Below are 56,244 nucleotides of genomic sequence, written 5' to 3' on the forward strand. Positions count from 1 at the left end.
CGTCCCACCCGATCCGCCGTTCGTCCCGATCTGCCGCCCCACCCGATCCGCCGTTCGTCCCGGTCCGCCGGACCCGGCCCGGGCCGAGCCGAGCCCCCCCCCCGCCCCCCCCCCCCCCCCCCCCCCCCCCCCCCCGGGCCCCCCCCCCCCCCGGGGGGGGGGGGCCCCCCGCCACGGGGGTGCCCGGGATCAGCCGTGGAGGTAGACGATGCCGAGTTTGGTGAGCTGCCAGAGCTGGGTCGCGGCGCCGGTGTCGGTGGCGAGTTCGACGGCGGGGTTGCCCTTGGCGTCGAGGGTGGTGCCGGGGGCGATCACCTTGGTCGGGTCCTGGGAGTCGGCGATCTTGTAGCGGCCGCCGCCGGCCGGCTTGAGGACCCAGTGCTGGTTGCCGCCGCCGTTGCAACGCCACTGCTGGATGCGGGTGCCGGCGGCGGTGGAGGCGGCGTTGGCGTCCAGGCACATGTCCCGGTTGCCGCTGAAGTCGAGCTCGTAGCTGCCGCCGGCCTTGGCCTCCAGGACGAAGGACTGGTTGAGCCCGCCGGTGGCCGGATAGGTGATGGCGGCCCGGCCGTTGGTGGAGTCGCCGTAGGTGCCGCCGCCGGTGAGGTCGAGCGCGTTGCCGCTGGCCGCGTTGGTGAGCTGGTACCAGGAGCCGTCCTCGGGGACGTCCGCGAACGGCTGCCCGGGGGTGAGCGGCTGGATGGAGGTGGTGTTCTGCTGGTTGAGCGTGCAGTAGGCCTGCGCCAGTTCGGGCTTGGCGAAGAACTGGCCGAGGCAGACGCCCTCGCCTCGGTAGCCGGCCACCCTCAGGTGGTACGACTGGCGGACCATGTTCATGCACAGCCCGGGGATGCCGATCTGCGAGTCGCAGCCGTTGCGGGCCCACTCGGCGAGGTTGATGACGTCCCCGTTGCTGTACTCGTACGGGGAACTGGTCCACTCCGCGCAGACCTCGTGGCCGAAGGCGACCCGCCGCTGGTCGAGGTAGCGCACGCCGGGCACCTGCTCGGCGGCGCCGCGCAGCGCGTCGCTGAAGGTCGGCACCACCCAGTTGTGGCCCCAGGCCAGGTCCTCGGGGAAGGCCGGGCAGCCGTCGGCGACCTTGCCGAGGTAGTCGTTGCGCCGGATGTCCGGGGTGATCGGATTGAAGTACGACTGGTAGACCAGCTGGTACGAGGAGTCGGCGTAGCCCGCCTTCCGCATGGTCTGCCGGATGTTCTGGAGCGCCGCGACGACCTTGGGCTGGACCCGCTTGGCGCGCTGGACGATCTCGTCGCTGCCGATGGTGTCGCGGCAGCCCTGGTCCTTGGGGATCGGGAAGTACTGCGCGAGGCAGTGCATCATGATCCCGCTGAAGTCGAAGTCGTCGTTGGCACCGATCGTGACGACGACCATCTTCACGTCGTACCTGCCCGCCGCGTCGGCGAGTTTGACGTCCTGTTTGGGCTCGCCGAAGTCGCCGCTGCCGGAGCCGGTGACCTTGGCGAGTTCGGGATCGCTGACCAGGTCGCCGGTCTGGGCCCCGGAGCAGGCGAGGTCGATCGGGGTGACCCCGGGGATGTCGGTGACGAAGATCTCCGACTTGGGGTGCCGGTGGCAGTAGTTGGTGGGGCTGTCGGTCTCCGGGAAGTAGCCGTCGTTGGTGTCGGTGCCGGCGCCCTCCCCGGAGATGGCGCTGTCGCCCAGGGCGACGATGGCGGCCGGGCGGGTGGCGCCGGCCGCGGGGGCCGGGTCGGCGAGGGCGGCGGGGGCGCCGGCCAGGCCGAGGGCGGCGACGAGGGCGCCGGTGGCGAGCAGCGCGCCGTACGGGGAGCGGCGCGCCACCGTCCGGGGCCGCCGCGCCGCTGTCAGTCGGGACCTGATCACACGCGACTCCTTGCGGGGGGGGGTGGGGGGCCGCCCGGCCGGGCGCCGAGCGGCGCGGAGCAAGAAAGGTGAGCAGGTCTCATATTCTAGGTACTGACAAGTAACGCAACAAGGCTTGTGACACCGCCGGAACCTGATGCCCCGGCACACCCTCGGACATGCGGAGAGCCGCCGCCCCGCGCCCCAGGAGGGAAGCGCGGAACGGCGGCTCGTACCGGCCGAACCGGGAGCAGGATCAGCCCAGGTTGGCGCAGTGGTTGCCGAACGCCGGGTTCAGCAGGCCGATGATGTCGATGGTGTTGCCGCACAGGTTGACCGGCACGTGAACCGGAACCTGAACCTGGTTGCCCGAGATGACACCGGGGGAACCCGCGGCGACACCCTCGGCGCCGGAGCTGGCCATCGCGGTGCCGGCGCCGGCGGCCACGATGCCCACCACGGCCGCGCCGACGGCGGCGGTCTTCTTGATGCTCATACGAGCCTCCTGACTGTTCATACAGAGATGCACGGGGAGTGCGACATCAAGAACGACACCCACCCGGGCCGGTTGCGACAGTGGACGCACTGTCACCCATCCGGCCCAACGGGGACGGCGACCGGCATTCGGGTGATCAGCGGACCGGACCGTTTCCCCTCGCGCGGTGCCTCGTTCTCTCTGGCGGAACACGATCCACCCGGCCCCCTTCACACGAATCGAGTACCGCCCATGCGCAAGCTCGCCCACGGCGTCGTCGGCACCGCGGCCGGCGCCGCCCTGCTCGCCGCCGGCGCCGGCGTCGCGTCCGCCCACCACCTGCACGGCGCGTCCGCCGAGGGTGTCGCGGCCGGCTCGGCCGGCGTGGTCTCGGGCAACTCGGTGGAGGTGCCCGTGCACATTCCGCTCAACGTGTGCGGCAACTCGATCGACGTGGTGGGCCTCCTGAACCCGGCGTTCGGCAATAACTGCCTCAGCGCCTGACCGGGAATTCCCCTGGTCGCACCTCCGCCCGAACCGCTCCCGGCCGTGCGGGAATTGTTCGCGAGGTGCTGGAACAACGCGGCGGCCGCGTCGACGCCCGAGCCATGGGCGAAACACGCCGGTGTGCGCCGCCGGAGTGACAATCACGGCAATCCCCAGAAGCCAGCGGGTGAGTATTCGTGCTCGCCCGGCTCCCGACATTTCCCATCCGTCGGGCAGAAAACGGAGGAAAGACATGCGCAACTTCAAGAAGGCCGCCGTCCTGTCCCTGGCCGCCACCGGTCTGGTCCTCGGTGCCGCCGGCGGTGCGTTCGCCAGCTCCGGCGCCGAGGGCGTGGCCGCCGGCTCCCCCGGCGTGCTCTCCGGCAACCAGCTCCAGATCCCGGTGCACATCCCGATCAACCTGTGCGGCAACTCCATCAACGTCATCGGCCTGCTCAACCCGGCGTTCGGCAACACCTGCGTCAACGCCGGCTGAACCGGCCGTCGCCGCACCGGCGACAGCTGATTCACCGAGTGCCGCGCCCCGCGACGCCGGGGCGCGGCACGCTCCACCCGTGTGTGATCGAGGAGATCAACCCCCATGCAGAACGTGAAGAAGGCCGCCGTCCTGTCCGCCGCCGCTGCCGGCCTGGTGCTCGGCGCGGCCGGGTCCGCCGCCGCCAGCTCCGGCGCCGAGGGCGTGGCCGCCGGCTCCCCCGGTGTCGTCTCCGGCAACCAGGTCCAGATCCCGGTGCACATCCCGGTCAACCTGTGCGGCAACTCCATCAACATCGTCGGCCTGCTGAACCCGGCGTTCGGCAACAGCTGCGCCAACGTGGAGCTCCCCCCGCCGCCCGCGGACGACTGCTGATCCCCGATCGGCACCCGTTCCGGCCGTACTGCCCCCCGACCAGCCGGCCGGGGGGCAGTTCGGCATCCCCGGGCGGCCGGTGGCCGTCCGGCCCCCGATCCACCGAAGGGTGATCCGCATGGTTTCGAAGAAGAGCGGGGCCTGCCTGGTCGTCGCCGTCGGCGCCACGGTGCTGCTCGGCGCCGGCTCGGCGCAGGCCGCCACCACGACCGATTCGGCCCCCGCGTCGGGCCCGGCCAAGCTGGCGAAGACCGATGTCGGTCAGGCGCTGAACGGGACGACCTCCGGCCTCGGTTACGGGCTCGCGCCGGTCAAGGACCTGCGCCTGGACCCGTGGGCGAACTCCTCGGCCGACGTGCTCAACAACGGCGCGACCGTCAAGCCCGACCAGGGCCTGGCCCCGGTCGGCACCGGCGGGCTGACCGGCCCGCTGAGCGCGGGCGGCGGCATCCGGGACCTCCCGCTGGTCGGTGGGCTGACCGGCGTGCTGCCGGGCTGAGCCGCCCGGCGCAGGCGGGAGCCCGGCACCCCGGTCGCGTCCGGGGTGCCGGGCTCCACCGTGCCCGGAGCCGCTGGGCTCAGAGCTGGGTCAGGTCGGTCAGGCCGGTCTGCTGCACCACGCCGGTGGTGGTCGCGGTGGTGGTCGCGGCCAGGTCGCCCACCTTGTCGGTGACCGAGATCGGGTGGTCGTCGTCGCCGAGGCTGGCAGTGGCGCCCGGAACGGCCTGCACCGTGCCGGTGACCAGTCGCGGGTCCACCTCGCCCACCTTGAGCCGGCCGTCGGCCAGCTGGCCGGTGCCGTCCTGGACGAGGGCGAGCGGCTTGCCGACGGCGAGGCCGGGGGTGTCGGCGTGCAGCGGCGCGGCCGGGGCCTCCAGCAGCACCTGGCCGAGGTCGGCGCCCTGGTCGACCAGCGGGAGCGGCAACTGGGCCTTGGCGCTCGGGCCGACCTTCCCGGTCTGCAACTCGGGCACCAGCCGGTCCGGGATGAGCTCGGTGCTGGTGGTGCGGCCGGGCGCCGGCGGCAGGAGCAGCGAGGTCGGGATGCCGGCCGTGACGCGGCTGCCGAGCGGGGTGAGCGGCACGTCCGCCGGGACCTGCTGGGTGGCCAGCTTGTCCTCCAGGGCACCGACCTGGTCGGGGCTGACCGGGGCGGCACTGGCCGCTCCCTGGGAGGCGAGCATGCCCGCACCGACCGCCAACAGCATCGCGCCGGCCCGCTTGGAGAACTTCATGCTTTTCACCGTTCTGCCTGTCCGTACTGGAGATCCCTGAAGGGAGGGGCTGCGGGGCGCAGCCCGAAAGCAATCTGCCTCAACGAGTGACCGTGAGTACGGATTGCGGCGGTTAACCGGTTCGGCCTAATAATCCGACCGGAAACCACTCTTCGACGCGCCTCCCGGACTCTTTTCAAAAATCCCCGTAACCTTCCGTGCCGTCATTCTTTGATCTGGACGTCAGTGACTGCAGACCGGGTCTGAGCGTTCTACGCGTTGTACGCACGGAAACCAAGAGCATTTCAGAGAGGGATCTCCCCATGATCCAGAAGTCCTTCGCCGCCGCCGGCCTGGCCGTCGCCGCGCTGGCCGCCGCCGCCGCGCCCGCCTCGGCGATCGGTGACGCGGACGGCGCCGCAGCCTCCATCGAGGGCAACGGCGGCACCAACTTCACCGGCACGGTCGGGAACAACAGCCCGAACTTCCACTTCCTGGACAACGCGAACGTCTGCCTCCCCGAGATCCACAACATCGCGGTGGGCGTGCTCGGCGTGGCCGTCCCGGTCGAGGTCCCGATCGCCAACAGCGGTGGCAAGCAGTACTGCACCCAGGGCCAGGGCACCCAGAGCCACGGCGACGCGGGCGTGTCCCACCTGATCGGCTGACCGTTCCCCCCAGCTGCACTCCCCTGAACCACCCTTCGAATCGCTCCCCGATTCACCCCTCGAGAGGAAAACCGGAAATGATCAAGAAGTCCCTCGCCGCCGCCGGCCTGGCCGCCGCCGCCATCGCGATGTCCGCCGGCTCGGCCTCCGCCATCGTCGACTCGGACGGCGCCGCCACCTCCGTCCAGGGCAACGGCGGCACCAACCAGACCGGCACCCACGGCAACGGCAGCCCGAACTTCCACACCCTGGACAACGCGAACATCTGCCTGCCGGAGGTCCACAACATCGCGGTCGCCGTGGTCGGCGTCGCGGTTCCGGTCGAGGTGCCGATCCTGAACAGCACCCCGAAGCAGATCTGCAACGTCGGCCAGAACACCCAGTCCTCGGGCGACGCGGGCGTTTCGCACCTGATCGGCTGATCAAGGGGCACGGCACGGACGGAGGGCCCGGGGAGGTACGTCTCCCCGGGCCCTCCGGGCGCTACGGGCGCTACGGGCGCTCGAGGCGCCACGGGCGAGGTGTCCGGCCGACCGCCGCCGAACAGGCGCGGACCGGCCGGGTGAGCGGACGTTCGGACCGGCGCGTGGGGTGCCGACCCGAACGGCCGGATGTGATCACGTGTCAGAGGCAGCGCCCGCCGGGGCGCTCCGAAAGAGAGGGCATTTCCATGAAGAGCAAGCTGGCCAAGGCCGCACTGACCGCCACCGCCGCGCTGGCGCTCGCGGGTGCCGCCACCCCGGCGTTCGCGCACGTCGGCTTCGCGGGCGGCGGCGAGTTCGTCGCCTCGGGCGACCAGCCGTTCGTGGCCGGTGCCGGCTTCGGCGTCGGCCACACCAGCGACGTCATCGCCGGCGGCTTCGGCGGCGGCGCCGCCACCTCCACCGACGTGATCGGCGGCGGCGAGGGCTTCGCGCACATCAACGGCTGGAAGTAGAACCCGGAAGGCCGGGCCGCCCCCCACGGGGAGCGGCCCGGCCTTCTCGTTGCCCGCACCGCCCCGAGCGAGCCCGAGGCGAGCGGGCGAGTGACCGCCGACTACTTGAGCATCGCGGCGGCCTCGACCGCCCAGTAGGTGAGGATCTGCTCGGCGCCGGCGCGGCGGATCGAGGTGAGCGTCTCCATGATCATCCGCTCCCGGTCGATCCAGCCGTTCGCCGCGGCCGCCTCGACCATCGCGTACTCGCCGGACACCTGGTACGCGGCGACCGGCACCGGGGAGGCGTCGGCGACCTGGCGCAGGATGTCCAGGTAGGCCATGGCCGGCTTGACCATCACCAGGTCGGCGCCCTCGGCGAGGTCCTGCTCCAGCTCGCGCAGCGCCTCACGGGCGTTGGCCGGGTCCTGCTGGTAGCTCTTGCGGTCGCCCTTGAGCGAGGAGCCGACCGCCTCGCGGAACGGCCCGAAGAACGCCGAGGCGTACTTGGCGGTGTAGGCGAGGATGCCCACGTCCTGGTGCCCGGCCTCGTCCAACGCCCGCCGGATCACGCCGATCTGGCCGTCCATCATGCCGGACGGGCCGACCAGGTGGACGCCCGCGTCCGCCTGCACCCGGGCCATCTCGGCGTAGCGCTCCAGGGTGGCGTCGTTGTCCACGCTGCCGTCGGCGGCCAGCACGCCGCAGTGGCCGTGGTCGGTGTACTCGTCCAGGCAGAGGTCGGACATGACCACCAGGGCGTCGCCGACCTCGGCGACCACGTCGCGGATCGCCTGCTGGAGGATGCCGTCCGGGTTGGTGCCCTCGCTGCCGGTGGCGTCCTGCACGGCCGGCACGCCGAACAGCATCAGGCCGCCCAGGCCCGCCTCGGCCGCCTCCACCGCGGCCTTGCGCAGGGTGTCCCGGGTGTGCTGGACCACGCCCGGCATGGAGGTGACCGGGACGGGCTCGCTGACGCCCTCGCGGACGAACAGCGGCAGGATCAGCTCCGCCGGGTGCAGCCGGGTCTCGGCGACCAGGCGGCGCATCGCCGGGCTCTGGCGCAGCCGGCGCGGGCGTACGTACGGGAATTCAGCGGACACGGCTTCTCTCTCCGAACGGTTGTGCAGTGCCGGGGGCGACGGATCGCCGCCCCCGGTCCCGAGGGTGTCAGCGGGCCTTGCGGCGCGAACCCGGACGGCGCTCGCTGGGCCGGTAGACCGGCTCGCCGGCGGCCGTGGCGGTGTCGCGGCGCCTGGCCCCGAAGTCTGCCAGCGCCTGGGCCAGCGCGGCCGCCGACGGCGCCGGGGCCATCACGTCGACCCGCAGGCCGTGCTCCTCGGCGGTCTTGGCGGTGGCCGGGCCGATGCAGGCGATGACCGTGACGTTGTGCGGCTTGCCCGCGATGCCGACCAGGTTCCGCACGGTCGAGGACGAGGTGAAGAGCACCGCGTCGAAGCCGCCGCCCTTGATCGCCTCGCGGGTCTCGGCCGGCGGCGGCGAGGCGCGCACCGTCCGGTACGCCGTCACGTCGTCGACCTCCCAGCCCAGCTCGACCAGGCCGGCCACCAGGGTCTCGGTGGCGATGTCGGCGCGCGGCAGCAGGACCCGGTCGATCGGGTCGAACACCGGGTCGTACGGCGGCCAGTCCTCCAGCAGGCCGGCCGCGGACTGCTCGCCGGAGGGCACCAGGTCCGGCTTCACGCCGAAGTCCACCAGGGCCTGAGCGGTGGTCTCGCCGACCGCCGCGACCTTGATCCCGGCGAACGCGCGGGCGTCCAGGCCGTACTCCTCGAACTTCTCCCGGACCGCCCGGACCGCGTTCACCGAGGTGAAGGCGATCCACTCGTAGCGGCCGGTGACCAGGCCCTTGATGGCCCGCTCCATCTGCTGCGGGGTGCGCGGCGGCTCGACCGCGATGGTCGGCACCTCCTGCGGCACCGCGCCGTACGAGCGCAGCTGCTCGGACAGGCCGGTGGCCTGCTCCTTGGTGCGCGGCACGAGCACGTTCCAGCCGAACAGCGGCTTGGTCTCGAACCACGAGTGCGAGGACCGGTGGGCGACCTGCTCTCCCACCACGGCTATCACCGAGGTCGCCGGGTCCACCGGGGCGGAGACCGGCGAGGGCAGCACCCGGGCGGCCTTCAGGTCGGCGGCGATGGCGGACAGGGTGGAGGTGAAGGTCCGCTGGCGGGTGGTGGTGCCGGAGAGCGTGGCACTCAGCGCCGACTCCGGCTTGCGGCCGTTGGCGACCAGGGCGCCCGCGGTGGCCGGCAGCTGGCCCAGGGTGGTCCGGACCACCAGGGTGGTCTCCGGCGCGCCCAGGTCCACCGGGCTGCCGGCCAGCAGCGCGGTGCCGTCCACGAAGCGCACGTCGGTGCCGGCCGCGCCGCGCAGCGGGACGCCCGCGTACGCCGGGACGCCGACCGACTGGGCGACGCCCGGGATCACCTCGAAGGGGATGCCGTCGCCGGCGCAGCTGAGCATCTCCTCGGCGGCGCAGCCGTCCAGGCCCGGGTCGCCGTCGACGGTGCGGACCACGTGCTTGCCGGCCCGCACGGCCTCGGCGACCAGCCGGGCCAGGTCGAAGTCCGCGCCCTCGGCGGCCGGGGTGTGCACCTGCACACCGGCCGGGCAGTGGGTGCGCACGGCCGCCGCGGTCAGCGGGTCGGCGACCAGGATGTCGGCCGAGGACAGCACCTCGACCGCGCGCAGGGTCAGCAGCCCCGGGTCCCCGGGGCCCGCGCCCAGGAAGGTGCACCGTCCGGTGGCGGACTGGCCGCCCGGGAACGGGGTTTCGGTGGCGGCGGTGGGGCTCATCGGGCTCGCTCCCCCATCAGGGTGGCCGCGCCCGCGTCGAGCAGCCGGGCGGCCAGCGCGCGGCCGAGGGCCGTCGCGTGCTGCTCGGCGGTCTCGTCGAGGACGATCGGACCGTTGGCGGACATCTTCAGCAGGGCGGCGCCGTCGGGGTCGCCGACCACGCCCTCCAGCCGCAGTTCGTTCGGTCGGACCCAGGTGGCCAGCGCGGCCACCGGAGCCGAGCAGCCGGCCTCCAGGGTGGCCAGCAGGGCCCGCTCGGCGACCACGGCGACCCTCGTGGGGGCGTGGTCCAGGGCGGCGAGCGCGGCGGTCAGGTCGGTGTCGGCGCTGGTGCACTCGATCGCGAGCGCGCCCTGGCCGGGGGCCGGGACCATCAGCTCCGGGTCGAGGTGCTGGGAGATCTCGGCGCTGCGGCCGAGCCGGTTGAGGCCGGCCGTGGCCAGCACCACCGCCTCCAGCTCGCCGCTGGTCACGTAGCCGATCCGGGTGTCCACGTTGCCGCGGATCGCGACGGTCTCCAGCGCGGCGCCGCGGGCGGTGGCCCAGGCGTTCAGCTGGGCCATCCGGCGCGGCGAGCCGGTGCCGATCCGGGCCGGGCGGCCGGCGCCGGCCAGCTTCTCCACCAGCTCGTCCAGGGTCAGGCCCTCGGCGGCGACCAGGGCGTCCCGGGCGTCCTCGCGCTCGGGGACGGCGGCCAGCGCCAGGCCCTCCGGGGCGGCGGTGGGCAGGTCCTTGAGCGAGTGCACGGCGAAGTCGATCCGGCCCTCCAGCAGCGCGTCCCGCAGGGCGGAGACGAACACGCCGGTGCCGCCGATCTGCGCCAGCGCCTCCCGGGAGGTGTCGCCGTAGGTGGTGATCTCGACCAGCTCGACGGGGCGCCCGGTGACCCGGGTGACCTCGCGGGCCACCATGCCCGACTGGGCCATGGCGAGCGCGCTGCGCCGGGTGCCGAGCCGCAGGGTCGCGGTGGCGGCCGGAGCCTGCTCCGTGATCGGTTGACCATTCATGAGGTGATCGTCCCGGTGGTACTCGTGGGATGGCTGACGGTTCATCTGGCGCCCCCGCCCGAGGGCTGGGGGCCGCCGACGGGTGTGCCCGACACGGCGTGCACGGCCGCCGGGTCGAGGTCGAACAACTCGCGCAGCGCGTCCGCGTAGGAGGCGCCGCCGGGCTCGGCGGCCAACTGCTTCACCCGGACGGTCGGGGCGTGCAGCAGCTTGTCGACGACGCGGCGGACGGTCTGGGTGATCTCCGCGCGGGAGCGCTCGTCCAGGTCGGGCAGCCGGGAGTCCAGCCGGCCCAGCTCGGCGGAGACCACGCCGGAGGCCATCGCCCGCAGCGCGACCACGGTCGGCGCGATCCGGGCGGCCCGCTGGGCGGCGCCGAAGGCGGCCACCTCGTCGGCGACGATCCGGCCGACCTGGTCCACGTCACCGGCGCCGGGGGTCGCGGCGTGCGCGTGGGAGAGGCTCTCCAGGTCCACCAGCAGGGCGCCGGGCAGCTCGTGCACGGCGTGGTCGACGTCGCGCGGCATGGCCAGGTCGAGCAGGGCGAGCGGCTGGTCGGCGGTGCGGGCGGCGACCGCGGCGGCCACGTCCCCGGCCTTGACCACCACGCTGGCCGCGCCGGTGCAGGAGATCACCAGGTCGACGTCGGCCAGCGCCTCCGGCACCTTGGCCAGGTCCAGGGTGCGGGCCACGCCGGAGCCGAGGATCTCGACCAGGCGCTCGGCGCGGGCCGGCGTCCGGTTGGCGATCAGCACGTCGGTGACGCCGGAGCGGACCAGGGTGGCGGCGGCCAGCGAGCTCATCGAGCCCGCGCCGACCACCAGCGCCCGCTTGCCGGCGATCTCGCCAGCGCCCGCCGCGACCTGCTCCAGGCCGAAGGTCACCAGCGACTGTCCGGCCTTGTCGATGCCGGTCTCGCTGTGCGCCCGCTTGCCGACCCGCAGCGCCTGCTGGAACAGCTCGTTCAGGCCGCGCCCCGCGGTGTGCTCCTCCTGCGCGGTGGCCAGCGCGTCGCGCAGCTGGCCGAGGATCTGGCCCTCGCCGACCACCATCGAGTCGAGGCCGCAGGCCACCGAGAACAGGTGGTGGACGGCGCGGTCCTCGTAGTGGACGTAGAGGTGGGAGGTCAGCTCCTCCAGGTCCACCCCGCTGTGATGGGCGAGCAGCAGCGACAGCTCGGCGACGCCGGCGTGGAACTTGTCCACGTCCGCGTACAGCTCGATCCGGTTGCAGGTGTTGAGCAGCGCGGCCTCGGCGACGGTCGCGGTGGCGGCCGCGTCGTGCAGCAGCCGGGTCGGCACCTCACCGGTCAGCGCGGCGCGCTCCAGCACGCCGACCGGCGCCGTGCGATGGCTCAGTCCAACGACGAGAAGACTCACGCCCGCCCCCAGGTCCCACGGTTGTCCGTACTCATGCCGCCCCGCACCGCTCGGCGGGCGCTTCGCACGACCTGCGTCCTGCGGCTGACTCGCTCGCTCATGCGGGCATCACCGCGGGGAGATCGCCCTCCCCGCCCTTGCCGGACTGGCCCTGCTCGGCCTGGTCCTTGGCCGCGGTCTCGGCGGTGCCGCGGCCCTTGCCGCTGCCGCCCGCCGCGCGGCGCAGCTTGGCCGCCGCCGCCCGGACCGGGCCCGGGGCGCGGTCCAGCACCGACTCGGTGCGGTCCGGCTCCTCGCCGGCCTTGCGCTGCTCGTGGAAGGCCAGGATCTGCAGCTCGATGGAGAGGTCGACCTTGCGCACGTCCACGCCGTCCGGGACGGTCAGCACGGTCGGGGCGAAGTTGAGGATGCTGGTGACGCCGGCCTCCACCAGCCGGTCGCAGACCTGCTGGGCGGCGCCGGGCGGGGTGGTGATCACACCGATCGAGACGTGCTGGCTCTCGACGATCGACTCCAGCTCGTCCATGTGCCGCACCGGCAGGCCGGCCGCGCTGCCGCCGACCACGTTCGGGTCGGCGTCCAGCAGGGCGGCCACCCGGAAACCGCGGGAGGCGAAGCCGCCGTAGTTGGCGAGGGCGTGGCCGAGGTTCCCGATGCCGACGATGACGACCGGCCAGTCCTGGGTCAGGCCCAGCTCGCGGGAGATCTGGTAGACGAGGTACTCGACGTCGTAGCCGACGCCGCGGGTGCCGTAGGAGCCCAGGTAGGAGAAGTCCTTGCGCAGCTTCGCCGAGTTCACGCCGGCGGCGGCGGCCAGCTCCTCGGAGGAGACCGTCGGCACCGAACGCTCGGAGAGCGCGGTGAGCGCGCGCAGGTAGAGGGGGAGGCGGGCGACGGTCGCCTCCGGGATGCCCCGGGCACGCGAGGGTCGGCGCGCGGCGCCCTGGTCGGGCGTCTGCGAACTGCTCTGTGGTGATCGGCCGATTGCCACGGTGCTCCTGTGGGTGAAGCTGGGCTTTGGCAGCCAGGCTATGCGTTTGTGAACGTGTGCACAAAGATGGTGTCCGTTTTGTCCCCACACAGTGATGCGCATCACGCCGTCGAGCCCATAGCACCGCGCTCCGTCGGGAGGACGGCCGGGGCGGGCACCCCGGGCAGCCACGGGCCGTACGGCGCCTCCCGGCGCACCAGCGGGACGGGCGTGCCGGACGGGCGGGAGCGGGCCCGGCCCAGCCGCGGCCAGGGCACCCGGGCCGCCTCGCGCAGCGGGCCCGCCCAGTCGTCCGGCGGGCAGGACGGGACGCCGACGCAGTGCCGCAGCAGCTCGGCGGTCACCCGGGCGTCACCCAGCGCGGTGTGCGCCGGGTACCAGCCCAGGCCCGCCGCCTCCACGCAGGCCGCCAGGCCGTGGCCGCGGGCCTGCGGCAGGTGGGCGCGGGCCAGCCGCATCGTGCACAGCAGCGGCACGGGCGGCAGCGCGACCCCGATCCGGGCGAACTCGCGATCCAGGAATCCGTGGTCGCAGCTGACGTGGTGACCCACCAGCACCCGGCCGGCCAGCAGCTCCAGCAGCCGCGGGGCGATCTCCCGGAAACGCGGGGCGCCCTCGACGTCCGCCTGGTGTATCCGGTGCACGTGGGTCGGACCGACCGGGCCCAGCGGGTCGAGCAGGGTGGCGAACTCCGTCTCCGGGCGCAGCCGCTCGTCCAGCAGGACCACCGCGATCTCGACCACCCGGTGCCGCCACGGGCTGCGGCCGGTCGCCTCCACGTCCACCACGGCGAAGCCCCTGGCGCCCGGCGGGGCTTCGGGCGTCCCAGGGGTCGGGCCGGGAAGCATGGCGGCACTCCTCGCGTGCTCAGCCCCCCTCGGGCTCAAACGCGTTCGATCGTAAGCCGACCAACCGGCCCCGGCCCAAGCCGGACCGGGGTGTCTTTGACAACGATTCGGCGAACCGCCCCCGCCGAGTGGCGGGGCGGCAGCGGCGGTGCGCGGGAGCGGTCAGCCGCCGAGGGCGGCGCGCAGGCGGCGCTCGTCGACCCGCCAGAAGTCGTGCTGGCGCCCGTCGATCAGGGTCACCGGGATCTGCTCCCAGTAGCGCCGGTACAACTCCTCGTCCTGGGTGATGTCCTTCTCCTCGAAGGTCGCGCCCAGCTCGCCCGTCACCCGGACGATCACCTCCCGGGCGTCGTCGCACAGATGGCAGCCGGGCTTGCCGACCAGGGTCACGGTGCGGTCGGCCGGCGCGGGCTTCGGGCTCTTGTCACGTCGCAGCAGTGGGCTCACCCGGCCATTGTCCGCCCGCCCGGCGACCGCCCCGCCGGGGCCCGGGACCGCCCGGTGTTCACCGCGCGGGCACGCCGCCGTCACGGCCGCCGCGCGCCCGGCTGGCTATGCTCGATGACATGGCCGTGCTCCGAAGGCTCACCCAGGCGAAGCGTTCCACCACCGAGCGGAGCGCCCTGGCGGGCGAGGCCGCCGCCGAGGCGGCGGCAGCTGCGCTGCAGGCCGAGCCGGAGCCGGCCACCGCCCCCGCGGAGGGCACCGCGGAGAGCACCGCGCCCGTCGGGAGCACCGCTCCGGCCGAGGTCGCCGCCGGGCCCGCCGGGAGCGCCGAGAGCTCCGGGAGCGCCGCGCCCGCCGCGGGCAGGCCCGGCAAGGCGCCCAAGGCCCCGGCCGAGAACCACACCCCCGAGCCGGGCGACCCGCGCGCCGCCGCGTTCTTCGACTGCGACAACACCATCCTGCGCGGGGCCGCGATCTTCTACCTCGGGGTCGGCCTCTACCGGCGCGGCTTCCTCACCCGCCGCGACATCGCCCGGTTCGCCTGGCAGCAGGCCTGGTTCCGGCTGAACGGCGCCGAGGACCCGGAGCACATCTCGGACGCCCAGCACACCGCGCTCGGCCTGGTCGCCGGGAAGAGCACCGCCGACCTGGAGGCGATCTGCGAGGAGGTCTTCGAGCAGGTCGTGGCCGACAAGATCTGGCCCGGCACCCGCGCCCTGGTCCAGATGCACCTGGACGCCGGCCAGCGGGTCTGGCTGGTCACCGCCGCCCCGCTGGAGGTGGCCCGGGTGATCGCCCGCCGGCTCGGCATGACCGGCGCCCTGGGCACCGTCGCCGAGGCCGACGGCGGCCGGTACACCGGCCGGCTGGTCGGCGAGCTGCTGCACGGCCCGGCCAAGGCGGCCGCGGTGCACGCGCTGGCCCGGCACGAGCGGCTGGACCTCGACCGCTGCGCCGCGTACAGCGACTCGGCCAACGACATCCCGATGCTCTCGCTGGTCGGCCACCCGTACGTGGTGAACCCGGACGGCGCGCTGCGCCGCCACGCCCGGGCCCAGGGCTGGCGGGTGCGGGACTTCCGGACCGGCCGGAAGGCGGCCCGGGTGGGGCTGCCGGCCGCGGCCGCGCTCGGGGTGCTCGCGGGTGCGGCCGCCGCCGGGGTGGCCCTGAACCGCCGCCGCCGCTGCGCCTGACGGGCTTCCGCCACCCCCGGTCGCGCCCCCAGCCGACAGGCCTGCCCGCGGCCTCCCCACGGCCTCTCCACGCGGGTGACCGGCCGTCAACCAGGCCTCTGACCTGGCCCCTCGTACGGGCGAACTCCCGTTTCCGGTACGGCTTTCCGGCCCAATGAACGAACCTGTCACCCGGTGACTGGTTCTGATCGTTCGCCAGACCGGGAAAGTCGGGGGTTGCCGGGCCTCAAGACTGGGAAACCACCGGCCTAACCGCCGAATTGGTCACCCTGGGCGCCCGAACGGTCACGTTGGGCCGGATGAACGATGACAGGTCCGGTCAGTGTCAGCCGAATATGCGCGATAAATGGATCCCAAACGACCACTTCGACCACACGGTGTAGCTGTCATTGCACAAAGCGTTATTCTCTCCTGGATGCACGTCACCCACGCGCCCCGCTCGAACGGGCGGCGCGGGAGTGCTCTCCGCGCAGGCGGAGGTGATCCGTCCACAGTTCTGCCTCTGGGAGTCCCGTGTACCCACCCGTCCGGAACGACGCGCCTGCACCCTCCCGCCCGTCGTCCGCGCCCCTGCGCCCCCGCACCGGCCTCCGCGGCCGCCCCGTCGCCGACCGGCAGATCTCCACCGGCCTGGACCTGCTGCGCAACCTGCTCCGCAGCCAGCTCGCCGCCTCGCCCCAACTCGTCCCCGCCGGGGCTCCGTTCGGCCACCCGCACGGCTCCGGCCTGGCGCTGCGCACCACCGCCGCCGGCTCCACCGGCACCGGCTCGCGCGGCCGCACCGGCAGCACCGGCGTCGGCCGCGGCCGCGCCCGGACCGCGCCGAGCCCCGGCTACGAGACCGAGCACAACCCGATCATGGAGCTGGTCGAGCGGGCCCAGGCCGGCGAGAGCGAGGCCTTCGGCCGGCTCTACGACCACTACTCGGACACCGTCTACCGCTACATCTACTACCGGGTCGGCAGCCGGGCCACCGCCGAGGACCTCACCAGCGAGACGTTCCTGCGCGCGCTGCGCCGGATCGGCACCTTCACCTGGCAGGGCCGGGACTTCGGCGCCTGGCTGGTGACCATCGCCCGCAACCTGGTCGCCGACCACTTCAAGTCCAGCCGCTTCCGGCTGGAGGTGACCACCGGCGAGATGCTCGACTCCAACGAGTGCGAGCGCAGCCCGGAGGAGTCGGTGCTGGAGTCGCTCTCCAACGCCGCCCTGCTGGACGCGGTGCACCGGCTCAACCCGCAGCAGCAGGAGTGCGTGACGCTCCGCTTCCTCCAGGGGCTCTCGGTGGCCGAGACCGCGCGGATCATGGGCAAGAACGAGGGTGCCATCAAGACCCTCCAGTACCGCGCCGTCCGCACCCTGGCCCGACTGCTGCCGCCGGACGCCCGGTGAGGCCGCGGTGACCGGGGGCGGCATAGCCGGCGGGCGGCCCGACGGGCCGTCACCGTCCGCACCCGACCGACACGTCCGGGTGAACGGTCGATCCGATGATCAGCCGTGCGTAACCCACCGCCCGCACCACTCGTTGGCCAGCGTGCAAGTCCCCACCAGGCGTACGGTCAAGCCGAATTGCGACCTGTCACCCGATGGAGTGGCTTTGGCCCGCCGAGGCAACCGTCCGGCAGGCCGGGGTGTCGACAACGACGAAGGGAGGTGTGGCCCGTGACGGCAAACGTGCTGGAGCACCGACGGGCGAAGGCCTTCGCCGAGGCGCTGGAGGCCCACCGGGCGGAGCAGCGCGGCGCAGCGGACGCCGAATCGGCGAACACCGCTGCCACCGGCGCCGGTCCGGTCGCGATGGCCCAACTGGTCGGCCTGACCGACGCACTGGGCGCGATGCCCGGACCGGCGCTGGACCCGGAGGTACGGACCGTCCAACGCGCCCAGCTGATGGCCGCGTTCGAGCAGGCCTTCGCCGGCGGACCGGGCGCCACGGTGCCCCGCCAACGCCGGCACCGGGCCATCCGGACGGCGCCGCGCGGCCGCTGGAGCCGCCGGTTCGCGATCGGCGGGCTGGTCGCCGGACTGGCCGTCGGCAGCCTCGCCGGCGCCGCCGCCGCCAGCTCCAACGCCCTCCCCGGGGACACGCTGTACGGCATGAAGCGCGGCCTCGAAGGGCTCAGGCTCGACCTGGCGGACACCGACTCCGAACGCGGCGAACTGCTGCTCGACAACGCCGCCACCAGGCTCGGCGAGGCCAAGACCCTGGTCGGCCACCCCGGCCCGGCCACCGGGCTCAGCCCGGGCACCGTCGAACGGGTCCGCCGCGCGCTGGACGACATGCACGCCGACGCCATCAAGGGCCGCGAGCTGCTCCGCTCGGTCTACCGCAGCAACGGCTCGCTCGGCCCGATGCGCGCCCTGGCCGGCTTCGCCCAGGGCGAGGACGGCCGCTGGACCGAACTGGCGGGCCAGCTGCCCGTCCAGCTCACCCAGCAGGCCCACCTGGTCGACCAGCTCTTCGACGACATAAGCGAGGACGTCGCGCCCCTGCGCCTGGCCCAGCCCGCCGCCAAGAGCGGTGGCCCGGCCGGCACCGGAGCGGGCGGCGACACGGCCGGACCGGCCACCGGCGGCGCCCCCGCCGACGCCCCGGCGAACGGCTCCGGCCCCGCGCCCGGCGACGGCCCGGCCCAGGGCGGGGCCACCGGCGCGACCAGCGGCGGCAACAACCGCCCCGGCGGCACCGAGCGGGCCCCCGCCAGCACCGGTGCCAGCACACCCGGCGGCACCGGCGCCAAGGGCGGCGGCCTGCCCAGCACCCTGCCCAGCAGCGCGCCGGACGCCGTCAACGGGCTCGTCGGGGACCTCACCAGCGGGCTCACCGGCGGCAGGACCTCGCCGAGCGCCGCCCCGGCCCCGCCGCAGGCACCGCAGCCGCCCTCCGGCACGCCCAGCGCCCCGGCCACCAGCCAGCCGCAGGGCGTCGAGGTGCCCCCGCTGATCCCGGGCCTGCTGCCCGGGCTGCGGCTCCTCGGCGGCTGACCGGACGACGCGGGGCCCCGGCGATCCCTGGAGTTCCAGGGATCGCCGGGGCCCTCGGCCGTGTCTCGGAGGCCACGGAAGGCCCCCAGGGGGCGCGGGAACCCTACGCGGGAACCCTAGAAGAACACCGACCGCCGCTGCACCAGCAGCTTGTAGAGCGTGTGCTGGATCGTCTCGCGCACCTCGTCCGCCAGGTCGAAGACCAGCATCGGATCGTCCGCCGCCTCCGCCGGGTACCCGTCGGTGGCGATCGGCTCCCCGAACCGGATGGTCCACTTGGTCGGCAGCGGCAGCACGCCCAGCGGCCCCAGCCACGGGAAGGTCGGCGTGATCGGCACGTACGGCAGGCCCAGCAGCCGGGCCAGCGTCTTCACGTTGCCGATCATCGGGTAGGTCTCCTCGGCGCCGACGATCGAGCACGGCACGATCGGCACCTTCGCCCGCAGCGCCGAGGAGACGAAGCCGCCGCGCCCGAAGCGCTGGAGCTTGTACCGCTCGGCGAACGGCTTGCCGATGCCCTTGAAGCCCTCCGGCCAGACCCCGACCACCTCACCGCGCTCCAGCAGCGCCTGGGCGTCCTCGTTGCAGGCCAGCGTGTGGCCGGCCTTGCGGGCCAGCTCGTTGACGCCCGGCAGCACGAACACCAGGTCGGCGGCGAGCATCCGCAGGTGCCGGTGGTGCGGGTGGTGGTCGTGGATGGCGACCTGGGTCATCAGGGCGTCCAGCGGGATCGTCCCGGAGTGGTTGGCGACGATCAGCGCGCCGCCCTCGGCCGGGATGTTCTCGACGCCCTGGACCTCGATCCGGAAGTACTTCTCGGCCAGCGGGCGCAGCAGGGCGAGCAGCACCTCCTCGGTGAGCTCCCGGTCGAAGCCGAACTCGTCCACCTCGTAGTCGCCGGTGATCCGGCGGCGCAGGAAGGCCAGCCCGTCCGCGGCCCGGCCCTCCCAGCCCTTGCCGAACAGCCGGGTGGCCGCCGAACCGAGCTGCCCGGACAACGCCCCGCCGACGGCGTCGGCGAGCCGGTCGGCGGGCCCGGGGTCGTCGGGCGAGGTCCAGCTGGGGGCGGACTCGATCGGGATGACCCTGGCCTCGCCCGGCGCGTTCTCGGCTGCGGCACTCATCGCGGGTTCAGCTCCTGGGTCGGCGGGGGCGGTCGGTACGGACGGTGGGGACGCCGGCGGCCGGGGCCCGCACCGGGCCGAGCAGGGCGGCCAGCCGGTCGGTGACGGCGGCCAGCCGCTCGGGCGGCAGCAGGCCGGGCCCCTGCGCGGCGGCGAAGTCGGCGAAGGCCTCCGGGGTGGTGAACGCCGGGCGGTAGCCGAGCGTCTCGCGCAGTCGCGCGGTGTCCACCACCCGGCCGTGGGTGAGCAGCCGCAGCTGCTCCGGCGAGACGTCCAGCAGCCGGGTCTGCCGGGCCAGCCCGGCCATCCAGCTGACGGCGGGCAGCAGCAGCGGCACGGTCGGCCGGCCGAGCCGGCGGGCGCACTGGGAGAGCAGCAGGACGCCCTCCCCGGCCACGTTGAAGGTCCCGGTGTTGACGGTGCCCGGCTCGGCCTCGGCGGCGGCCCGGCAGAGCACCGCGACGGCGTCGTCCTCGTGCACGAACTGGAGCCGGGGGTCGTAGCCGAGGACGGTCGGCAGCACGGGCAGCGCGAAGTACTCGCTGAGCGGGGTGTCCGCGCCGGGGCCGACGATGTTGGCGAAGCGCAGGACCGTCACCGCGACGTCCGGGCGGCGCCGGGCGAAGCCGCGGACGTAGCCCTCGACCTCCGCCGCGTCCTTGGCGAAGCCGCCGCCGGGCGGGTTCTTCGGCTGGATGCGCTCGGTGAACACCGCCGGGTCGCGGGGCGCGGAGCCGTAGACGCCGGTGGTCGACTTGACCACCAACCGGCGCACCCCGGGCGCCTTCTGGCAGGCGCCGAGCAGCTGCATGGTGCCGATGACGTTGGACTCCTTCACCGCGGAGCGGTTGGTGGAGCCCAGGCCGGTGGCGCTGACGCTGAGGTGGACCACGGTGTCGACCCGGTGCTCGGCGATCACCCGGGAGACCGCCGGGCGGCGCAGGTCGAGCTGGTGGAAGCGGTACTCGGCGGCCGGTCCGTCCGGCTCCTCGACCGGCAGCCGGGGCGGCTGCACGTCCACGCCGACCACCAGGTCCACACCCGGACGACGGCGGACCTCGGCGGCGAAGCGGGCACCGAGATGGCGTGCCACGCCGGTGACGAGCACGACCACGCCCACGGTGTGCACCCCATTCCCTCGACCCGAGCGGCCTGCGTGCACCGTACCGTGCCGCCCTGCCGGGCCGTGAAACGACACCGCCCGCCCAGGCCGAGGCCTGGGCGGGCGGTGGAAGCGCCGGGCGCGCTGAGCGCGGCCGGGGGCGCTTACTTCTTGTTGCGACGCTGAACGCGGGTCCTCTTCAGAAGCTTGCGGTGCTTCTTCTTGGCCATACGCTTGCGACGCTTCTTGATGACAGAGCCCACGGAACAACCCTCGCTCACTGAGACTCTCGCCCGTGAGAGACGGAGTCCATACGACTGACGGACGGCCTAGCCTACCGTCCACGGGCCCAGGGCCGTAATCGTGCTCCCGGTGACCGGGAAACTCGCGGGGAATCCCCGGCGAACGGGGGTGGGATCCGCAGCTGCGGCCCCACCCCCGCCCACCCGGAACTACGCGCTCTCAAGCCTCACGTAGGACTCCTTGAGGTACTCGTGCACCGCCTGCTGGGGCACCCGGAAGGACCGCCCGACCCTGATGGCCGGCAGCTCTCCGCTGTGCACCAACCGGTACACCGTCATCTTCGACACCCGCATGACCGAGGCAACCTCCGCCACGGTCAGGAAGACGACTTCCTGCAAGGGGCGTTCGCCGGAACTCATGACCATCACCCGACCCTTCACCCGTGTGCAAGGCACCGGCTTCCCCTCCGGTGACTCCACCGGCACACGTGTATCCCCAGAGTAGTTATGGGTGGTACCAGTGGGAAGAGGGGAGGTGCGGTCCTCGTACGGTGAGAGATAGGACTGTTGCAGTACGTAGTCACTCGGCGGAACGCGGGAGTGGGCGTACGCACGGCCCACCCGCACCTGGGCCGGGAGGCCGACCTCAGGCCAGGAGGCCGAGGTGGGGGAACACCGCGCGGCGGCTGGCAAGGATGGCCTGATCGAGTCGGTCGGCCGGATCGTAACCCGCGTCGAAGTCGCGCCAGACCGGTCGGGCGCCGTCGGTCATCCGCAGCGGGGCGGGCCGGCGGGTGCGGCGGTAGACCTCGGCGCGCCAGGACTCGGGGGTCTCGGTGGCCGGGTCGACGGGCCGTCCGGCGGCGGTGGCGACCAGGTGGGTCCAGGTGCGCGGGACGACGTCCACGACGGCGTAGCCGCCCCCGCCGGTGGCGATCCAGCGGCCGCCGGTGAGCCGGTGGGCGAGGTCGTGCAGTTCCTCGGCGATCATCCGCTGGGCGTCCAGCGTGACGGCGAGGTGGGCGAGCGGGTCCTCCAGGTGGGTGTCGGCACCGTGCTGGGTGACCAGGACCTGCGGGCGGAAGGCGGTGAGCAGTTCGGGCACCACGGCGTGGAAGGCGCGCAGCCAGCCGGCGTCGCCGGTGCCGGCCGGCAGCGGCAGGTTGGCGGCGGAGCCGGGGGCGTCCGGGCCGCCGGTCTCGGTGGGCCAGCCGGTCTGCGGGAAGAGCGTGGCGGGGTGCTCGTGGAGCGAGATCGTGAGCACCCGGGGGTCGTTCCAGAAGGCCTGCTGGACGCCGTCGCCGTGGTGGACGTCCACGTCGACGTAGGCGACCCGCTCGGCGCCGAGTTCGAGCAGCCGGGCGACGGCCAGCGCCGGGTCGTTGTAGACGCAGAAGCCGGAGGCCTTGGCGGGCATCGCGTGGTGCAGCCCGCCGGCGAAGTTCACGGCGTGCGGGGTCTCCCCGCGCCAGACCGCCTCGGCGGCGGCCACGGACTGACCGGCGATCAGCGCGGAGGCCGAATGCACGGCGGGAAAGGCCCAGTTGTCGTCGGTGCCGAGCCCGTGCCGGGGATCCGACTCGTCGGGGTGGGCGGCGGCGTATTTGACCGCCTCGACGTACTCCCGGGTGTGCACCAGCCGCAGGGTGGACTCGCCGGCGGGCGGTGCGGCCCGCACCGTCACCCCGGGCCCGGCGTCCAGCCCGAGGGCCTCGACCAGGCGCATGGTGAGCGCCAGCCGGGTCGGGTCCATCGGGTGGCCGGGGCCGAAGTCGTAGGCGGTGACGGCCTCGTCCCAGAAGAGGTGCAGGCCGCAGGGGGTGTCACGCTCGGCGTCGGGCATGGCCTCCACCGTAGCGGGTGGGGGTGGCCGGGCCTTGTCCAGGGCGCGCCGGGGGCGGGGCTCAGGGCCCCCGCGGAGGCCCTACAGACAAAACCTTCACGACTTCATATCCTCTCCGCCATGAAGCCATTCAGCGCGCAACGCCTTGGGGTAATTCTCGCTGCATTACTGGGACTTGGCCTGCTCTTTGCCGCCCAGCCGGCCTCCGCCGCGGTCAGCGGCAGCTCGTTCGCCGTCGACAAGAAGACGGCGGCGGCGGGCGACCAGCTGACCCTGACGCTCTCGCTCACCAACACCGAGACCACCGACATCTACTTCGCCTACGAGTTCATCCAGCCGATCTGGCCGGCCAACCAGGAGGCCGGCGCGTTCACGGTCACCGGGTGTTCCGGTGACTCCACCGACTGCGCCGTCAACGGGAACAACGCGAACTTCCACTTCCGGGCGCCGATCGCCCCGGGCGAGACCCGCACCGTCGCGGTCACCGTCCAGATCACCTCGGCCCCGACCTGGACCGGGCCGTACACCCTGAACTGGGCACCGTACGTCTACTACGAGTACTACCAGTCGGGCGGTGGCATCAAGGACCAGCTGTGGGCCAACGGCCTGCCCGAGCTGGCCACCGTGATCGGCTGACCTCCCTTCCCGCCCCCGCCCCCGTCACACCGTGGCGGGGGCGAGCGCCGGGGCCGGGGCGAAGCGCTCGGCCAGCGGCAGGACGGCGAGCACCAGCAGCATCGGGGCGAGCAGCGCCCAGCGGTACGAACTCGCGTCGGCGATCGTCCCGACCAGCGGCGAACCGATCAGGAAGCCCACGTAGTTGAAGAGGTTCAGCCGGGCCACCGCGGCGTCCGAGTCGGCCGGGAACAGCCGGCCCCCGGCCGCGAACACCTGCGGGATGATGGCGCAGATGCCGAAGCCGAGCACGGTGAACCCGGCGATCCCCACCCAGGCGGCGGGCGCGGCGGCGGCCAGCGCGAAGCCGAGCGCGGCCAGCCCGGCACCGGCCCGGACCACCGGGACGGCGCCCCAGCGCTGCACCGCGCGGTCGCCCAGCGCGCGGCCCAGCAGCATCGCGACCATGTAGCCGAGGTAGGACAGCTTGGCGACGTCCGCGGCGCTGCCCAGGCCGTCGGTGAGGTACTTGACGCTGTAGTTGGAGACCGAGGCGTCCGCGATGTACGCGAAGGCCATCGCCAGGCACAGCGGCAGCAGCGGCCGCCAGGGGATGGACCGCGCGGCGGCCTCGGCGGCCTCCCGGACGGCGTCCCCGAGTTCGGCCGGTCCGGCGAATCGGGTGCCGGTCAGCAGGGCCAGCGGGGCGATCACCGCCGCGACCGTGCCGAACAGCACCGGCAGGCCGAGGCCGTAGTGCGAGCCGAGGCCGGCGAGGGCCGCCCCGAGGATGCCGCCGAGGCTGAACGCGGCGTGGAAGCCGATCATGATCGAGCGGCCGTAGCGGTGTTGCAGGCCCACCCCCAGCATGTTCATGCTCGCGTCGAGCGCGCCCACCAGCAGGCCGAACGCCCCGAGCGCGACGGCGAGTTGCCAGAGCGTGTCGCCGAGGCCGGCGCCCGCGAGGCTGAGGCAGACCAGCGGCTGGACGACCCGCAGCACGGCCCGCGCGCCGGCGCGCTTCACCAGTTGTTCGGAGGTGATCGAGCCGACCCCGGCGAGGATCGGCACCGCGGCCAGGAACAGCGGCAGCAGCGCGTCGCTCAGCCCGTACCGGTGCTGGATCTCCGGAATGCAGGTGACCAGCAGCGCGAAGGTGGTGCCCTGGAGCAGGAAGCTGACGGCGAGCGCGGCCCGCCCGGCGCGCAGGCCGGGCGGGATCGCGGGTGACGCGGCACTCATGGCGAACCTCGCTACTGGCCGGTACGACGATGTTGGCGAGAGCGTAGGCGGTGGACCGCGATTGCGGGAGGGGTCGCGCAGGGACTTTCCGCAGCCGGACGGAAGGGCCGGGCGGAACCGGTCGGAGCAGGGCGGGTCGGAGCAGGGCGGGTCGGAGCAGGGCGGGTCAGAGCAGGGCGGGTCAGAGCAGGGCGGGTCAGAGCAGGGCGGTGACCTCGGAGAGGTCGGCGATCAGCCCGGTGGCCCCGGCGGAGGTCAGCTTCGCCGGGTCGGTGAGCGCGGTGTAGCCGTACACGTCCATGCCCGCGGCCCGGGCCGCCAGCACGCCGTTGGGGCTGTCCTCGACGACCAGGCAGCGGGCCGGGTCGACGCCGAGGGTGCGGGCGGAGTGCAGGAAGAGGTCCGGCGCGGGCTTGCCCACGCCGACGTCCTGGGCGCTGAAGATCCGCTCCTCGGCGACGTACCCGCGCAGGCCGGTGACGTCCAGCGCGGTGCGGATCCACACGTGGTGCGCCGAGGAGGCCAGGCAGTAGGGGACGGAGCGCTGCCGCAGTTCCTTCAGCAGCTGCTCCGCACCCCGGACGGCCGTCAGCTCGGTGCCGAACGCGTCGAAGACCCGGCCGTGGAACAGCTCGTCGAAGCCCTCCGGCAGCGTCGCGCCGTCGTACCGCTCGGCGATCACGTCGTGGATGCGGTGGGCCGCGCAGCCCATGAAGTCCCGGTAGGAGTCCTCGACCGTGGTCGGGTAGCCGAGTTCGGTCAGGTACGCGGCCAGCACCCGGTTGGAGAGCGGCTCGCTGTCCACCAGGACACCGTCGTTGTCGAAGATCACCAGGTCGTAGGCCATGCCGTCGAGCCTACCCAGCCGGCTACTTCCCCCCGGAGGCGAGCTCCCGGGAGCGGTCCCGCGCCGCCTCCAGGGCGCCCAGCAGCGCGGCCCGCACCCCGTGGTTCTCCAGCTCGCGGATGGCCGCGATGGTGGTGCCGGCCGGGGAGGTGACGGCCTCGCGCAGTTTCACCGGATGCTCGCCGGAGTCGCGCAGCATCACCGAGGCGCCGATCGCGGACTGCACGATCAGGTCGTGCGCCACCTGCCGGGGCAGGCCGAGCAGGATGCCCGCGTCCGTCATCGCCTCGACCAGGAAGTAGAAGTAGGCCGGGCCGGAGCCGGAGAGCGCGGTGGCCGCGTCCTGCTGGGCCTCGGGCAGCCGCAGCGCCTTGCCGACCGAGCTGAAGATCTCCTCGGCCCGCTCCAGGTGCTCCTCGGTGGCGTGCGAGCCGCCGGAGATGACGCTCATCCCCTCGTCCACCAGGACCGGCGTGTTGGGCATCACCCGGACCACCGGGGTGCCGGCCGCCAGCCGCTCCTCGAACCAGGCGGTGGGGATGCCGGCCGCGGCCGAGATCACCAGCCGGTCCGCGCCGACGTGCGGGGCCAGCTCCTCCAGCAGGGTGCCCATGTCCTGCGGCTTGACGGCGAGGATCAGGGTGTCGGCGAGTTTGGCGGCCTCGGCGTTGGAAGCGGCCACCACGCCGTAGCGGGCGGCGAGTTCGGCGGCGCGCTCGGGGCGGCGGGCGGTCACCAGGACGTCCGCCGGGTCCTTGCCGGCCCGCAGCAGGCCGGAGAGCAGGGCCTCGCCGATCTTGCCCGTGCCCAGGAAGGCGATCTTCTGTCCGTGTGCTGCGCTGGCGCCCATGGCCGCTCCTTACCTCGGTACTGCGGCCATCCTCGCACCGCACGGGGGCACCCGCAGGGACCGTCCAGCCCGTGGTCGGCGACGGGTTGCCCCGCCTCGTCCCTAGGGAGAATCTCGGGGGTTTCCCCTATGGCCTCCGGCGCCGCACGGGAGCACCGTGGAGTCATGGCACACGACGAAATGTCCCGACGTGAGAACCGGCAACTCGCCGTCGCCTCGGCGACCGTGGGACCGTGGCGGACGGCCGCGGGGGTCGGTGCGGTGGTGGGTGCGACCGCCCTGGGGATCGACGCGATCTCCGGGCACTGGTCCCTGGGCATGCTGGCCGGGCCGGCCGGCTGGGCCCTGTTCTTCTTCTTCCTGGTCGGCACCGTCGGCGGGCAGCTGCGCCGCGACACCTCCGAACGGCGGCTGCGCCGCTGGGCGAACGACCACCCGTGGCAGTCGGCCCTCCCGGCGGCCGGCGGGCTGCTGGTGCTGGACATGCTGGCGCAACTGCTGCTCGGGGACGCGGGCCTGTTCGGCGCGTTCTTCCTGGCGCTGCTGCCGGCCGGCATCCTGCTGGCCGTCGCCGGGATCGTGGGATCGGTGAAGCAGGCCCGCACCAAGGACTGACGCCCCCGCAGAGCGCACCGGACACGGCCGGAACGGAACAGACCGGGACGGATCACCGCGCCCGCACACGAGTTCACCACAAGGTGTGCCCCCGACCGACGAATCGTCACACCCCGTCGGCATACTGGCGCGATGCCGATAGCCGAAGATCCACAACCGCGCCCCGCCGAGGGCCGTGAGCCGGGCGGGTCCGACCCGTCCGGAGCGGGCGGGAAGGACCCGTTCGCAGACCTCGTCCTGGACGAGGAGTTCGTCAAGGGGGCCGCCGTCACCGAGCAGTCCGGGCGCACCCGGATGCTGGCCGCCCGGTGGAAGCACACCCCGCCGGTCGACCCGGGCGGCCGCCGCTCGGTCAACGACGGCCCGGCCAAGGCAGGCCGCCGGTTCGGTCGCACGCCGAAGCCCCCGGTGACCGACCCGTGGGGCAACCCGCGCCCGCGCCGCCGCCGGCTGGACTGGCGCGCGCCGCTGTACGTCGTGCTGACCATCGCGGTGCTGCTCGCGGCCCTGAACCTCGACGGGCTGCGCAGCTGGTACTCCGACCACTACGGCGGCGACTCCTCGACGGCCCGCACCCCCGTGCCCACCGTCGCCCCGGAGACGGCCAAGCCGACCGCCGCACCGCCGAAGGTCGACGAGCAGCAGCCGACCGTGGACCACCCGTGGGCCGGTTCCATCGCCGAGGGCTGGCCGAACGGCGCCGAGGCCTTCGTCCTGCCCGACGCCCGGGCCACCGGCGTGTTCTCCGCCGAACAGGTGGGCGCCCAGCTGCAGTTGGTCAAGGACTACCTGACCGCCGCCAACCTGGACCCGCAGGTGATCGCGGGCGGCCGGCCGGAAGCCGCCCTGGCGCTGCTGGACCGGGAGGACCGGGACCGCGCGATCGACGCGCTGGCGAACCCCTCCAAGGACACCGACCCGACCACCTGGTTCAGCCGCTTCGACCAGCGCGAGGCCGTCCAGGTGGGCGACACGGTCAAGGTGCAGGGCCGGATCACCTTCGAGGGCGACGGGGACAAGGGCCTCCTCGTCCACGCCGACTTCAGCTACGTGTACGCGATGCGCCCCGGCCCGGACGCCGCCAAGCGCGCCGCGTCACCCCAGCCGCCGACGGGCGGACAGCCGCCGACGAAGCCGGCCGCGCCGAAGGACGGCACGGCCAGGCCGGTGGGCCTGCTGGTGCCGGCGGCCGACGTGACCGGGGACACCTGGACCACGCGCACGATCGTGCGCCGGGTCGAGAACTTCCGCTTCTACGACCCGGCCCGCTACCGGACCAACCCGAAGAAGCTCGTGTTCGGCGAGGGCGGCGGTTCGGAGTCCGCCAACTCGTCCTGCGACGTCTACGACGGCTACTACCACCCGCAGTTCGACCAGTTCGCGGCGCAGTCGCCGGACGCCCCGGGCAGCCGTCCGACCGGCCCCACGACGGACCCGTACGACCGCCGCAAGGACCTGTCGACCGCCGACGAGTGCGGCGCGGCCAGCCGCCTCTGAGGCTCAGCCCCGGCGCTTGCCCCGGCCCGGCGCCTTGGCGCCGGGCCGGCCGCTGCGGCCCGCCTGGCGCTTCTCGTACTGGGCGACGGCCCGCTCGTACGAGGAGCGCCTGACCGCCTCGCCGGGGGCCTCGACCAGGCTGCGGGCGAAGTAGGCGGCCAGGCTGCCGGCGCCGCCGATGAGCCAGACCGCGCCGAGCGACTTGTCCTCGGCCATCCAGCCGCTCAACTGGTCCTTGCCCTCGGTGAGGACCTTCCAGGTGCGCATGACGCACATCATCGAGCAGACCGCGATCGCGGCCGTCAGCAGCCCGTTCAGGAAGCCGCCGCCGTCGGAGAGGGCGACGCCCTCGACGCCGAAGCGCAGCAGCAGGACGGCGGCGGCGGTCGTGACCAGCGCGCCGGCCGACACGGCGACGCGGCGCAGCCAGTAGCCGTTGTCCCGGTTCACCCAGCTGGTGCCGAACCAGCGGATCGGCTCCGGCTCGGGGGCGCCTGCGGGCTTGGGTGCGGGGGTGGGGGGCTGCTCGCTCACGGGGTCGATTATCACCCAACGCGCGAGGAGCCGCCCCGGCCTGCGGAACGGCTCCTGCGGTGCTGCGGGACTCAGCCGAGCTTGGTGACGTCGCGGACGGCGCCCTTGTCGGCGGAGGTGGCCATCGCGGCGTACGCGCGCAGGGCCTGGCTGACCTGGCGGTCGCGGTTCTTCGGGCGGTAGCCGCCCGCGGCCTCCAGGGCGCGGCGGCGCTCGGCCAGGACCTCGTCGGGCACCTCCAGGGAGATGCTCCGGCCCGGGATGTCGATGGCGATGGTGTCGCCGTCCTCGACCAGGGCGATGGTGCCGCCGGAGGCGGCCTCCGGGGAGGCGTGGCCGATGGACAGGCCGGAGGTGCCGCCGGAGAAGCGGCCGTCGGTGACCAGCGCGCAGGCCTTGCCGAGGCCGCGGCCCTTGAGGAAGGACGTCGGGTAGAGCATCTCCTGCATGCCCGGGCCGCCCTTGGGGCCCTCGTAGCGGATGACGACGACGTCGCCCTCCTTGACCCGCTTGGCGAGGATCGCCTCGACGGCGTCGTCCTGGGACTCGACGACCACGGCCGGGCCGCTGAAGGTCCAGATCGACTCGTCGACGCCGGCGGTCTTCACGATGCAGCCGTCCTCGGCGAGGTTGCCGTGCAGGACGGCGAGGCCGCCCTCGACCGAGTAGGCGTGCTCGACGCTGCGGATGCAGCCCCCGGCGGCGTCCGTGTCCAGCGACTCCCAGCGCTCCGACTGGGAGAAGGCCTCGGCGGAGCGGACGCAGCCGGGGGCGGCGTGCCACAGTTCGACGGCCTCGGCGGAGGGCGAACCGCCGCGCACGTCCCAGGTCTTGAGCCACTCGGCGAGCGAGTCGGAGTGGACGGTGTGGACGTCCTCGTTGAGCATTCCGCCCCGGTACAGCTCGCCGAGGATGGCGGGGATGCCGCCGGCCCGGTGCACGTCCTCCATGTAGTACGAGCCGTTGGGCGCGACCTTGGACAGGCAGGGGACCCGGCGGGAGACGGCGTCGATGGCCCGCAGGTCGAAGTCCAGCTCGGCCTCCTGGGCGGCGGCGAGCAGGTGCAGGATGGTGTTGGTCGAGCCGCCCATGGCGATGTCCAGGGCCATGGCGTTCTCGAAGGCGGCGCGGGTGGCGATCGCGCGGGGCAGCACCGAGGCGTCGTCCTGGCCGTAGTGGCGGTCGGCGATCTCGACGACCGTCCGCCCGGCCCGCTCGTACAGGGCCTTGCGGGCGGTGTGGGTGGCGAGGACGGAGCCGTTGCCGGGCAGCGAGAGGCCGATGGCCTCGGTGAGGCAGTTCATCGAGTTGGCGGTGAACATGCCGGAGCACGAGCCGCAGGTGGGGCAGGCGTTCTCCTCGATGATCGCGATGTCCTCGTCGGAGACGTTCTCGTTGGCCGCCTGGGAGATCGCGTCGATCAGGTCGAGCCTGCGCACGGTGCCGTCGACGAGGGTGGCCTTGCCGGCCTCCATCGGGCCGCCGGAGACGAAGACGGTCGGGATGTTCAGGCGCAGCGCGGCCATCAGCATGCCCGGGGTGATCTTGTCGCAGTTGGAGATGCAGATCAGCGCGTCGGCGCAGTGCGCGTTGACCATGTACTCGACCGAGTCGGCGATCAGGTCGCGCGAGGGCAGCGAGTAGAGCATGCCGCCGTGGCCCATCGCGATGCCGTCGTCCACGGCGATGGTGTTGAACTCGCGCGGGATGCCGCCCGCCTGCTTGATCGCCTCGGAGACGATCCGGCCGACCGGCTGGAGGTGGGTGTGGCCCGGGACGAACTCGGTGAAGGAGTTGGCGACCGCGATGATCGGCTTGCCGAAGTCCTCGCGGGCTACGCCGGCGGCCCGGAGAAGCGCCCGGGCGCCTGCCATGTTGCGACCGTGGGTGACCGTACGGGACCTCAGCTCGGGCACTGTGCTCCACTCCTTCGGGGCTCTCGCCGGCGCCCCGCCGGTAGGAGGATGCGGGGGCCGCTGTGGCTACCGAGCCTACGCCCGCCGTCCAGGCGGCGGACGGTCCGTCCGCGATGCGGTCACGCGGGCGGGCCGTCCGGGCGCGGGTCGGGCCGAGGTGCAGGTCAGGCCGGGGTGATCCCCACCGCCAGTTCCAGGACGTAGGGCTCGACCACCCGGCCGTCCGGGAACTCGGCGATCATCGCCTGCCGCTCGACGGCCAGCACCGGTTCGCGCTCGGCGGGGGAGAGCGAGGCCATGAACGAGCGGGAGACCAGGTCGTCGAGCACGTGGTCGACGGTGATCCGCCGCTCCCAGCGCAGCACCGCGCGTTCGACCCTCAGCCCGGCCGGGGCCAGCAGGGCGGTGAACTCGGCGATCCGGCCGTAGCCGTGGTAGCTGGGCAGCGCGGCGCTCAGCCGCTCCACCCGGGCCCGGACCCAGGGCACGGTCTCGTCGTGCACGTTCCACCAGACGGCGAGGGCGCCGCCGGGCCGCAGCACCCGGATCGCCTCGGGGATGGCCCGTTCGGTGCGGGTCCAGTGGAAGGACTGGGCGTAGCTGATCAGATCCGCGGAGTCGTCGTGGAACGGCAGTTCGTCACCGCCGGCCCTGACCAGCGGCAGGCCCGCCGAGGAGGCCAGGAACTGGGCGGCCATGCCCGCGTTGGGCTCCACCGCGACGACGTCGGCGCCGCGCGCGGCCAGCAGCCGGGTGGCGATGCCGGTGCCGGCGCCGACGTCCAGCACCCGGGCCCCCTTGAGGCGGCGACCGGACAACCGCTCCAGCGCCTCGAACAGCCCGTCCGGGTAGCCGGGGCGGGCCCGGTCGTACTCGGCGGCGACCCCGCCGAAGCTCTCGGCGATCTCCCGGAAGTCCTGTTGGTCCGTCATCTCTCCCCTTACGCAAGGAAGTTCGCACCCAGCCGGGCGCGCTTCCTCAGCGTACGCGCGAGGGGGTGGCCAGGTGCAAGCGGGTGAAGGCGAGCGCCTCGGCAAGGTCGGCCTCGCGTTCGGCGGGGGACGCGGAGCGGCGGGTGTTGACCTCCAGCACCACGTGGCCGTCGAAACCGGTACGGGCCAGGTGCTCCAGCAGTTCGGCGCAGGGCTGCTTGCCGCGGCCCGGGATCAGGTGCTCGTCCTTGCCGGAGCCGCTGCCGTCGGCGAGGTGGATGTGGGCGAGCCGGTCGCCCATCCGCTCGACCATGGCGAACGCGTCGATCCGGGAGGTGGCGACGTGCGAGAGGTCGATGGTGAAGTGCCGGTACTCCTCGTCGGTGACGTCCCAGCCCGGGGCGTAGGCCAGCACCTCGCGGTCGCGGTAGCGCCACGGGTACATGTTCTCCACCGCGAAGCGGACGTCGGTCTCGCCCGCCATCCGGTTGATGCCCGTCACGAAGTCCCGGGCGTACTGGCGCTGCCAGCGGAACGGCGGGTGGACCACGACGGCGCTCGCACCGAGCTTCTCGGCCGCCGCCCGGGCCCGGACCAGCTTGGTCCACGGGTCGGTGGTCCACACCCGCTGGGTGATCAGCAGGCACGGCGCGTGCACGGCCAGGATCGGCAGCTGGTGGGCGTCGGAGAGGCGGCGCAGGGCCTCGATGTCCTGGCTGACCGGGTCGTTCCAGACCATCACCTCGACCCCGTCGTAGCCGAGCTTGGCGGCCAGCTCGAAGGCGACGGCGGTGCCCGCCGGGTACACCGACGCGGTGGACAGGACCACCTTGGTGTCGGGGATGTGCAGGGCCGGGTGCGAGGGCAGCACCAGCCGGTCGGTGGTGCGCAGCAGCGGCGGGCGGGCGGCGTCGCGGCGGGCGGCCTTGACCGAGCGCACCGACTGGACGGCGGCCTTGGCGGCGCCGGCGGCCCGGGCGGTGCGGGTCTCCCGGGGGGCGGCGGTCGCGGCGGCCTTCCGCGTTCCGGACTTCCTCGCTTCGGGCTTCGTCCCCGCGGGCTTGCTCGTTTCGGACTTCGTCCCGACAGGCTTCGTCCCGGCGGGCGTCTTCGCCTCGGACGCGCCTCCCGCGGGCTGCTTCGCCTCGGGCACGGACGGCTGCTCGGCGGCCTTGCGCGCGGCGCTCTTGCGCCCGGTGCGCCGGGCCGCCTCGACGGCCTTCGCGGCCTGCGCCCCGGTGGCGCCCTTGCCGAGTTTGCGGCGCGGGCCGTCCGGCCGCGGCTGCCCGTCCCCGGGAGCGCGGCCCTCCCGCGTCCGGTCCTCGCCCGCTGGTTGCGCCACGGGAGACAGCGTAAGCGGACCGCGCTCCGAACGGGACCGGATCCCCGGCCGGCCCCGGCGGGAGCCGCCGGACGGGCCACGGGGCCGACGGTGTGGAGCCCTGCGGCGCGGGGGCCCTACGGGGTGAGGGCCGGGCGGCGGCGGTCGGCGGAGCCGTCCATGGCGTCCAGGCGGCGCAGGATGATGCCCTCGCGCAGCGCCCACGGGCAGACGTCCAGCTCGTCGAGGCCGAACAGGTCCATCGCGGCGTCCGCGACCAGCGCCCCGGCCAGCAGCTGCTTGGCGCGGCCCTCGGAGACGCCGGGGATCCGTGCCCGCTCCTCGACGGTCATCGAGGACAGTCGCGGCAGCCAGGCGGACAACCCGCTGCGGGTGAGCCGGCGGTCGGTGTACGGGCCGGCGTCGGCGGGGGCGGCGCCGGTCATCCGGGCCAGCTGCTTGAAGGTCTTGGAGGTGGCGACGGCGTGCTGCGGCGCGCCGAGCCGGGCGACCTCGCCCACGACGGTGGCCATCTCGGCCCGGATGTGGCGTCTCAGCCCGCGCAGCCCGTCCGGGTCGGCGACGTCGCCGGGCAGCCAGCGGGCGGTGAGCCGACCGGCGCCCAGCGGCAGCGAGCAGGCGACGTCGGGCTGCTCGTCCAGGCCGCAGGCGATCTCCAGCGAGCCGCCGCCGATGTCCAGGTTGAGCAGTCGGCCCGAGGACCAGCCGAACCAGCGCCGGACGGCCAGGAACGTGAGCCGGGCCTCGTCCTGCCCGGACAGCACCCGCAGCTCCACCCCGGTCTCCGTGGCGACCCGGCGCAGCACCTCCTCGCCGTTGGCGGCCTCCCGGACGGCGGAGGTGGCGAACGGCAGGATGTCGACGACCCCCTTGTCCTCGGCGACCCGCAGCGACGAGGCGATGTGGCCGACCAGCCGCTCGACGCCTGCCTCGCTTATCGCGCCGTCGCCGTCGAGCAGTTCGGCCAGCCGCAGTTCGGCCTTGTGCGAGTACGCGGGCAGCGGGGCGGCACCCGGATGGGCGTCCACCACGAGGAAGTGGACGGTGTTGGAACCTACGTCGAGTACACCGAGTCGCATAACTCTCCACGCTACGCGATCCGGCCCCGGGCGAAACCGGTCTCGACCGTCTTCACACCGGTCCCGGCCGTACCCCGCCGCCGGCGACCGGACGCGTCAGTGGCCGCGCGGTCCGGCCCGGCGCTCGGGGCGGCAGTTGGTGTCCACCCAGCGGCGGGCCCGGCCCGGGGTGTCGGTGATCAGGCCGTCGGCGTCCCGGGCCGACATCAGCTGCCAGGACTCCTCGTCGTCGAGCGTCCAGACGTACACCTCGCGGCCCGCCTTGCGCTCGGCGGCGATCCGGGAGGCGCTGGCCAGCGCCGCGTCCAGGGCGATGCCGCGCAGCGGCAGGTCACCCGGGTCCTCGGCGATGGCGGAGCCCTGGATCAGCACGACCGGCAGGGCGGGCGCGGCGGCGTGGGCCTGGCGCAGGTGCTCCGCCGAGAACGAGTAGAGGACGACCCGGGCACCGCTGGCTGCGGCGATCCGGGCGATCCGGGTGACGTCCTCGGCGCGCTGCCACTTGATCTCCATCAGCAGGGTGGCGTTGCTGTCGGAGAGGCGCTTGAGCAGTTCCTGGAGGGTGGGGACGGGCTCGGTGGGGCCGGGGCCGACGGTCACCCGCAGGGCGGCGATCTGGGCGGCGGTCAGGTCGGCGATGGCGCCCTTGCCGTTGGTGGTGCGGTCCACCGTGGGGTCGTGCATCAGCACCGGGACGCCGTCCCTGGTGGTCTGGACGTCGGTCTCCAGCCAGTCGGCGCCCTGGTCGAGGGCGGTCTCGAAGGAGGCCATGGTGTTCTCGGGCGCGTTGCGCGGGGCGCCCCGGTGGCCGATCACCACCGGGGCGTCGCACAGCGGAGCGGCGGCGGCCGACCGGGCCCGCAGCGCGGGCGCGGAGGCGCACCCGGCGGCCAGGACCGCGAGGGCGGCGAGGACGGCCGTCTGGGCGGCGCGGGGCGAGGCGGTCACGGCTCGGTGCTCCAGTGGTGATCCGGGGTGTTCCAGGGCATCCAATACGGGTCAACGCGAGATCATCAAACTGATCTGACAACCCGACAGTGCCGCCCGGTTCCCTCCAGCCTGCGGTCGGCCGGCCACCACCGGCGCGGCGGCGCACCCCGGATCACCCGGACGGGTCCGGGCAGGCCGCCCCGAAGGCTCTACCCTTGCCGGGTGGCACCAGCAGAAACGTCCAAGAAGAAGTCCAAGGCCTCCCCCGCCCCCGTCGACCTGGCGATGCCGACCCTGCGCGGCGAGACGCCGCTCGGCGGGATCCCCCGTGACGAGGTCCCGCTCGACTTCCCGCGCGCCTGGGTCGAGTTCGCCGACCCCGACGACGAGGAGCAGGTGTTCCGCTGTGACCTCACCTGGCTGACCTCCCGCTGGGGTTGCGTCTTCGGCCAGGGCTGCCACGGCATCCGCGAGGGCCGCGGCGAGTCGGACGGCTGCTGCACGCTGGGCGCGCACTACTCGGACGAGGACGACGAGAAGCGCGTCCTCGGCCACGCGAAGCGGCTGACGCCCGAGCTGTGGGAGAACTTCGCGCACGGCACCGACGCCGCGGGCCGGATCACGTCCGACGGCGGCGTCACCATGCTCGACGAGGACGGCGACCGCCAGACCCGCCGGGTGAACGGGGCCTGCATCTTCGTGAACAGCCCCGGCTTCGCGGGCGGCGCCGGCTGCGCGCTGCACGCGCTGGCGCTCAAGGAGGGCCGGGAGCCGCTGGAGACGAAGCCGGACGTCTGCTGGCAGCTGCCGGTCCGCCGCACCTACGACTGGATCGACCGGCCGGACGACACCCGCTACCTCCAGGTCTCGATCGGCGAGTACGACCGCCGCGGCTGGGGCCCGGGCGGCCACGACCTGCACTGGTGGTGCACGGGCAGCCCGGCGGCGCACCAGGGGCCGGACCCGGTGTACGTCAGCTACCGCCCCGAGCTGACCGAGCTGATGGGCAAGGCGGCGTACGACGTGCTGGCCGGCCTGTGCGCGGAGCGGATCGCCACCAAGGGCGACCGCAAGGTGGCCCCGCACCCGGCCGACCCGGCCAAGCGGCCGAAGAAGGGCTGAGCCCGGGAAGCACCGGCCCTGCGCAGGCCCGGCCCGCAAAGGGCCGGGCCCTACTTGTCGATGTCCCCGACGACGAAGAACATCGACCCGAGGATCGCCACCATGTCCGCGACCAGCGTCCCGGGCAGCAGCTCGGTCAGCGCCTGGACGTTGTTGAAGGACGCCGAGCGCAGCTTGAGCCGCCACGGCGTCTTGTCACCGCGCGAGACCAGGTAGTAGCCGTTGATGCCGAGCGGGTTCTCGGTCCAGGAGTAGGTGCTGCCCTCGGGGGCCTTGAGCACCTTGGGCAGCCGCTGGTTGACCGGGCCGGGCGGCAGGGTGGCGATCTTGTCGAGGCAGGCGTCGGCGAGGTCCAGCGAGTTGAGGGTCTGCTCCAGCAGGCACTCGAACCGGGCCAGGCAGTCGCCCTCCTCGCGGGTGACCACGGTGAGCACCTGCCGCAGTTCGTCGGAGCCGTACGCGAGGTAGGGCTCGTCGCGGCGCAGGTCGAAATCGAGGCCGCTGGCGCGGGCGATCGGCCCGCTGACGCCGTACGCCTCGGCCTGGGCCCGGGTGAGGGCGCCGACGCCGGCGGTGCGGGCACGGAAGATCTCGTTGCCGAGGACGAGGTCCTCGAAGACCGGCAGCTGGGAGCGGACGGTGGCGACGGCGGTGCGGACGCGGCCGAGCCAGCCGGCCGGGATGTCCTCCTTGAGGCCGCCGACCCGGTTGAACATGTAGTGCATGCGCCCGCCGGAGGCCTCCTCCAGGACGTGCTGGAGGTCCTCGCGGGCGGTGAAGGCGTGGAAGATCGGGGTGATGCCGCCGAGTTCCAGCGGGTACGAGCCGAGGAACATCAGGTGGTTGAGCACACGGTTGAGTTCGGCGAGCAGGGTGCGGATCCACACCGCCCGCTCGGGCACCTCCATGCCGAGCATCCGCTCGACGCCGAGGACGACGCCGAGCTCGTTGCCGAAGGCGGAGAGCCAGTCGTGCCGGTTGGCCAGCATGATGATCTGCCGGTAGTCGCGGGCCTCGAACAGCTTCTCCGCGCCCCGGTGCATGTAGCCGATCACCGGCTCGGCGGTGATGATCCGCTCGCCGTCGAGCACCAGCCGCAGTCGCAGCACGCCGTGCGTGGCGGGGTGCTGCGGGCCGATGTTGAGCACCATGTCGGTGGTGCCCGCCTCGCCGGTGAAGTTCTCGGCTCCCGCCCCGATGCCGACCGTGGTCTCCCTCATGAGGTCAGAGTCTGCCACCCCGGCAGGGCGGCCAGGGCCTCCGGTACCGGCATGCGGACGGCCTGGGCGAGCCAGCCGAAGGCGCCGAGCCCGGCCGGGTCGGTCAGTTCGGCGCCCTCGCCGGCCCCGCCGAGCGCCCGCAGGTAGCCGGCCGGGTCGGTGGAGGCGAGCGCGAGCGGCGGCCGGGCGCCGCTCACGCCGAGGGCGCGCAGGGCGTCCCGCTGGGTTGTCCACAGGCTGTGGAGGCCGGGCGCCGCCGCGGAGTCCAGGGCGACGTGCGCGGTGACGTCGCAGGAGCCGTCCGGCACCGGCGACACCTCGCGGCCGCCCCGGAAGCCGGTGAGGGTGCCGAACAGCGGGCGCCGGTCGGCGGTGTGCCCGTAGTCGACGGCGACGGCCAGGCCGCGCTCCAGCCCGGCGACGGCCCGCGCCCAGGCGGCGTCCCGGGGGCCGCCGAACTCCACGAAGTCCCCGGGGTGCCCGACCGGCCACCAGCGCTCGGCCCAGGCCGCGTCGGCCGCCGAGGCGGGCCCGCCGAGCCGTTCCCCGCCGGTCGCGGTGTCCACCTCCCGGTAGCGCAGCACCCCGTCCTCGTCGACCTCGCCGACGTCCAGCGGCACGTTGTCCAGCCATTCGTTGGCGAACAGCAGCCCGGTGAGGCCCCGCGGCACCTCGTCCGTCCACAGGGCTGTGGACGGCAGGCCCGCCGGGCGCCGCGCGATCTCCACGCCGTACGGGCGCAGCCGCGCCAGCACCTCGCCGGGCAGTTCGGCCAGCACCCCGGTGAGCAGTTCGCCGCGTCCGGCCCCGACGTCGACGAGGGCCAGCTCCTCCGGACGGCCCAGGGCGGCGTCAACCTCCAGTAGCAGCCGGGCCACCGCGCGGGCGAACCTCGGCGAGGCGTGCACCGAGGTGCGGAAGTGCCCGGCGGGGCCCTCCGGCCTGCGGTAGAAGCCGCCGTCCGGGTCGTACAGGGCCTGCTCCATGGCGGGCGCCCACCGCATCCAAGTCATAGCGCGGGACGCTACCCGGAGCCGGGCGCGCCCTCCCCACCGGTACGGTGCGTCTCCGACCTACGGAGTAGGACGGATCGCCCTACCGGCGGACCTGAACACGCCAGGTGACTGCCTAGGCTGGAGACGTGCATCGACTCAACGCCTGGCTCCGCCGTCACCCCGTGGTGGTCGACGCCGCCTGGGCTGCGATGGTGCTCTTCGCCAGCCTGCTGCCGAACGACAGTTCCAGCGACGGCTGGCGCTTCGACGCACAGATCCTGATCGCGGTGCTGCTGCCCGCGCTCATGGTCTTCCGCCGACGCTTCCCCGACGTCACCGTGGCCGCCGCCACCGGCCTGGGCCTCGGCCAGGTGGCCGCCGACGTCCTCCCGGCCGCCTCCTCCATCGCCTACCTGGTGTTCGCGTACACCGGCGCCGCCTTCGGCCAGAAGTGGACGTCCCGGCTGGCGCTGGTCGCCGGGCTGGCCGCCGGGCCCCTGGTGTTCTGGCAGCTCCACCCGCTGAAGACGGTCTCCAACGGCGCCGGGGACTTCCACACCCGCCCGTACTCCTTCGGCGAGGCGGCGCTGATCACGCTGTTGATGAGCACCCCGTTCATCCTGTGCTGGGCGTGGGGGCGGCTGACCAGGGTGCGCCGGGCCTACCTGACCGAGCTGGAGGACCGCGCCGCCCGGCTGGAGCGCGAGCGGGACGCCCAGTCCAAGGTGGCGGTGGCCGCCGAGCGCGCCCGGATCGCCCGCGAGCTGCACGACGTGGTCGCGCACAACGTCTCGGTGATGATCGTCCAGGCCGACGGCGCCGCGTACGTGCTCGACAACTCGCCGCAGCAGGCGAAGGAGGCGCTCGGCACGATCGCGTCCACCGGCCGGCAGGCGCTGGTCGAGATGCGCCGCCTGCTGGGCGTGCTGCGCACCGCCGACACCGCCGAGGAGTACGTGCCGCAGCCGGGCGTCGAGGAACTGCCGGAGCTGCTGGAGCAGGTCCGCACGGCCGGGCTTCAGGTGGACTACGCGACCTCCGGGCATCCGCGCGAGCTGCCGCGCGGCGTCGAGCTGACGGTCTACCGGATCGTCCAGGAGGCGCTGACCAACGTCCGCAAGCACGGCGGCCCCGACGTGCACGCCCGGGTCGCGGTCGACTTCGGCGAGCGCGAGCTGGCCGTCCTGGTCGAGGACGACGGCCGCGGCAGCACCGACGAGCAACTGGCCACCGGCGGCACGGACGGCCTCGGTCACGGCCTGATCGGCATGCGCGAGCGGGTCGGCATGGTCAGCGGCAGCCTCGACGTGGGCCCCCGCCCCGGCGGCGGCTTCCGGATCCGCGCCATCCTGCCGCTCAAGGCGGCCCACTAACCCCCCGGTCCCCCCGACGCCCCCTGAAGGAGCCACCTTGACCATCCGCGTGATGCTCGTCGACGACCAGGAACTGCTGCGCACCGGTTTCCGGATGATCCTGCAGTCGCAGGGCGACATCGAGATCGTCGCCGAGGCCGGCGACGGCGCCCGGGCCCTGGAGCAGCTGCGGCACACCGAGGTGGACGTGATCCTGATGGACGTGCGGATGCCGCGCCTGGACGGGGTGCAGACCACCCGCCGGATCTGCCTGGCCGAGGACGGCAGCCCCGTGCCCAACGCCCCGCACGTGCTCATCCTGACCACCTTCGACCTGGACGAGTACGCCTTCGCCGCGCTCAAGGCCGGCGCCAGCGGCTTCCTGCTCAAGGACGTCCCGCCGACCGAGCTGGTGGCCGCGATCCGCGCGGTGCACGGCGGGGACGCGGTGGTCGCGCCGACCACCACCCGCCGCATGATCGACCGCTTCGCCGAGGTGCTGCCGACTCCGCAGAGCGCGCCCGGCGCGGACGCCCTCGGGCCGCTGACCGAGCGGGAGCGGGAGGTGTTCCTGCTGGTCGCCCAGGGGCTGTCGAACGGCGAGATCGCGGCCCGGCTGGTGCTCTCCGAAGCCACTGTGAAGACCCACGTCGGCCGGATCCTCGCCAAGCTCGGCCTGCGCGACCGGGTCCAGGCCGTGGTGCTCGCCTACGAGGCCGGGCTGATCCGGGCCGGGGCGACGGACTGAGCGCCCCCGGGCATCCCCGGGCATCCCGTGGAGCACCCCGTGGAGGACCGGCTGAGCGCCCGTAGAATGGGCCGGTACGTCCGGTACCCGAAGAGGACCGGAACGAGGAGCTAAGGACGAGGGCCGGGCCGTGAACACGTCCGACAGTGCCGACCACGCCGCCGACGGCGGGTTCGCCCCGCTCGCCGACGGCTTCGGCGATCCGAGCCACCTGAACGACCCGAGCCACCCGGGCTACGCCGACGACCCGGCCGACCCCGGCAACCGCCCGGCCCGGCTGGCCGTCGGCGTGGTCGGCACCGGCCGGGTCGGCCCGGCGCTGGGCGCCGCCCTGCAGCTCGCCGGGCACACCGTGGTCGCCGCCTCCGGGGTGTCCGCCACCTCCCGCCGCCGCGCCGAGGCGCTGCTGCCGGGGGTGCGGATCGTCACCCCGCCGCAGGTGCTGGCCGCCGCCGACCTGGTGCTGCTCACCGTGCCGGACGACACGCTGGCCGACCTGGTGGCCGGCCTCGTCGCGACCGGCGCCGTCCGCCCCGGGCAGCTGCTGGTGCACACCTCCGGCGCGCACGGCGTCGGCATCCTGGAGCCCGCCACCCTGGCCGGGGCGCTGCCGCTGGCGCTGCACCCGGCGATGACCTTCACCGGCACCTCCGTCGACCTGGACCGGCTGGCCGGCTGCCCGTTCGGGGTGACCGCCCCCGAAGAGCTGCGGCCGGTCGCCGAAGCGCTGGTGGTGGAGATGGGCGGCGAGCCGGAGTGGGTGCCGGAGCAGGTCCGCCCGCTCTACCACACGGCCCTCGCGCACGGCGCGAACCACCTGGTCACCCTGGTCGCGCAGGCGATGGACCTGCTGCACACGGCCGGCGTCGCCGAGCCCGGCCGGCTGCTCGGCCCGCTGCTCGGCGCCGCCCTGGACAACAGCCTGCGCTCCGGCGACGCGGCCCTCACCGGCCCGGTCGCCCGGGGCGACGCGGGCACCGTACGGCGCCACCTGGCGCAGCTCAGTACGGTGTCCCCGGACATCCCGGCGGCCTACCGGGCGATGGCCCGCGCCACCGCGCAGCGGGCGCTCGCCAACGGGACGATCGACGAAGCGTCGGCGGCGGCGCTGCTGGACGTACTGAACGAGGAGAATCGCTAATGGCACGCGGAAAGCAGCCGGTCAGGACCCAGCGGGCGCCGAAGGTCCACCGGGCCGTCGTCACCCGCACCGTGGACGACTTCGAGGCCGCGTTCTGGCCGGACGAGCGCCCGGTCGACAACGCCGTCGTGATGACCATGGGCGCGCTGCACGAGGGCCACGCCGCGCTGATCCGGGCCGCCCGCAAGCAGGTCGGCCAGGAGGGCCGGGTGGCGGTGACGGTCTTCGTCAACCCGCTGCAGTTCGGCCCGGCCGAGGACCTGGAGCGCTACCCGCGCAGCCTGGACGAGGACGTGAAGCTGGCCGAGGAGAACGGCGCCGACGTGGTGTTCGCGCCCTCCGTCGACGAGGTGTACCCGAACGGCCGGCCGCAGGTGCGCCTGTCGGCCGGCCCGATGGGCGAGCGCTTCGAGGGCGCCACCCGCCCCGGCCACTTCGACGGCGTGCTGACCGTCGTCGCCAAGCTGCTGCACATCACCGACCCGGACTTCGCGTTCTTCGGCGAGAAGGACGCGCAGCAGCTCGCGATCATCCAGCGGATGGTCGCCGACCTGGACTTCGACGTCGAGGTGGTCGGGGTGCCGACCGCCCGCGAGGAGGACGGGCTGGCGCGCTCCTCGCGCAACCGCTACCTCTCCACCGACGAGCGCGAGCAGGCCCTCGCCCTCTCCAAGGCGCTGTTCGCCGGCCGGGACGCCGCCGCCCAGGGCCCGAAGGCCGTCCGCGAGGCCGCCTCGGCCGTCCTGGACGCGGCCGAAGGCATCACCCTCGACTACCTCGCCCTGATCGACCCGCACGACTTCAGCGAAGCGGCGGACGACTTCCAGGGCGCGGCGGTGCTGGCCGTCGCCGCGAAGGTGGGTTCCACCCGCCTGATCGACAACGTCCACGTCATCTGCCGCTAGGCAACCGGCCACCCGGCACGGAACCGTTCGGCAAGAGCTCCCCTTTCAGGCATGCACTCACAGGAGGCGTGACCCGCAATGCTCCGCACCATGCTCAAGTCCAAGATCCACCGGGCCACCGTGACCCAGGCCGACCTGCACTACGTCGGCTCCGTCACGGTGGACGAGGACCTGCTCGACGCCGCCGACCTGCTCCCCGGCGAGCTGGTCCACATCGTCGACATCGACAACGGGGCCCGGCTGGAGACCTACACCATCGCCGGCCCGCGCGGCTCCGGCGTGATCGGCATCAACGGCGCCGCCGCCCGCCTGGTCCACCCCGGCGACCTGGTCATACTCATCGCCTACGGGCAGATGGACACGGCCGAGGCCAAGGGCTACGAACCGAGCATCGTCTTCGTGGACGAGCGGAACCGGATCACCGGCCTGGGCGGCGACCCCGCCGAGGCCCCGGAGGGCACCGGACTGCTCCGCGGCGACGGGGCGTACGGTGACGGCAACGGCGCGGCCCCGACCGCCGCGCGCTGAAGGAGCCACTGACGCCATGTCCGCCACGCACCGCCTCACCGCCCCGGCCCCCGGCTGGACCGCCACCACCGACGTGGTCGTGGTCGGCTCCGGGGTGGCCGGCCTCACCGTCGCCCTCAACGCCCGCAAGGCCGGCCTGCGGACCATGGTGGTCACCAAGGCGATGCTGGACGACGGCTCCACCCGCTGGGCCCAGGGCGGCATCGCGGCCGCCCTGGGCGAGGGCGACACCCCCGAGCAGCACCTGGACGACACCCTGGTGGCCGGCGCCGGGATCTGTGACGAGGAGGCCGTGCGCACCCTGGTCACCGAGGGCCCGGACGCCGTCCGCCGGCTGATCGCCGTCGGCGCCGCCTTCGACCGCGGCGCCGACGGCGAGATCCTGCTCACCCGCGAGGGCGGCCACCACCGCCGCCGGATCGCGCACGCCGGCGGGGACGCCACCGGCGCCGAGATATCGCGCGCCCTGGTGGAAGCCGTCCGCAACGACCCCGGCGTCGAGCTGATCGAGCACGCCCTCGTCCTCGACCTGCTCACCGACGCCGACGGGCACGCCGCCGGCCTCACCCTGCACGTGATGGGCGAGGGCCAGCGCGACGGCGTCGGCGCCGTCCGGGCCCGCGCGGTGGTCCTCGCCACCGGCGGCATGGGCCAGGTCTTCTCCGCCACCACCAACCCGGCGGTCTCCACCGGTGACGGCGTGGCGCTCGCCCTGCGGGCCGGCGCCGCCGTCACCGACCTGGAGTTCGTCCAGTTCCACCCGACCGTGCTCTGGCTCGGCCCGGAGGCCGAGGGCCAGCAGCCGCTGGTCTCCGAGGCGGTCCGCGGCGAGGGCGCCCACCTGGTGGACGCGCACGGCACCCGCTTCATGCTCGGGCAGCACGAGCTGGCCGAACTGGCCCCGCGCGACATCGTCGCCAAGGCGATCACCCGGCGCATGCAGGAGCAGGGCGCCGAGCACATGTACCTGGACGGGCGGCACTTCGGCGCCGAGATGTGGCAGCAGCGCTTCCCGACCATCTTCGCCTCCTGCCGCGCGCACGGCATCGACCCGGTCACCGAGCCGATCCCGGTCGCCCCGGCCGCGCACTACGCCTCCGGCGGCATCCGCACCGACCGGCACGGCCGCACCAGCGTCCCCGGCCTGTACGCCTGCGGCGAGGTCGCCTGCACCGGGGTGCACGGCGCCAACCGGCTGGCCTCCAACTCGCTGCTGGAGGGCCTGGTCTTCGCCGAGCGGATCGCCGCCGACCTCGCCGACCGGCACCGCCGCGGCGCACTGCCCGAGCGCGCCGTGGACGTCGCCGCCGCCCGCGCCGCACGGCCGGTGCCGCTGCCCGCCCCCGAGTCGCGCGCCGAGATCCAGCGGCTGATGTCGCGCGGCGCGGGCGTGCTGCGCTCGGCCGCCACGATGGCCGGCACCGCCGCCGGGCTGGCCCTGCTCACCGAGCAGGCCCACGCGCACGTCGCCGAGGAGAAGCCCGCCGACCCGCGGGTGGAGACCTGGGAGGCCGCCAACCTGCTGCTGGTCGCCACCGCGCTGGTCGCGGCCGCCGCGCAGCGCGAGGAGACCCGCGGCTGCCACTGGCGCGAGGACTTCCCCGAGCGCGACGACGCCCACTGGCGGCGCCACCTGATCACCACCCTCACCGCCTCCGGCGGCCCCGTCAGCACCCCTGAGGAGCAGTAGAACCATGACCCACTCCCACGAGGAACTCCCCCTGGCCGACGCCCAGGGCGGCTGCGGCGACGGCTGCGCCTGCGGGGACGGCGAGGGCTACGAGACCGGCCTGGACCCGCAGCTGGCCGAGCTGCTGGAGCAGGCCGGACTGGACCCGATCGAGGTCGAGGACATCGCCACCCTGGCACTGGCCGAGGACCTGGCCGGCGGCGAGGACGTCACCTCGGTGGCCACCGTGCCCGCCGAGGCCGTCGCCACCGCCGACTTCACCGCCCGCCAGGCCGGCGTGGTGGCCGGCCTGCGGATCGCCGAGGCGGTCGTCTCGCTGATCTGCGAGGAGGAGTTCGAGGTCGAGCGGCACGTCCAGGACGGCGACCGGGTCGAGGCCGGCCAGGTCCTGCTGTCGGTCCGCTCCCGCACCCGCGACCTGCTCACCGCCGAGCGCAGCGCGCTCAACCTGCTCTGCCACCTGTCCGGCATCGCCACCGCGACCCGCGCCTGGGCCGACGCCCTGGAGGGCACCGGCGCCGTCGTCCGGGACACCCGCAAGACCACCCCGGGCCTGCGCGCGCTGGAGAAGTTCGCGGTGCGCTGCGGCGGCGGCGCCAACCACCGGATGGCCCTGTCCGACGCCGCCCTGGTCAAGGACAACCACGTGGTCGCGGCCGGCGGCGTCGCCGAGGCCTTCCGGGCCGTCAAGGCCGCCTACCCCGACCTGCCGGTCGAGATCGAGGTCGACACCCTGGAGCAGATCCCGCCGGTGCTGGCGGCCGGGGCCGACCTGATCCTGCTGGACAACTTCACCGTCCCGCAGCTGAAGGAGGCCGTCGAGCTGGTGGCCGGCCGGGCGAAGCTGGAGGCCTCCGGCGGCCTGACCCTGGCCACCGCGCGCGAGGTCGCCCAGACTGGTGTCGACTACCTGGCGGTGGGCGCGCTCACCCACTCCTCGCCGATCCTGGACATCGGCCTCGACCTGCGCGCCTGACCTCCCGTCCCGACTCGCAGAAAGCGCCCCATGCTCCTCACCATCGACGTCGGCAACACCCAGACCACGCTCGGCCTGTTCGACGGCGAGGACGTGGTGGAACATTGGCGGATCTCGACCGATTCGCGCCGCACGGCCGATGAACTGGCAGTGCTGCTACAGGGGTTGATGGGCAACCACACCGCGGTCCGGGAGGCCGCGGTGGAGGGCCTGGCGATCTGCTCGTCCGTTCCCGCCGTGCTCCACGAGCTCCGCGAGGTGACCCGCCGCTACTACGGCGACGTCCCCGCGGTGATCGTGGAGCCCGGTGTGAAGACCGGGGTGCACGTCCTGATGGACAACCCCAAGGAGGTCGGCGCCGACCGGATCGTCAACGCCCTGGCCGCCAACCACCTGTACGGCGGCCCGTGCATCGTGGTCGACTTCGGCACCGCCACCACCTTCGACGCCGTCAACGCCCGCGGCGACTACGTGGGCGGCGCGATCGCCCCCGGCATCGAGATCTCGGTGGAGGCGCTCGGTGTCCGCGGCGCCCAGCTGCGCAAGATCGAGCTGGCCCGGCCCCGCAACGTGATCGGCAAGAACACCGTCGAGGGCATGCAGTCCGGCATCCTGTACGGCTTCGCGGGCCAGGTCGACGGCCTGGTCGACCGGATGGCCAAGGAGCTGTCCAAGGACCCGGACGACGTCCAGGTGATCGCCACCGGCGGGCTGGCCCCCCTGGTCCTCGGCGAGGCCTCCACCATCGACGTCCACGAGCCCTGGCTCACCCTGATCGGCCTGCGCCTGGTCTTCGAGCGCAACCGCCCCACCACCTGAGCAGGCCTCAGGCCCCCTGCCCCGGGACGTCCCCCCACTCCCGCGGCCGATTCCGCCGGGCCGAACGTGGGGCGTCGGCGCGACGCTACCGACAAATCGGATATTCCTCACGTAGTGTCAGCCCATGCCTACGCCACACGGATCGCGCGGCGGCATGGCCTTCAGCGCCGACGAAGTCCGCGTGCTGCGCCGCGCCCTCGCCCAAGCCCTGCACCCCGCCGTCCCCGTCCACCTCCAGCTCCCCGACCGTCCGGTGTTCGCCGGCCCGGGCGCCGAGCTGTGGGCGGAGGACGTCCAGGACGCGCTGCGTCTGACCGAGGCGATCGACGAGGCCGTCCAGGAGGGCGGCCGGCTGCGCGCCTTCCTGCTCGCCGACCTCGGGCGCTACCGGGCGGCCCTGCCCGGCAGCGCCCCCGGCTACCTGGAACGCCTGGAGGAAGCCGTGACCGACGGCTACCTGCCCGGCCCGGAGGACCTCACCGCGCTGCGCGGGCTGACCCGCCAGCCGTGCGGCCACGGCGAACGCGCCCGCCGCTCCCGGCTGGCCGGCCGCTGCCACGCGCTGGCCGAGGCCGCCGTCCGCGAGCGGCTCGCCCTCACCACCGGGCAGCCCCGCCACCTCGTCGTCGTACCGAGCCCCGCCGCACCCCCGAGCAGTCTCCCCACCCCTGTTGGAGGACGGATCACGATGAGCAGCACCGACTCCCCCGCCGAGCGGCCCACCGCCCCCCAGAACCCGCCCCGCCCGCACCGGATGCCCACCCCGGCCGAACTCTTCGGGCGCCGCCCCAAGCCCCCCGCCCACCCCGCGCCCCCGGCCGCGCCGGACCCCGACGAGATCGAACTCGCCACCGGCACCGGCTGAGCCGCCCGCACCCGAGGAGGGGGACCGCCGACGCGGCCCCCCTCCTGCGTTATCCCGTGGCGGAGCACGGTGTGTGGCTGGCTACCCTTGTGGGGTGAGCGATCAGAGCCCCATCCCCGCGACCGACGACCTTCCCGAGCAGATGCGCGTCCGGCGCGAGAAGCTGGACCGGCTCCGGGCGGCCGGTGTCGACCCCTACCCGGTCGGCTTCCCCCGCACCAGCACCATCGCGGACCTGCGCGCCAAGCACCCGGACCTGGAACCCGACACCGCGACCGGTGAGCGGGCCGGCGTCACCGGCCGGGTGATCCTCTCCCGCACCGGCGGCAAGCTCTGCTTCGCCACGCTGCGCGACGGCACCGGCGACCTCCAGGTGATGTTCTCCCTGGACAAGCTGGGAGCGGAGCGGCTGGCGGCCTGGAAGACGGACATCGACCTGGGCGACCAGGTCGGCGTCGAGGGCGAGGTGATCACCTCCAAGCGCGGCGAGCTGTCCGTGATGGTGGACCGCTGGGAGCTCACCGCCAAGTGCCTGCGCCCGCTGCCGGACAAGCACAAGGGCCTGACCGACCCGGAGGCCCGGGTCCGCCAGCGGTACGTCGACCTGATCGTCAACCCCGAGGCCCGCGAGATCCTGCACCTGCGCAGCAAGGTGGTCCGCTCGATCCGCCGCACCTACGAGGACCGCGGCTACATCGAGGTCGAGACCCCGATGCTGCAGCCGGTGCACGGCGGCGCCAACGCCCGCCCGTTCAAGACGCACATCAACGCGTACGACATCGACCTCTACATGCGCATCGCCCCCGAGCTGTACCTCAAGCGGCTGGTGGTCGGCGGCGCCGAGAAGGTCTTCGAGATCAACCGCAACTTCCGCAACGAGGGCGCGGACTCCACCCACAACCCGGAGTTCACCTCGCTGGAGTCGTACGAGGCGTACGGCGACTACGACACCCAGGCCGAGCTGATCCGCGAGACGATCGTCAACGCGGCCCGGGACGCGCTGGGCACCACGGTGATCAAGGGCCTGGACGCGCACGGCGTGGAGCACGAGATCGACCTGGCCGAGCCGTGGGAGGAGGTCTCCGTCTACCCGGGCATCTCCGCCCGGCTGGGCGTCGAGGTCACCCCGGAGACCGGCGTCGAGGAGCTGCGCAAGCTGGCCTTCGACCACGGCATCCCGTTCGACAAGGACTGGGGCCACGGTCAGATCGTGCTGGAGATGGTCGAGCGCCTGCTGGAGGAGAACGCCGTCCGGCCGACCTTCATCAAGGACTACCCGACCGAGGTCTCCCCGCTGACCCGCCAGCACCGCTCGGTGCCGGGCGTGGCCGAGAAGTGGGACCTGGTGATCTTCGGTACCGAGATCGGCACCGCCTACTCCGAGCTGGTCGACCCGGTCGAGCAGCGCGCCCGCCTGACCGCGCAGTCCCTGCTGGCGGCCGGCGGCGACGTCGAGGCGATGCAGATCGACGAGGACTTCCTGCGGGCCCTGGAGTACGCGATGCCGCCGACCGGCGGCCTCGGCCTCGGGGTGGACCGCCTGATCATGCTGCTGACCGGCAAGAACATCCGGGAGACCGTGCTCTTCCCGTTGGTGAAGCCGGAGGCGAAGGCTTCCGCCGCGACGGCGGAGAAGACCGAGGAGGAGTGACTGATGGACTACGTCAGCGCGATCGTGCCGCCGCTGGTCATGGCGATCGGCTTCGGATTCCTGGTGCGGGCCATCATCCGCAGCCAGGGCGGAGCCCAGAAGGCCAAGGAAGACCTCGACTGACCCGCGAGCGAACCCGCGACTGACACCGTCAGCCGCCGAACCACCGACGCGCCGCCATTCCCGATTCCGGGGGTGGCGGCGCGCCGGTTTGGCGCACTTCACAAGATTTGCCCCATTCACTCCCTATCCTGGCCGCACTATGGTCCGGCAACTCGGTGAACTTGAGAACGCCATCATGACCCGGGTGTGGCAGTGGAACCGGCCGGTGACGGTTCGCGAGGTTCTCCTGGATCTGCAGTCGGAACGCGAAATCGCGTACACCACGGTGATGACCGTCCTGGACAAGCTCCACAGAAAGGGCTGGCTGCGCCGCGAGCGGGTCGGCCGGGCCTATCGATATGAACCGGTCTCGTCCCGCGAGGCGTACACCGCCGCGCTGATGAACGACGCGTGGGCCACCAGTGACAATCCGGCCGCGGCCCTGGTGCACTTCTTCGGCCTGATGTCTCCCGGGCAGCGCGAGGCGCTGCGGGACGCCTTGCGGGTCACCGCTCTGTTCCCGCCGGATCCGCCCCCCGCCGAATCCGCGGAGCCGGGACCGGATACCGGGGAGACCCCGCCGGGCGCGACACGATAACGTCCCGGCCATGGAGGTCACCATCCGCCGTGCGCGGACCACGGACGTGCGGACCGTACGCGGGCTCATCGACGCCTACTCGCGCGACGGCATTCTGCTCGACAAGCCCACAGTCACACTGTTCGAATCCGTCCAGGAGTTCTGGGTCGCCGAACGCGACGACACCGGTGCGGTGGTGGCCTGCGGCGCCCTGCACGTGATGTGGGAGGACCTGGCCGAGGTCCGCACGCTCGCCGTCGATCCGTCCTGCCGGGGCTTCGGGGTCGGACATCTGCTGCTGGAGAAGCTGCTGCAGACCGCGCGCTGGCTCGGCGTCCGTCGGATTTTCTGCTTGACGTTCGAGGTTCCGTTCTTCGCGAAACACGGTTTCGTCGAGATCGGAGAGCTTCAGGAAACCGATGATGGTACGACAGACCCGGCGGCGATCGCTACGGATGTCTATGAAGAACTTCTCCGCTCGTACGATGAAGGTGTCGCGGAGTTCCTTGACCTGGAGCGGGTGAAGCCCAACACACTGGGCAACTCGCGCATGCTGCTGCACCTCTGAGCGGCTCCGCGCCGGTCAAGGGTTTGTGTTTTCCGGAGAAAGGCGCTTTCCTTTCCTTAGGCAATGGGTCGTTTAGCGGAAAGGGAAGCCCGTGGCACAGAGGGTGCAGGTCATTCTTGAAGACGATCTCGACGGTGGTTCGGCGGACGAGACGGTGACGTTCGCGCTCGACGGCGTTGCCTACGAGATCGACCTGAAGAGCGTCAACGCGGACAAGCTGCGCGGTCTGCTGGCGCCGTACGTGGAGAAGGGCCGCAAGCAGAGCGGCCGGCTCGCCGGCCCGCGGCGCCCGGGTCGCGGCACCGCGCCGCGCCCCTCCGGCAGCGCGCCGGACACCGCGAAGATCCGCGCGTGGGCCAAGGAGCAGGGCATGGAGGTCAACGACCGCGGCCGGGTGCCGAGCACCGTCCGCGAGGCCTACGACAAGGCCAACGCGTCCTGACCCCGGCGCCGCCGGAACGCCGGAGCGGATGCGGGGCCCCGGCGGCCGCACACGGCGCCGACGACACACGCGCGGGGCGCGGAGGACTCTCCTCCGCGCCCCGCGGCGCGCACCCCGGGGGCCGCAGGGCCACCGGTACCGGGGGGCGTCCGGGGCGCGGGCTCGGGCGGCGGAACAATCACGAGCTGTGCAACGCTGTAAGGGCGAAGCGGTAACGCCGGCACCACCGGGCGGCGTACCTGCCGCACCGGCCGTGCCGAACCGCCGTCGCCGCGACGCGACTTCTCGCCAGGCGAACACCGCCACCGCGGAAACTGCGCGAGAAGCGCCCCGATACCGGGTATGAATGCAGGTGGACGGGTCCTTCGACCCGTCCAGGGGCAGTATGCGTGACCGGCCGGAGACGGCCCGGCTCCGCCCCGGCGGCTCTTGTTCGCCGATGGCGTAGCGGTATCCGGTGCATCCGGGCCACCTGTGGGAACACCGTTTCCCAGCATCAGGTTGGGATTGGTGTCGGCTGGTCGCGCAGCATCTCGCTCCCGTACCGGGGAGTGAATCCGTGGGCCGCGCCGCTGAGCGGGACTAGCATGCGGAAGGACAGGGCGGGGACCGACCCCGAACTGCCCGACCGCTCTGAGGAGCGATAAACGATGTTCGAGAGGTTCACCGACCGCGCGCGGCGGGTTGTCGTCCTGGCTCAGGAAGAAGCCCGGATGCTCAACCACAACTACATCGGCACCGAGCACATCCTCCTGGGTCTGATCCACGAGGGCGAGGGCGTCGCCGCCAAGGCCCTGGAGAGCCTCGGGATTTCCCTTGAGGCCGTGCGCCAGCAGGTCGAGGAGATCATCGGCCAGGGGCAGCAGGCCCCGTCCGGCCACATTCCCTTCACCCCGCGGGCGAAGAAGGTCCTGGAGCTGTCGCTCCGGGAGGCACTGCAGCTCGGCCACAACTACATCGGCACCGAGCACATCCTGCTCGGTCTGATCCGCGAGGGCGAGGGCGTCGCCGCCCAGGTCCTGGTCAAGCTGGGCGCCGACCTCAACCGGGTGCGCCAGCAGGTCATCCAGCTGCTCTCCGGCTACCAGACCGGCGGCGGCAAGGAGTCGGCCACGGCCGGCGGGCCCGCCGAGGGCACCCCGTCGACCTCGCTGGTCCTGGACCAGTTCGGCCGCAACCTCACCCAGGCCGCCCGCGAGGCCAAGCTCGACCCGGTCATCGGGCGCGAGAAGGAGATCGAGCGGGTCATGCAGGTGCTGTCCCGCCGCACCAAGAACAACCCGGTCCTGATCGGCGAGCCCGGCGTGGGCAAGACCGCCGTGGTCGAGGGCCTGGCGCAGGCGATCGTCAAGGGCGAGGTCCCGGAGACGCTCAAGGACAAGCAGCTCTACACGCTGGACCTGGGCGCCCTGGTGGCCGGCTCGCGCTACCGCGGTGACTTCGAGGAGCGCCTGAAGAAGGTGCTCAAGGAGATCCGCACCCGCGGCGACATCATCCTGTTCATCGACGAGCTGCACACCCTGGTCGGCGCGGGCGCCGCCGAGGGCGCCATCGACGCCGCCAGCATCCTCAAGCCGATGCTGGCCCGCGGCGAGCTGCAGACCATCGGTGCCACCACCCTGGACGAGTACCGCAAGCACCTGGAGAAGGACGCCGCGCTGGAGCGCCGCTTCCAGCCGATCCAGGTCGCCGAGCCGTCGCTGCCGCACACCATCGAGATCCTCAAGGGTCTGCGCGACCGCTACGAGGCCCACCACCGGGTCTCCATCACGGACTCCGCGCTGGTCGCCGCCGCCACCCTGGCCGACCGCTACATCTCGGACCGCTTCCTGCCGGACAAGGCGATCGACCTGATCGACGAGGCCGGCTCCCGAATGCGCATCCGCCGGATGACCGCGCCGCCGGACCTGCGCGAGTTCGACGAGAAGATCGCCGACGTGCGCCGCGAGAAGGAGAGCGCGATCGACGCGCAGGACTTCGAGAAGGCCGCGTCCCTGCGCGACGACGAGAAGCAGCTCCTCCAGGCCAAGGCCAAGCGCGAGAAGGAGTGGAAGGCCGGCGACATGGACGTCGTCGCGGAGGTCAACGAGGAGCTCATCGCCGAGGTCCTGGCCACCGCCACCGGCATCCCGGTCTTCAAGCTGACCGAGGAGGAGACCTCGCGGCTGCTGCGCATGGAGGACGAGCTGCACAAGCGCGTCATCGGCCAGAAGGACGCCATCAAGGCGCTCTCCCAGGCCATCCGGCGCACCCGTGCGGGCCTCAAGGACCCGAAGCGCCCCGGCGGCTCGTTCATCTTCGCCGGCCCGTCCGGCGTCGGTAAGACCGAGCTGTCCAAGACGCTCGCCGAGTTCCTCTTCGGCGACGAGGACGCGCTGATCGCGCTCGACATGTCCGAGTTCTCCGAGAAGCACACCGTCTCCCGGCTCTTCGGTTCGCCCCCCGGGTACGTGGGCTACGAGGAGGGCGGCCAGCTGACCGAGAAGGTCCGCCGCAAGCCGTTCTCCGTCGTCCTCTTCGACGAGGTCGAGAAGGCCCACCCGGACATCTTCAACTCGCTGCTGCAGATCCTGGAGGATGGTCGCCTGACCGACTCCCAGGGCCGCGTGGTCGACTTCAAGAACACCGTCATCATCATGACGACCAACCTCGGCACCCGGGACATCTCCAAGGGCTTCAACCTGGGCTTCGCGGCCACGGGTGACTCCACGACCGGGTACGAGCGGATGAAGGCGAAGGTCGGCGAGGAGCTCAAGCAGCACTTCCGCCCCGAGTTCCTGAACCGCGTCGACGACATCGTGGTGTTCCACCAGCTGTCCGAGGAAGACATCATCCAGATCGTCGACCTGATGATCGAGAAGGTGGACGGCCGCCTCAAGGACAAGGACATGGGCCTGGAGCTCAGCGTCGAGGCCAAGAAGCTGCTGGCCAAGCGCGGCTACGACCCGATCCTGGGCGCCCGGCCGCTGCGCCGCACCATCCAGCGCGAGATCGAGGACCACCTCTCCGAGAAGATCCTCTTCGGCGAGCTGCGGGCCGGCCACATCGTGGTCGTCGGTGTCGAGGGTGAGGGCAAGGAGGCCAAGTTCACCTTCCGCGGTGAGGAGAAGTCGGCCGTCGCGGACACCCCGGCCGCGGTCGCCTCGTCCGGCCCGGACCTGACGAAGTAGCAACATTTAACAGACAACTTCACAGCTACCGAGCCCCCGGCGTCCGCGCCGGGGGCTCGGCGCGTTCCGGCCGGCCGGACCGGGGGCGCCCGTGGACGAGGGCGGATGGCCTCGCGGCGGGCTGGTGCGGGTGCGTCCGATTTCTCAGTAAGCTTTAACGGACATACGGTTGACATATGGTCAGCTGATCGGAAGTTGCGCAGGATAGCGCCGTGGCCATGTCATGGTCAAGGGCTATCTTTTCTGTCCACGCTTGTATCAAATGACGTCCACCTGTCTTTCATTTTGGTTTGCCGGGCTTTGGCCAAGAGCTGGCCCCGGTCGGGGAGGACGTCAGAACGTTGAAGAACATCAGGAGATCCGCTGCGGCTGCCACGGCCGCAGCGGTCATAGTCACGCTCGGCGCGGGCCTGTTCCCGGCCACCGCCGTCGCCGCAGGCTCGGCTCCCGCACCCAGGGACCCGGCCGACGCCGTCCAGTCCGCCAACATCGAGCACAACCTGCCGGGCCCGCTGACCGAGAAGGTCGAGGCCGAGCAGAAGGCCGCCACCGAGCAGCTGATCGCGGGCACCGCCCAGGTCGAGCAGCACAACGGCAGCAGCAGCATCAAGCTGGGCAAGGACAAGTACGTGGAGCTCGGTCGCGAGCGCACGGACAAGATCTTCACCATCCTGGTCGACTTCGGCGACCAGGTGGACAACACCACCAAGACCGCGGACGGCAAGGTCATGTACGGCGGTGAGCCCGGCCCGAAGCACAACGAGATCGAGAAGCCGGACCGCGCCAACGACAACTCGACCGCCTGGCAGGCCGACTACAACCAGCAGCACTTCCAGGAGCTGTACTTCTCCAAGGACAAGCCCTCGCTGAAGACCTTCTACGAGAAGCAGTCCTCGGGCCGCTACTCAGTCGACGGCGTGGTCTCGGACTGGGTGCGGGTGCCGTGGAACGAGGCCCGGTACGGCTCGGACTACTGCGGCTCCAACGTCTGCGACAGCGCCCAGGACCTGATCCGCGACGCCGTGGACATCTGGTACAAGGACCAGTTGGCCAAGGGGCAGACCAAGGAGCAGCTCAAGGCCACCCTGGCGTCGTACGACCAGTGGGACCGCTACGGCTCCCACAACGACGGGAACTTCAACCAGCCCGACGGGTACATCGACCACTTCCAGATCGTGCACGCCGGTGAGGACAAGTCGGCCGGCGGCGGCAAGCAGGGCAGCAAGGCCCTGTGGGCCCACCGCGCGTACGCCTACGGCAACCTGAACGGCCAGGCGGGCCCGGCCGACAACAAGCTCGGCGGCGTCCAGGTCGGCGACTCCGGCTTCTGGATCGGCGACTACACGATGCAGCCGGAGAACGGCGGCCTCGGCGTCTTCGCCCACGAGTACGGCCACGACCTCGGTCTGCCGGACCTCTACGACACCGCCGGCACCGGCATCGACAACTCGGTCGGCTTCTGGTCGCTGATGTCCTCCGGTTCCTGGCTCGGCGAGGGCAAGGGCGCCATCGGCGACATGCCGAACGACCTCGACGCCTGGAGCAAGCTCAAGCTCGGCTGGCTGAAGTTCGACAAGGCCAAGGCCGGCACCGAGTCGACCCACCACATCGGCCCGGTCGAGTACAACAGCAACCTCCCGCAGGCCCTGGTCGTCGAGCTGCCGAAGAAGACCATCCCCACCGACATCAACAAGCCCGCTTCGGGCAAGAGCGAGTGGTGGAGCGGCAGCGACGACAACCTGAACGTCACGCTCACCCGTGACATCGACCTGACCGGCAAGACCAAGGCCAGCCTGAACGCCAAGGCCTGGTACGAGCTGGAGGCGAACTTCGACTACGCCTTCGCCGAGGTCTCCACCGACGGCGGCACCAACTGGACCGCCCTGGACGGCACCTGGAACGGCAAGCCGATCACGAAGGACGCCGGCGGCCGCGCGGCCCTGACCGGCCTCACCGCCGCCTGGGGCGACGTGTCCTTCTCGCTGGACGCCTACGCCGGCAAGGCCGTCAAGGTCCGCTTCCACAACACCACCGACGGTGGCCTGCACTACCGCGGCTTCGCCGTCGACGACATCTCGGTGACCGCCGACGGTGCGACGATCTTCAGCGACGACGTCGAGAACGGTGACAACGGCTGGGTGGCCAAGGGCTTCACCCGCTTCGCCGGCAGCTACACCAAGGACTACGGGCAGTACTACATCGCGGAGAACCGCCAGTACGTCTCCTTCGACCAGACCCTGAAGACCGGCCCGTACAACTTCGGCTGGGGCAACAGCCGGCCGAAGTGGGTCGAGTACTACCCGTACCAGCCCGGTCTGCTGATCTGGTTCTGGGACGAGTCGCAGCCCAACAACAACGTCAGCGCCCACCCGGGCCACGGTCTGATCCTGCCGATCGACTCGCACCCGACCCCGCTCAAGTGGAGCGACGGCGCGCTGCTGCGTCCGCGCATGCAGGGTTACGACTCGACCTTCGGCTCGCGCAAGACCAGCCAGCTGACCCTGCACAAGAACGGCGT

55 protein-coding genes (1 of these 55 only partly in view) are annotated in these 56,244 nt (G+C 73.0%); 29 read left to right on the forward strand and 26 right to left on the reverse strand.

Annotated features, from left to right (window positions below; translation table 11 throughout):
* Positions 1-189: 189 nt before the first annotated feature.
* Positions 190-1,866, reverse strand: a complete 1,677-nt coding sequence (locus ACIO9K_RS03270) for an RICIN domain-containing protein (protein WP_363587793.1) — start codon at positions 1,864-1,866, stop codon at positions 190-192.
* Positions 1,867-2,101: 235 nt separating this feature from the next.
* Positions 2,102-2,341, reverse strand: coding sequence for a chaplin (locus ACIO9K_RS03275; RefSeq protein WP_363587791.1), 240 nt, complete (start codon positions 2,339-2,341; stop codon positions 2,102-2,104).
* Positions 2,342-2,572: 231 nt separating this feature from the next.
* Here ACIO9K_RS03275 and ACIO9K_RS03280 point away from each other — a divergent pair, with 231 nt between their 5' ends.
* The 4 genes from ACIO9K_RS03280 (at position 2,573) to ACIO9K_RS03295 (ending at position 4,176) form a co-directional block, all read left to right on the forward strand.
* Positions 2,573-2,824, forward strand: coding sequence for a chaplin (locus tag ACIO9K_RS03280; RefSeq protein ID WP_350878448.1), 252 nt, complete (start codon positions 2,573-2,575; stop codon positions 2,822-2,824).
* Between the two features lie 235 nt (positions 2,825-3,059).
* Positions 3,060-3,302, forward strand: a complete 243-nt coding sequence (locus ACIO9K_RS03285; RefSeq protein ID WP_380375485.1) for a chaplin — start codon at positions 3,060-3,062, stop codon at positions 3,300-3,302.
* A gap of 105 nt (positions 3,303-3,407) precedes the next feature.
* Positions 3,408-3,677, forward strand: coding sequence for a chaplin (locus ACIO9K_RS03290; protein WP_063348863.1), 270 nt, complete (start codon positions 3,408-3,410; stop codon positions 3,675-3,677).
* Positions 3,678-3,795: 118 nt separating this feature from the next.
* On the forward strand, positions 3,796-4,176 hold the full coding sequence (locus tag ACIO9K_RS03295; protein WP_363617825.1) for a hypothetical protein: 381 nt from the start codon (positions 3,796-3,798) through the stop codon (positions 4,174-4,176).
* A 79-nt stretch (positions 4,177-4,255) separates the two neighbouring features.
* On the opposite strand, the gene ACIO9K_RS03300 is transcribed toward ACIO9K_RS03295, so the two are convergent.
* Positions 4,256-4,912: a hypothetical protein gene (locus ACIO9K_RS03300; protein WP_363617823.1), complete on the reverse strand. Its 657-nt coding sequence runs from the start codon at positions 4,910-4,912 to the stop codon at positions 4,256-4,258.
* 302 nt (positions 4,913-5,214) lie between these two features.
* Between ACIO9K_RS03300 and ACIO9K_RS03305 the strand changes: the two genes are divergently transcribed.
* The 3 genes from ACIO9K_RS03305 to ACIO9K_RS03315 all read left to right on the forward strand — a co-directional run bounded on the left by ACIO9K_RS03305 (position 5,215) and on the right by ACIO9K_RS03315 (position 6,496).
* Positions 5,215-5,559, forward strand: coding sequence for a hypothetical protein (locus tag ACIO9K_RS03305; protein ID WP_030232098.1), 345 nt, complete (start codon positions 5,215-5,217; stop codon positions 5,557-5,559).
* Between the two features lie 77 nt (positions 5,560-5,636).
* Complete coding sequence (locus ACIO9K_RS03310) at positions 5,637-5,981, forward strand: rodlet layer protein (protein ID WP_363587783.1); 345 nt, start codon at positions 5,637-5,639, stop codon at positions 5,979-5,981.
* Positions 5,982-6,229: 248 nt separating this feature from the next.
* Complete coding sequence (locus ACIO9K_RS03315) at positions 6,230-6,496, forward strand: hypothetical protein (protein WP_063348859.1); 267 nt, start codon at positions 6,230-6,232, stop codon at positions 6,494-6,496.
* A gap of 101 nt (positions 6,497-6,597) precedes the next feature.
* Here the strand turns inward: ACIO9K_RS03315 and hemB are convergent, their stop codons facing one another.
* From hemB to ACIO9K_RS03350, 7 genes are all read right to left on the reverse strand, one after another.
* Positions 6,598-7,578 (reverse strand): porphobilinogen synthase, encoded by a 981-nt coding sequence (gene hemB, locus ACIO9K_RS03320; protein ID WP_363587781.1) that lies wholly within the window; start codon positions 7,576-7,578, stop codon positions 6,598-6,600.
* A 67-nt stretch (positions 7,579-7,645) separates the two neighbouring features.
* Positions 7,646-9,295, reverse strand: a complete 1,650-nt coding sequence (locus ACIO9K_RS03325; protein WP_400326694.1) for a uroporphyrinogen-III synthase — start codon at positions 9,293-9,295, stop codon at positions 7,646-7,648.
* Positions 9,292-10,302 (reverse strand): hydroxymethylbilane synthase, encoded by a 1,011-nt coding sequence (hemC, locus tag ACIO9K_RS03330; RefSeq protein WP_400326697.1) that lies wholly within the window; start codon positions 10,300-10,302, stop codon positions 9,292-9,294. Before hemC ends, ACIO9K_RS03325 begins: the two co-directional genes overlap by 4 nt.
* A 41-nt stretch (positions 10,303-10,343) precedes the next feature.
* The gene (locus ACIO9K_RS03335; RefSeq protein ID WP_400326700.1) at positions 10,344-11,681 is read right to left on the reverse strand and encodes a glutamyl-tRNA reductase; all 1,338 of its coding nucleotides are present in this window, start codon (positions 11,679-11,681) and stop codon (positions 10,344-10,346) included.
* Between the two features lie 97 nt (positions 11,682-11,778).
* A complete protein-coding gene (locus ACIO9K_RS03340; RefSeq protein ID WP_363587805.1) occupies positions 11,779-12,666 on the reverse strand; it encodes a redox-sensing transcriptional repressor Rex in 888 nt (295 codons plus the stop codon).
* Between the two features lie 107 nt (positions 12,667-12,773).
* A complete protein-coding gene (locus tag ACIO9K_RS03345; RefSeq protein ID WP_400326703.1) occupies positions 12,774-13,520 on the reverse strand; it encodes an exonuclease domain-containing protein in 747 nt (248 codons plus the stop codon).
* Between the two features lie 162 nt (positions 13,521-13,682).
* On the reverse strand, positions 13,683-13,967 hold the full coding sequence (locus tag ACIO9K_RS03350) for a glutaredoxin family protein (protein ID WP_350878435.1): 285 nt from the start codon (positions 13,965-13,967) through the stop codon (positions 13,683-13,685).
* Between the two features lie 119 nt (positions 13,968-14,086).
* Here ACIO9K_RS03350 and ACIO9K_RS03355 point away from each other — a divergent pair, with 119 nt between their 5' ends.
* The 3 genes from ACIO9K_RS03355 (at position 14,087) to ACIO9K_RS03365 (ending at position 18,145) form a co-directional block, all read left to right on the forward strand.
* Positions 14,087-15,160, forward strand: coding sequence for an HAD-IB family hydrolase (locus tag ACIO9K_RS03355; RefSeq protein WP_363617811.1), 1,074 nt, complete (start codon positions 14,087-14,089; stop codon positions 15,158-15,160).
* Between the two features lie 570 nt (positions 15,161-15,730).
* Entirely contained in the window at positions 15,731-16,552 is an 822-nt protein-coding gene (locus tag ACIO9K_RS03360; protein ID WP_363587803.1) for an ECF subfamily RNA polymerase sigma factor, BldN family, read from the forward strand.
* Positions 16,553-16,822: 270 nt separating this feature from the next.
* Complete coding sequence (locus tag ACIO9K_RS03365) at positions 16,823-18,145, forward strand: DUF5667 domain-containing protein (protein WP_363617809.1); 1,323 nt, start codon at positions 16,823-16,825, stop codon at positions 18,143-18,145.
* A gap of 116 nt (positions 18,146-18,261) precedes the next feature.
* Here the strand turns inward: ACIO9K_RS03365 and ACIO9K_RS03370 are convergent, their stop codons facing one another.
* From ACIO9K_RS03370 to ACIO9K_RS03390, 5 genes are all read right to left on the reverse strand, one after another.
* On the reverse strand, positions 18,262-19,269 hold the full coding sequence (locus ACIO9K_RS03370) for a lysophospholipid acyltransferase family protein (protein ID WP_363587769.1): 1,008 nt from the start codon (positions 19,267-19,269) through the stop codon (positions 18,262-18,264).
* Between the two features lie 7 nt (positions 19,270-19,276).
* Positions 19,277-20,389, reverse strand: coding sequence for an NAD-dependent epimerase/dehydratase family protein (locus tag ACIO9K_RS03375; protein WP_363618043.1), 1,113 nt, complete (start codon positions 20,387-20,389; stop codon positions 19,277-19,279).
* Between the two features lie 146 nt (positions 20,390-20,535).
* Entirely contained in the window at positions 20,536-20,634 is a 99-nt protein-coding gene (locus ACIO9K_RS03380; protein ID WP_003948845.1) for a 30S ribosomal protein bS22, read from the reverse strand.
* A 189-nt stretch (positions 20,635-20,823) separates the two neighbouring features.
* Complete coding sequence (locus tag ACIO9K_RS03385; RefSeq protein WP_063351305.1) at positions 20,824-21,033, reverse strand: helix-turn-helix domain-containing protein; 210 nt, start codon at positions 21,031-21,033, stop codon at positions 20,824-20,826.
* A 226-nt stretch (positions 21,034-21,259) separates the two neighbouring features.
* Positions 21,260-22,456: an acetoin utilization protein AcuC gene (locus ACIO9K_RS03390; protein ID WP_400326709.1), complete on the reverse strand. Its 1,197-nt coding sequence runs from the start codon at positions 22,454-22,456 to the stop codon at positions 21,260-21,262.
* A gap of 120 nt (positions 22,457-22,576) precedes the next feature.
* Here ACIO9K_RS03390 and ACIO9K_RS03395 point away from each other — a divergent pair, with 120 nt between their 5' ends.
* Complete coding sequence (locus ACIO9K_RS03395) at positions 22,577-23,092, forward strand: hypothetical protein (protein WP_363587765.1); 516 nt, start codon at positions 22,577-22,579, stop codon at positions 23,090-23,092.
* Between the two features lie 24 nt (positions 23,093-23,116).
* Here ACIO9K_RS03395 and ACIO9K_RS03400 read toward each other — a convergent pair whose 3' ends face one another.
* From ACIO9K_RS03400 to proC, 3 genes are all read right to left on the reverse strand, one after another.
* Positions 23,117-24,313, reverse strand: a complete 1,197-nt coding sequence (locus tag ACIO9K_RS03400) for an MFS transporter (RefSeq protein WP_400326712.1) — start codon at positions 24,311-24,313, stop codon at positions 23,117-23,119.
* A 196-nt stretch (positions 24,314-24,509) separates the two neighbouring features.
* Positions 24,510-25,160, reverse strand: coding sequence for an HAD family hydrolase (locus ACIO9K_RS03405; protein WP_400326714.1), 651 nt, complete (start codon positions 25,158-25,160; stop codon positions 24,510-24,512).
* Between the two features lie 22 nt (positions 25,161-25,182).
* A complete protein-coding gene (gene proC / locus ACIO9K_RS03410) occupies positions 25,183-26,010 on the reverse strand; it encodes a pyrroline-5-carboxylate reductase (protein WP_063348845.1) in 828 nt (275 codons plus the stop codon).
* Positions 26,011-26,175: 165 nt separating this feature from the next.
* On the opposite strand from proC, the gene ACIO9K_RS03415 reads away from it, so the two are divergent.
* Both ACIO9K_RS03415 and ACIO9K_RS03420 read left to right on the forward strand, forming a co-directional pair.
* Complete coding sequence (locus ACIO9K_RS03415; RefSeq protein ID WP_159398487.1) at positions 26,176-26,625, forward strand: hypothetical protein; 450 nt, start codon at positions 26,176-26,178, stop codon at positions 26,623-26,625.
* Positions 26,626-26,757: 132 nt separating this feature from the next.
* On the forward strand, positions 26,758-28,122 hold the full coding sequence (locus tag ACIO9K_RS03420; protein WP_363617803.1) for a hypothetical protein: 1,365 nt from the start codon (positions 26,758-26,760) through the stop codon (positions 28,120-28,122).
* Positions 28,123-28,125: 3 nt separating this feature from the next.
* Here the strand turns inward: ACIO9K_RS03420 and ACIO9K_RS03425 are convergent, their stop codons facing one another.
* The 6 genes from ACIO9K_RS03425 to ACIO9K_RS03450 all read right to left on the reverse strand — a co-directional run bounded on the left by ACIO9K_RS03425 (position 28,126) and on the right by ACIO9K_RS03450 (position 34,873).
* Entirely contained in the window at positions 28,126-28,656 is a 531-nt protein-coding gene (locus tag ACIO9K_RS03425; protein ID WP_363587757.1) for a hypothetical protein, read from the reverse strand.
* Positions 28,657-28,727: 71 nt separating this feature from the next.
* Entirely contained in the window at positions 28,728-30,572 is a 1,845-nt protein-coding gene (gene ilvD, locus ACIO9K_RS03430) for a dihydroxy-acid dehydratase (protein ID WP_363617801.1), read from the reverse strand.
* 164 nt (positions 30,573-30,736) lie between these two features.
* Positions 30,737-31,504 (reverse strand): class I SAM-dependent methyltransferase, encoded by a 768-nt coding sequence (locus ACIO9K_RS03435; RefSeq protein WP_363617799.1) that lies wholly within the window; start codon positions 31,502-31,504, stop codon positions 30,737-30,739.
* A gap of 46 nt (positions 31,505-31,550) precedes the next feature.
* Positions 31,551-32,378 carry a sugar phosphate isomerase/epimerase gene (locus tag ACIO9K_RS03440; RefSeq protein WP_363587799.1) on the reverse strand — a complete coding sequence of 276 codons (828 nt, stop codon included), beginning with the start codon at positions 32,376-32,378 and terminating at the stop codon, positions 31,551-31,553.
* Between the two features lie 584 nt (positions 32,379-32,962).
* On the reverse strand, positions 32,963-33,925 hold the full coding sequence (locus ACIO9K_RS03445) for a Ppx/GppA family phosphatase (RefSeq protein ID WP_400326724.1): 963 nt from the start codon (positions 33,923-33,925) through the stop codon (positions 32,963-32,965).
* A gap of 96 nt (positions 33,926-34,021) precedes the next feature.
* Positions 34,022-34,873, reverse strand: a complete 852-nt coding sequence (locus ACIO9K_RS03450) for a glycerophosphodiester phosphodiesterase (protein ID WP_363587749.1) — start codon at positions 34,871-34,873, stop codon at positions 34,022-34,024.
* Between the two features lie 267 nt (positions 34,874-35,140).
* Between ACIO9K_RS03450 and ACIO9K_RS03455 the strand changes: the two genes are divergently transcribed.
* On the forward strand, positions 35,141-35,977 hold the full coding sequence (locus ACIO9K_RS03455; protein WP_363618041.1) for a hypothetical protein: 837 nt from the start codon (positions 35,141-35,143) through the stop codon (positions 35,975-35,977).
* 50 nt (positions 35,978-36,027) lie between these two features.
* Here the strand turns inward: ACIO9K_RS03455 and ACIO9K_RS03460 are convergent, their stop codons facing one another.
* On the reverse strand, positions 36,028-37,197 hold the full coding sequence (locus ACIO9K_RS03460; RefSeq protein ID WP_363587747.1) for an NADH-quinone oxidoreductase subunit D: 1,170 nt from the start codon (positions 37,195-37,197) through the stop codon (positions 36,028-36,030).
* A complete protein-coding gene (locus ACIO9K_RS03465; RefSeq protein WP_363617795.1) occupies positions 37,194-38,210 on the reverse strand; it encodes an SAM-dependent methyltransferase in 1,017 nt (338 codons plus the stop codon). Before ACIO9K_RS03465 ends, ACIO9K_RS03460 begins: the two co-directional genes overlap by 4 nt.
* 128 nt (positions 38,211-38,338) lie before the next feature.
* On the opposite strand from ACIO9K_RS03465, the gene ACIO9K_RS03470 reads away from it, so the two are divergent.
* The 15 genes from ACIO9K_RS03470 to ACIO9K_RS03540 form a co-directional block, all read left to right on the forward strand.
* A complete protein-coding gene (locus ACIO9K_RS03470; RefSeq protein ID WP_363587743.1) occupies positions 38,339-39,565 on the forward strand; it encodes a sensor histidine kinase in 1,227 nt (408 codons plus the stop codon).
* A 37-nt stretch (positions 39,566-39,602) separates the two neighbouring features.
* Positions 39,603-40,292 carry a response regulator transcription factor gene (locus ACIO9K_RS03475; RefSeq protein WP_350878413.1) on the forward strand — a complete coding sequence of 230 codons (690 nt, stop codon included), beginning with the start codon at positions 39,603-39,605 and terminating at the stop codon, positions 40,290-40,292.
* Positions 40,293-40,503: 211 nt separating this feature from the next.
* Positions 40,504-41,433 (forward strand): Rossmann-like and DUF2520 domain-containing protein, encoded by a 930-nt coding sequence (locus tag ACIO9K_RS03480; RefSeq protein ID WP_400327493.1) that lies wholly within the window; start codon positions 40,504-40,506, stop codon positions 41,431-41,433.
* On the forward strand, positions 41,433-42,338 hold the full coding sequence (panC, locus tag ACIO9K_RS03485; RefSeq protein WP_363587740.1) for a pantoate--beta-alanine ligase: 906 nt from the start codon (positions 41,433-41,435) through the stop codon (positions 42,336-42,338). The genes ACIO9K_RS03480 and panC overlap by 1 nt, the downstream gene beginning before the upstream one ends.
* 78 nt (positions 42,339-42,416) lie before the next feature.
* Positions 42,417-42,866, forward strand: coding sequence for an aspartate 1-decarboxylase (gene panD, locus ACIO9K_RS03490; RefSeq protein WP_363587738.1), 450 nt, complete (start codon positions 42,417-42,419; stop codon positions 42,864-42,866).
* 16 nt (positions 42,867-42,882) lie between these two features.
* Positions 42,883-44,556, forward strand: a complete 1,674-nt coding sequence (locus ACIO9K_RS03495; RefSeq protein ID WP_363617793.1) for an L-aspartate oxidase — start codon at positions 42,883-42,885, stop codon at positions 44,554-44,556.
* Between the two features lie 4 nt (positions 44,557-44,560).
* Complete coding sequence (gene nadC, locus ACIO9K_RS03500) at positions 44,561-45,532, forward strand: carboxylating nicotinate-nucleotide diphosphorylase (RefSeq protein ID WP_063348830.1); 972 nt, start codon at positions 44,561-44,563, stop codon at positions 45,530-45,532.
* A 30-nt stretch (positions 45,533-45,562) separates the two neighbouring features.
* Positions 45,563-46,351, forward strand: coding sequence for a type III pantothenate kinase (locus ACIO9K_RS03505; RefSeq protein ID WP_400326731.1), 789 nt, complete (start codon positions 45,563-45,565; stop codon positions 46,349-46,351).
* A gap of 124 nt (positions 46,352-46,475) precedes the next feature.
* Entirely contained in the window at positions 46,476-47,216 is a 741-nt protein-coding gene (locus ACIO9K_RS03510) for a hypothetical protein (RefSeq protein ID WP_363589008.1), read from the forward strand.
* A 94-nt stretch (positions 47,217-47,310) separates the two neighbouring features.
* A complete protein-coding gene (gene lysX, locus ACIO9K_RS03515) occupies positions 47,311-48,867 on the forward strand; it encodes a bifunctional lysylphosphatidylglycerol synthetase/lysine--tRNA ligase LysX (protein WP_079135798.1) in 1,557 nt (518 codons plus the stop codon).
* Positions 48,868-49,129: 262 nt separating this feature from the next.
* Complete coding sequence (locus tag ACIO9K_RS03520) at positions 49,130-49,567, forward strand: BlaI/MecI/CopY family transcriptional regulator (protein ID WP_363589010.1); 438 nt, start codon at positions 49,130-49,132, stop codon at positions 49,565-49,567.
* 10 nt (positions 49,568-49,577) lie between these two features.
* The gene (locus ACIO9K_RS03525; RefSeq protein WP_350878402.1) at positions 49,578-50,114 is read left to right on the forward strand and encodes an amino-acid N-acetyltransferase; all 537 of its coding nucleotides are present in this window, start codon (positions 49,578-49,580) and stop codon (positions 50,112-50,114) included.
* Between the two features lie 91 nt (positions 50,115-50,205).
* Positions 50,206-50,556 carry an Lsr2 family protein gene (locus ACIO9K_RS03530; RefSeq protein WP_350878401.1) on the forward strand — a complete coding sequence of 117 codons (351 nt, stop codon included), beginning with the start codon at positions 50,206-50,208 and terminating at the stop codon, positions 50,554-50,556.
* Positions 50,557-51,206: 650 nt separating this feature from the next.
* The gene (locus tag ACIO9K_RS03535) at positions 51,207-53,726 is read left to right on the forward strand and encodes an ATP-dependent Clp protease ATP-binding subunit (protein WP_350878400.1); all 2,520 of its coding nucleotides are present in this window, start codon (positions 51,207-51,209) and stop codon (positions 53,724-53,726) included.
* 341 nt (positions 53,727-54,067) lie between these two features.
* Positions 54,068-56,244: the 5' portion of an immune inhibitor A domain-containing protein gene (locus ACIO9K_RS03540; protein WP_400326738.1), read on the forward strand. Its footprint extends 181 nt past the window's final position; 2,177 of the gene's 2,358 nt are visible here — the first part of the coding sequence; the start codon lies at positions 54,068-54,070; the stop codon falls past the right edge of the window.

The sequence above is a fragment of the Kitasatospora sp. NPDC087271 genome, assembly GCF_044744605.1.
Lineage (GTDB): Bacteria > Actinomycetota > Actinomycetes > Streptomycetales > Streptomycetaceae > Kitasatospora.

Coding starts and splice junctions, on each gene's coding strand:
- ACIO9K_RS03505 (WP_400326731.1), top strand. CDS start 45,563: ATGCTCCTCACCATCGACGTCGGCAACACCCAGACCACGCTCGGCCTG.
- hemC (WP_400326697.1), bottom strand. CDS start 10,302: ATGAATGGTCAACCGATCACGGAGCAGGCTCCGGCCGCCACCGCGACC.
- ACIO9K_RS03510 (WP_363589008.1), top strand. CDS start 46,476: ATGCCTACGCCACACGGATCGCGCGGCGGCATGGCCTTCAGCGCCGAC.
- ACIO9K_RS03280 (WP_350878448.1), top strand. CDS start 2,573: ATGCGCAAGCTCGCCCACGGCGTCGTCGGCACCGCGGCCGGCGCCGCC.
- ACIO9K_RS03420 (WP_363617803.1), top strand. CDS start 26,758: ATGCCGATAGCCGAAGATCCACAACCGCGCCCCGCCGAGGGCCGTGAG.
- ACIO9K_RS03370 (WP_363587769.1), bottom strand. CDS start 19,269: ATGAGTGCCGCAGCCGAGAACGCGCCGGGCGAGGCCAGGGTCATCCCG.
- ACIO9K_RS03295 (WP_363617825.1), top strand. CDS start 3,796: ATGGTTTCGAAGAAGAGCGGGGCCTGCCTGGTCGTCGCCGTCGGCGCC.
- ACIO9K_RS03525 (WP_350878402.1), top strand. CDS start 49,578: ATGGAGGTCACCATCCGCCGTGCGCGGACCACGGACGTGCGGACCGTA.
- panC (WP_363587740.1), top strand. CDS start 41,433: ATGGCACGCGGAAAGCAGCCGGTCAGGACCCAGCGGGCGCCGAAGGTC.
- ACIO9K_RS03290 (WP_063348863.1), top strand. CDS start 3,408: ATGCAGAACGTGAAGAAGGCCGCCGTCCTGTCCGCCGCCGCTGCCGGC.
- ACIO9K_RS03465 (WP_363617795.1), bottom strand. CDS start 38,210: ATGACTTGGATGCGGTGGGCGCCCGCCATGGAGCAGGCCCTGTACGAC.
- ACIO9K_RS03445 (WP_400326724.1), bottom strand. CDS start 33,925: ATGCGACTCGGTGTACTCGACGTAGGTTCCAACACCGTCCACTTCCTC.
- panD (WP_363587738.1), top strand. CDS start 42,417: ATGCTCCGCACCATGCTCAAGTCCAAGATCCACCGGGCCACCGTGACC.
- ACIO9K_RS03390 (WP_400326709.1), bottom strand. CDS start 22,456: ATGCCCGACGCCGAGCGTGACACCCCCTGCGGCCTGCACCTCTTCTGG.
- ACIO9K_RS03305 (WP_030232098.1), top strand. CDS start 5,215: ATGATCCAGAAGTCCTTCGCCGCCGCCGGCCTGGCCGTCGCCGCGCTG.
- proC (WP_063348845.1), bottom strand. CDS start 26,010: ATGGGCGCCAGCGCAGCACACGGACAGAAGATCGCCTTCCTGGGCACG.
- ACIO9K_RS03395 (WP_363587765.1), top strand. CDS start 22,577: ATGAAGCCATTCAGCGCGCAACGCCTTGGGGTAATTCTCGCTGCATTA.
- nadC (WP_063348830.1), top strand. CDS start 44,561: ATGACCCACTCCCACGAGGAACTCCCCCTGGCCGACGCCCAGGGCGGC.
- ACIO9K_RS03345 (WP_400326703.1), bottom strand. CDS start 13,520: ATGCTTCCCGGCCCGACCCCTGGGACGCCCGAAGCCCCGCCGGGCGCC.
- ACIO9K_RS03300 (WP_363617823.1), bottom strand. CDS start 4,912: ATGAAGTTCTCCAAGCGGGCCGGCGCGATGCTGTTGGCGGTCGGTGCG.
- ACIO9K_RS03460 (WP_363587747.1), bottom strand. CDS start 37,197: ATGAGGGAGACCACGGTCGGCATCGGGGCGGGAGCCGAGAACTTCACC.
- ACIO9K_RS03315 (WP_063348859.1), top strand. CDS start 6,230: ATGAAGAGCAAGCTGGCCAAGGCCGCACTGACCGCCACCGCCGCGCTG.
- ACIO9K_RS03400 (WP_400326712.1), bottom strand. CDS start 24,313: ATGAGTGCCGCGTCACCCGCGATCCCGCCCGGCCTGCGCGCCGGGCGG.
- ACIO9K_RS03310 (WP_363587783.1), top strand. CDS start 5,637: ATGATCAAGAAGTCCCTCGCCGCCGCCGGCCTGGCCGCCGCCGCCATC.
- ACIO9K_RS03325 (WP_400326694.1), bottom strand. CDS start 9,295: ATGAGCCCCACCGCCGCCACCGAAACCCCGTTCCCGGGCGGCCAGTCC.
- ACIO9K_RS03520 (WP_363589010.1), top strand. CDS start 49,130: ATGGTCCGGCAACTCGGTGAACTTGAGAACGCCATCATGACCCGGGTG.
- ACIO9K_RS03355 (WP_363617811.1), top strand. CDS start 14,087: ATGGCCGTGCTCCGAAGGCTCACCCAGGCGAAGCGTTCCACCACCGAG.
- ACIO9K_RS03275 (WP_363587791.1), bottom strand. CDS start 2,341: ATGAGCATCAAGAAGACCGCCGCCGTCGGCGCGGCCGTGGTGGGCATC.
- ACIO9K_RS03535 (WP_350878400.1), top strand. CDS start 51,207: ATGTTCGAGAGGTTCACCGACCGCGCGCGGCGGGTTGTCGTCCTGGCT.
- ACIO9K_RS03435 (WP_363617799.1), bottom strand. CDS start 31,504: ATGACGGACCAACAGGACTTCCGGGAGATCGCCGAGAGCTTCGGCGGG.
- ACIO9K_RS03385 (WP_063351305.1), bottom strand. CDS start 21,033: ATGAGTTCCGGCGAACGCCCCTTGCAGGAAGTCGTCTTCCTGACCGTG.
- ACIO9K_RS03415 (WP_159398487.1), top strand. CDS start 26,176: ATGGCACACGACGAAATGTCCCGACGTGAGAACCGGCAACTCGCCGTC.
- ACIO9K_RS03495 (WP_363617793.1), top strand. CDS start 42,883: ATGTCCGCCACGCACCGCCTCACCGCCCCGGCCCCCGGCTGGACCGCC.
- ACIO9K_RS03455 (WP_363618041.1), top strand. CDS start 35,141: ATGCCGACCCTGCGCGGCGAGACGCCGCTCGGCGGGATCCCCCGTGAC.
- ACIO9K_RS03285 (WP_380375485.1), top strand. CDS start 3,060: ATGCGCAACTTCAAGAAGGCCGCCGTCCTGTCCCTGGCCGCCACCGGT.
- ACIO9K_RS03405 (WP_400326714.1), bottom strand. CDS start 25,160: ATGGCCTACGACCTGGTGATCTTCGACAACGACGGTGTCCTGGTGGAC.